This window comes from Kutzneria sp. 744 (assembly GCF_000568255.1).
Lineage (GTDB): Bacteria > Actinomycetota > Actinomycetes > Mycobacteriales > Pseudonocardiaceae > Kutzneria.
In genome coordinates this window covers 2,665,429-2,722,448 of record NZ_KK037166.1, presented here as the reverse complement: position 1 = coordinate 2,722,448, position 57,020 = coordinate 2,665,429, and the positions used below count along the sequence as shown (strand labels likewise).

The following is a 57,020-nucleotide window of genomic DNA, read 5'->3' as shown; positions in this document are numbered from 1 at the left end:
GCGTCCACGACGGTCGAGCGCACGGCCGGCGGTACGCTGATGGTCACAGCGTCGTCGAGGATGCCCAGTGCCTCGCGAAGATCGTCCAGACCGCCCAGCCACGAATGCCGGAAGTGCAGCGCGCTTCCCAGGTTCGACATGAGCCCCACCAGATCCGAGTCCCGGGCGGGCATGAGGCCGATCGCCGCCCGGAGCAGGTCGATGTCGCGATCGAGATCGGCGACATCGCCGAATCGCGCGAACCGATGGAACAGTGCGTCCCCCAGGGTGCTCATGCGCAGCGCGCGCTCGACGCCGCCCTGTGGCGCTGACGCGGCCTGCTCGCCGAGCCGAATGGCCTGCGCCAGGTCCGCGTCCCTGCCCCGGACGATGTGCCGCCGGCACAGCGCCACGCTCAGGTTGTTCAGGTAGCGCGCTCGGTCGTGGTGGTCATCCGCAATCTCGGTGAGAGCGAGACGATGGGCGTCGACCGCGGCGTCGAGATCAGCCACATCACTGAAAGCCATGAATCGTTCCAGCAGCGCCGTGCCGAGGTTGGTGAGCCGGCCTGCTCGATCGTCATGGTCGATCCCGGCGTGCTCGGCCACCTCGGTACTCAGCGCTATCGCCGCGTCCAGCTGAGCGCGCTCGCGGGTGCGCTCGAACCGCGCGTGCAGCACTGTGGCGAGTAGGTCCTTACCCTGGAGGACCTGGTGTTCGTCGTCATCAGCCTCCGCCGCGTCGACCGCCGAGCGTGCCGCGGCTTCGGCTTGCGCCAAGAGGTCCCCGGAAGTGGTGTGCTCCAGCAGTTGGGCACAGGCGAGCAGCGTCAGGGCGGCGGTGTGGCAGGTCTCGTAGTCTGGCCCGGTCGGCGTCGGCCACAGCGCCAACCGAACCTGGGTCAGGGCTTCCCCCGGCGTGCCTGGTCCGTCGAGTCGGAAACTCTCGAGCAGCGCCTGGGCCAACCGGGCGCGTCTGGGTTGCTCCCATTCGTCACCTGGCTCGGTCAGGCCCACCGCGCGACGCCAGTACTCCACCGAACGGAGGGCGTAGTCGGCGTCACCGGTCACCTCGTGACGCAAATCCAGCACATGCGCCAACTCGGCGAGCGTCGCCGAGGTCGCGCCGCCGTGATGGTCACCGAGCTGGACGGCGTCCGTGAGCACCTGGTCCGCCTCTTCGATATCTGCGACCTGGCCGCCGTGATCGAAGCGCAACCGGAGCACCGTGCCAAGAACATGGAGGTCGGCGCCACCGGCGGCGAGCGCCGACCTGGCCGCCTCGACCGCAGCGTCGAACAGGTCACTGTCGGCGGCGGCGTTGGCCAGCTCGACCAGCCACACCGCGAGAGTCTCGAGCAGTTCGATGTTCCGTGCGCTGTCGGCTCGTGCAGCGGCGAAGGCCAGACGTGCAGTGTGGATGGAGTCGGCGGCGAAGCTCTTGTCTTCCGTTTCCGAAAACCGCTCCCACTGAGCCAAGGACAACGAGTAGAGGATCACCGCATTGTCCTCGGTGCGGCTGTCGGCCATGGCCAGTGCGCGCAGAAGCGTGATGCGGTCCTCAGCCGTCGGTTCCGTGTTCACGGCGCGCAGGATGATTCGGGCGGCCATCGGCCCGGGCGGTGTGCCCGATTCGGCCCTCCGAGCCCACCACACCCCCAGACGGGCTAACGCCCAGCGCCGGAGGCGGTTCACTTCTCCTTGCCCTGAAGGTCTTTCCGGTCGTCGAGATTGTCGACATCCATCTGGCGCTGCAGATGGACCATGCGGTCACGCAGCGGCGGTGGCGGTGGCGCGTCCTCCTTCGGGTCGATGTCGTCGACCCGGGGCTCGGTCATCCGTTCGAGCCGGGCCACCATCGAGTCGAATCGGGCGGCGTCACCCGCCCGCAACGCCGATTCGAGGTCGCCGACCGCGTCCGCGACCGTGGACCACTCGACGGCTGACCGTCTGGCGCCCAGCAATGCAGCCAGCACCTGATGCGCATCTTGCCTGAAGACATCGTCCAGCCACATGGACACCGGCTCATAATCGGACCGCACATAGCGATGCTAGCCGCAGGCCCGGATCCGGAGGTGGAACCGCGAGTGTCTGGCGAGTCGGTGGTGGAACAGGAGCTGATCGCCCACTTCTACGCCTTCCATGACGGCGAGGACGCCGAGATCCGGACGCTGTGGTCGCGCTGCGGTGAGGTGCTCGGCGCTGTCGAGCCGATCACGTCGACCGGCCTTCCCGTGGCGTTGCCCGACACTCTGCCGAACACGTCGGCGCTGGTCGCGGCGCGTTGGGACCCGGGGACCCGGCTACAGGCGATCATGCGGATGGAGCACGAGGTCGTCAACGTATCCCTGCTTTTCCGGTACCGGATCGAACACACCTGGCGGGACTTCGACCACGTGCTCGACGCACTTACCGGGACTCCGGCCGGACCTCTTCTCGGCAGCGCGCGGTTGTATGTCGGCCTACTGGCCGACGGAGGGCCCGGCGAGTTGGCGGCGACTGGACGCGCCGTCGCCGAGCTGCTGCCGGCAGCGGCAGGCACCGCGGGGTGGTGGCACGAAGGCCTACGGCTCGACAATGATCTGCTGCTCTGGGAGACCGGAGAAACCGAAGATGATCGGGTGCAGCGGCGGTTGATGGTGCTGGCCGCACCCGGCCACGGGGCAACGCTGAGCGCCTGGACGTGGTCGGACGGTGGCGCGACCCACCTTCCGCCGTTCGCGCGCTACCTGATGCATGTCGCCAAGATCCGTGATCAGCTGCGGGTCCGCCGACACGCGCCCGACACCGCCGAGCTCTGCCGTCGGATCGAGGATGTGCTTGCCCGGTGCGGCTCGCAACCAGTGCCGCCGGCGGTGCACATCGCGTTGGCCAGAACGATCACGTCCTTGGAGGTGATGGCCAAGACGGTGCGAGTCAGCTGGGAGAACGCGGTTGCGGCGGCGGAGGTGGCGATACCGGCGGCGGGTGGCGACCCCGTCAGCCGTGACCGACTGCTGGCGACATGGTTCGATCAACAACTCAGGGACGACGCGGAATACCTCCACCACTACGACCGGGGGGTGCTGATGGTGAGTGCCTTGCCGTCGGCGCGGGGCGAGGCCGGCTCGCGGGCCGTCACGGCGCGACGGGCAGACCGGGACGCGGTGCGCACCGTGCTCGTGGTTGCCGACGAGTGGTTCGCCCGACTCGGCGGGATCAGCACGCTCAACCGGTCGCTGTGCGCCGCGCTGGTCGGCGTCGGCGCGCAGGTCTACTGCCTGGTCCCGAAGTCGTCGGCCGAGGAGCGCGCGGACGCCGACGCGGTCGGAGTTCAGCTCGTGGACGCCTTGTCGGTGCCGGGCATTTCGGAACGCGAGTCGCTGATGCGCCGGCCTCCGCTGCCGGCGGACGCCGCCATCGACACGATCATCGGCCACGGTCGGGTGACCGGGCAGGTGGCGCGGGCGCTGGCGCAGGACCACTATCCGACTGCGGTCCGCCTCCATCTGGTGCATGTCGAGCCGGACCAGGTCGAGTGGCACAAGCTCGACCGGAAGAACGACATGGGGGAGCGGGCCGAGGAACGGTCGAAGGTCGAGATCGCCCTGGCCGCCGCCACCCGCGCGGTGCCGGTCGGGCCGAGACTCGAGGAGTGGATGCGGCGCGAGATGCACGTCGAGGGCGCGCCCACGCCGGTTCGCTTCGTGCCGGGCTTCGATGTCGCGGACCCGAGGCCGAGGGGGGCCGCGCCCGGAGTGCCGCAGATCCTCCTCCTCGGGAGGGCCGAGGACGCGGAGATCAAGGGGATCGACATCGCCGCCGGGGCGATCGGGCATGCGATGCGGGTGAGCCCAGGCGGCAGCCGGTGGGAACTGCTGATTCGCGGCGCACCGAAAGGACAGGCCGCGCAACTGCGATCCAGGTTGCTGGCCTGGATCAACCATCCCGCGGTCGACGTCACGGTGCGGAACTACACGCCGGACCGCGCGGAGATCGACCGAGACCTGCGGCGGGCATCGCTGGTTCTGATGCCGTCTCGCGTGGAGGGGTTCGGTCTGGTCGGGCACGAGGCGATTCGCGCCGGCGCGCCCTGCCTGGTCAGCGGCCGAAGCGGGTTGGGCATGCTGCTGGCGGACCTGCCCGGCGGGCAGGTCCGCCAGACGGTCGTGCCGGTCACTCGGACGCTGGCCACCGACATCGAGACGTGGGGGAGCCGGATCGCGGCGGTCATGGGGAACGTCGGTGCCGCGCTCGGCACCGCCGATGACCTGCGCACGGTGTTGGCCGCGCGCCACACCTGGGCGATGGCGGCCCGGTCCCTGATCGAGATCGACGGCGGATCACCTGGTGTGGCGTAACGCTTCGGCATCGGGGTGATGCAGCGACTCCAGCTCGGCTATGGCCTCGGCGTTCAATCGGTCGGCGGTCTCAGCACAACCTAGCCGACGGTGGGCAACGCCGAGTCGATGCAACGCGTGGGCCGCCCAGTAACGATCGCCGAGCGTGCGATCGAGCGCCAGGGAGCGTTCGTACGCGGCGATCGCGGCCATCGGGTCGCCGTGACGGAGTTCGGCGTCGCCGACGATCTTGAGGACGGAAGCCTCGCCTTCGGCGTGGCCGGCGGCAGCGTACAACGTGATAGCCCGTTCACACCGCCGCAGCGCGGCTTCGTGCCGGCCCAGGTTCACCAACTGGCGCGCGCTCGAGGCATAGGCGTCGGCGACAGCCATGTTCTCGCCGATGGCCGTGGCCAGGCTAAGCGCTGCTTCCGCGTGCTCGTACGCCCGCGCATGTTTCTGGTCCGCGTCAAGGGCGCGTGCGAACGAGAGATGCGCCCGCAGGGCTCCGCTTTCATCGCCGAGCTCCTCGAACTCGGCCAGCGCCTGCGCCAGCAGCGTGAGTGTCTCCGCACCCAGCCGCGACCGGCCCAGCGCGTCGGCCAGCATCCGGCTGGACGTCGCCCGGGCGGCCCGATCGCCCGCACGGTCCGCCGCCGCGACCGCGACCCGCTGTACGGCGATCCGTGACGCTGATCGAACGGATCGACGCAGGTAGACCATGCACGCCCAGGCCAATCGCCACGCGTGCGATTCGAAGCCGTGCTCCGCCGCGTGGTCGACCATGGCCAGTAGCACCTCGCATTCGGCGGTGAACCAGGCCATCGAGGCGGCGTAGTCGCCAGGAGCGGGACCTGCGTGCTCGCGGTGCTCGGCGTCGCACGGCTGGATACTGGTGTTCGCCGCGGCCGCGGCGGCCAGATAGTAGTCGAGCATCCTTCGCCGCATGCCCTTCTGCTGTGGGGAGGGCACACGCCGGAGGAAGAGCTCGCGGGCATAGGCGTGCAGCAGGTCGTGCATGCGGAACCGGCCGCGGCTGTGTTCGGTGAGCAGGTTCGCCGACAGCAGTTCGCGAAGCGCGGGCCGCAGCGGCTCGTCCGGTGCACCCAGCGCGGTGCATGCGGCCTGCCCGATCTCCGGCGTCGGGTGCAGACCCAGCATCTGGAACAGCCACGCCGCCGCCGGGGTCAACCCGTCATAGGACCATTGGAAGATCGTACGCAGGTCGAGGTCGTCATCAGGCCAGGACAGGGAGTCGAGCCGGTCGCCCTCGTCGTGCAGCTCCTCGACGAGCGCCGCCAGCGGTTCGGTCGGGCGATCCGCCGCGTGCGACGCGACCACGCTCAGCGCGAGTGGCAGGCCGGAGCACAGGTCGATCAGGTCGCGCACTGCTTCGGGCTCGGCGGCGACCCTTGCGGTGCCGATCGTGGCGGCGAGCATGTCCGCAGCGGCCGGCGGCGCCAGAACGGCCAACGAGATCCGCGCTGCCCCTTCCCGAGCGACGAGGCTGTCCATGCGGTTGCGGCTAGTGATCACCATCAGGCAGCGCGGCTCGGACGGAATCAGCTGCCGAACCTGCTCGGACGAGCCTGCGTTGTCTAGCACGACCAGCATCCGCTGGCCGGCCAGCAGACTCCGAAACAACGCCGCCCGGCCGGCGAGCGTGGGCGGGGCGGCGTCAGCCGGCGTTCCCAGCGCGAAAAGGAAGCCGAGCAGGACCTCGGCCGGGTCGGTCGGCGGCTGCCGGTCGAATCCGTGCAGGTCCGCGTGGAGTTGGCCGTCCGGGAACAGGTCCTTGACCAGGTGTCCCACCCGGGTTGCCAGCATGGTCTTGCCTACGCCGGCCGGCCCCTCGATGACGCACACCCGAGCCGCGTCGGTGCCCTCGCCGGAGGCCATCGCCATCATGCGCACGAGTTCGTCCGAACGGCCGATGAAGCGCGCACCGTCGATGGGCAGCTGTCGCGCCACCGGCAGTTTGCCACGCGGCTTCTGGGCGGCCGATCTGACTCGACCGGCGACCTCGGCCTTGTCCCGCAACGTGGTCAGCCATCCACGCTCCGCGCCGGTTACACGGAGTTCGTCGAGCAGACGCTCGAACACGGGCCCGCGCGGCAGGGTGGTGCCGTTGAGGTACGCGTACAGGCTGGCGGGCGCGACGTTGACCCGCTTGGCCAGCTGGGCGCGATCGATGCCGTGCCCAAGACGTCGTTCCGCCTGGAGGACCACCTGGACCAGTGCGGCTGCCACCCGTTGCCGGGGTTCGCTCCGGTCTTCTCCAGCGTTTTCCAGCCTCACGACCGCAATCTTCCGCCGCGTGGTGCCGTTGTGCTCGCCGCGATCGGGCCGAACGAGCGGTGCTTCGCCCCAGTGGCGCGGTTGCTCGTCCATTCGGTGGAAATTCCGCCGGACCTGTAGGAGGTGCACGTTGCGACGATCGGGGACGGCGTCCGCTTCGCCGGCACGTGAGGCGCGTATTCGGTCCCGCTCGGACACACCGGAAGTGGGCACAGGACTGGACTCCCGGATATGCGGGAGTTTCGTGTCCGTAACACCAGGATCCCGCCAGCCGAACTGACGGCTACCACATCCCCAGCCCGACAGGAGCGATCTCGATGACGACCACTTTGGAGAATTCGGCCACGATGGAGGACATCGTGGGTGACGAACTGCGACACCTCGCGTCGGTGCGGGAGAACGCGCCGGCCCGCGCGGGCATCGCCGACCGGCTGCCACAGGCGAACGGAGACCAGGACACCTGGTGACGTGACAGGACGCCATCGATGCGCACACCTCTCCCACCGGCGCTGACTGTCGAAGCGGAGCGCTCTCCGTGGCGCGAGGTCTGCCGCGGCTCCCGCGCGGTCCTCGCGCGGGAGCTGCCGGCCATGGCCACGGCCGTCAATGACTTCCCGGCGGCCGTTTTCGGTCTGGACAGCGGCTTTTTCCACCTGCCGGGCGCACAGGCCAGAGCCTGGGGCGTGCCTGAGGAACAGATCGACCGGCTCCGAGTCCTGCTCGCGATCGGGCATTTCCATTTCGCGTTCCACGACCTGGTGATCGACGAAGGCCGCGCGCCCGCGGCCATGTGTGTGCTCGCCGACGTGAGCCTGCTTCGCTATCTGGACGGTCTCGCCGAGTTGGCACCGGGCTCGGCTGACCGGTACCGCGCCCTGCACGATCGCTACTACCGGGCGTATGCGGCCGCGATGGCCCGCGATTTGGGACATCGTGGCGAAGCACGGCCGTACACCACGGACGAGATCAGCGGCTTAGGTGACAAGGCGGCACCGGGAATGACTGCTCTGCACGTGGTGGCGGATCTCGCCGGCATGCCGGCGCGGGGAGAGCCGGCAGCCCAGGCCCTGCTGCGGTTGTGCACGGGTCTACAGCTGCTGGACGACCTCAAGGACGCGGCCGAGGATGCCACCAATGGCGTGATGAGCTGGCCGTTGACCTGTGCGCTGCTGGCCTATCCGGACGTGGATCTGACCGACGAACGCGACCTGAGGGCCGCGTTGGTGGGCAGCGGCGCCGCGTCCGCCTGCCTGAACGTCGCGGGCGCGGCGTTCGTCGACGCTGCGAGACTGGCCGACGCGACGGATGCGACGGTGGTCGCTGATCTGGCCAGGACATGGAGCTCGCGTGCCGCAGAACAGCAGTCCGATCTGCTCCTGCCGGTGGACCTTCGGTGACTGCGCCGGCGCCGTGCTGGCTCGCGTTGCGAGAGGCGCCCAGAGCCGCCCGGGTGCTGCACGTCGCATACGGCGGTCGGTATCTCCGCCATCTTGTCAAGGTGGTGGTGACGCCGCACCTCAGCGCCGGCGACCACGCGGCGGTGCTCGGCGTCGGCACCGATCACGGGCGGTACGGGTTCGGACGGAGGGTGCTGGACTCGCTGATCCACGTCGCCTGGGCGCTCTCCGGCGCGAGGGAGCGTTCTGACGCCCTGCCGTGGGTTCTGCTGCCGTCCTACGTCGCAGGATGGCGCTTGGTCAACCTCGCCAAGGATCCGCGGCGGCGGTCCGGCGCCACGGCGACGATCGCTCTGTCCGGCCACGTGTTCTCGTTGGCCGACCGTGCGGGCATGGACGTGGTGGCTCGGATCGACGTCACTGAGCGGCGCCTGCTGACCGCGTACCTGCGTCGGGGGTTTCGAGTCGTCCGATCGGACAACGAGGTGCACCTGCTCTACCGAACGGCTCGTGGCGTCCATGTCGACGGCGGCTGGCGTTCGGTCCTACGCACGGGTCGACTCACACTGAAGGCGTGGGAGGCTCGGTTCGGGCCGGCCAGAGGGCCGTTCCTGGACGTCGGTGCGGGTGACTCGCCCCTCGGCGCCGAACTGGCGTCCGCCGGTGTGCTGGCGCTCTCGGTCGATCCTCAGTACGCCCGGCGCGCATGCGATGCCGGTGGCGCCACGGTCGCGGCGACGGCCGAGCATCTCCCGTTCCGGGACGGCGCCTTCGCCACCGTGAACGCGAATTTCGTGCTCCAGCACGCGTCGCGCCCACGGCGGGTGCTCGGCGAGTTCCTGCGTGTCAGCAGCGCCGGCGGCCGAATCGTGTTGCATCCGGTCTGGGCAGCCGGCGCCGGCCGGGCGCGGCTGGACCGAATCCCGGGCGTCCGCATCATGCCTGGCAAGGTGTCGCCGCCGAACCGCCAGCGGCCAAGCATGCTGGTCGATGCGGGCGAGTTCGACGTGCTGCGGGACGGCGCCGAAGTCGTGGACGCCCTCCGTCCGCATCCGGTGATCGCGTGGTTGGGACGGCTGGCGATGAAGGTCGTGCTCACCACGGGAAGGGGCGGCCGGCGTGATTCGTGACAGAGTCGCCGCGACGGCCAACCTTCTCCGCTTGCACACCGCCGGCTTCGAGGGTTTCGTGTGTGTGACCGGGCCGATGCTGGCGGGCGTGTCGGCCCACGCCGCGAGCATTGTGGCGCTGTGGCTGGTCGGTGTCCTGATCAACGGATACATCTTCGCTCTCAACGACCTCGTCGACCTGCCGCGCGACCGGCTCAACCCGGCCAAGGCCCGAAGCCCGCTCGTGACCGGCGCGTTGTCGGAACGGGAGGCCCTGTTGTGGTCGATCTGCCTGCCGCTCGCCGCTGTGGCCGTGACGGCGCTCGACCACTGGCCGGCCGGCGCGCAGGTCGCCATGGCGCTGCTGCTGATTCTCGGCGCCGTCGTCAACGTCTACCAGAAGGCGACCACGATGCCGCTGCTGATGGACGTGCTGTTCGCGGTCGCCATGGCGGCGCCGCCGGCCATCACCGCGTTCGCGGTGTCGGGAGCGGTCGACACCGTCGTCTGGTGGGTGACCGCCCTGCTGTTCCTGCTCTCCCTTCAGCTCAACAGCATTGCCGGCAACCTCAAGGACTTGGCGTCTGATCGCCGCACTGGGTTCCGGACCGTGGCGATCATGATGGGAGCGGACATCGCGCCGAACCGCGCCCTGGTCGCGACCGCGGCGTACCGACGATACTGCTGGATGCTGCTCGGATGCGTCGATGTCGTCGGCGTTGGCACCGTGTGGGCCGCGACTGCAGGGTTGCCGGTCATCGTGGTGGTCGTCTCGATCGCGATCGTCCTGCTGACTGCTGCGGTCGGTGCGGCAAGCATGAATCGGCTTCTCAGCGGCAAGCGCCCTCCGTCATCACGCGGCCGCGAACTGTACTTCGCCACCGGATTCCTCGTGCTGCTCACCGCCGTCTTCGCCCGGGCGCCGTGGTCGACCATCGTGCCCGCTGCCGCCGCCCTTGGGCTGTGGGAGGCCGCGTTCACGCTGTACTGGACCTGGTACTGGCGAACGACGAGTCGGACCACCGTCGCGCGCGAAGCGGAGGTGTGAGGTGGGCGCCTGGAGTGTGCTCGCTGTCCTGGTGATACTGGCGGCCGGCCAGACCGGTCTGGCGCTCCTGCCGGTGCTGGCCTTGCGCGCGCCGCTGGCCCTGCTCGCGCTGCGGCCGCAGCCGGAAATGATGCTGCTGCTGGCCGGAAAGCTGTCCCCCGTCGACATCGTCCTGGTCGCCGTGCCGCTGAGGCTGCTGATCCACATCTCGTACTTCGAGCTGGGCCGATGGGGAGGAGAGATGTTGGTGGCCCGCACGCGCGCGGGAGCGTGGGCCCTCAATGCGTTGTCCCGTCGGTGGTTGGGGATGGTGCTGGTGATCAGTTGCCTTGTGCACCAGAGCACTCCCGTCGACATGGCTCTCGGCGCGAGGGGGACGCGCCGGCGGCCCGTCGTGATCGCCTTGCTGGCCGGTGTCACGATCTCCTCGATCCTGCTGGTTTGGTTAGGAACCCACCTGACCCCGTACTCCGCCGCGGTGCTGGCCGTGATCGGCGATCATCCGCTGGCCACGCTGGTCCTCGTGGGCGTGCTCGCGGCGACCGCCCTGATGCTGTCCGCCCGGCAGGTGCTGCGAGCGGCCAGAGCCGTGCGCGAGGACGCGCGCCAGACCCCAGGTGGTCAGCCGGAAGGCGAGGACGTATGAAGGACTCCGAATCCCCGGCCAGGTCCCTCACAAGGGCCCACTACGAGCGCTTTCCGTTCGTGCAGGGCGGCCAACGGCGTGTCCGACACTGGACCAGCCGCCTGCGGCCGTTCCTCTCCGACGAGGTCGTTCGTGACGCGGTCGTCCTGGATGTGGGCTGTGGCTCCGGAGAGGTCGCCCGTGGGCTGGCGGATCGAGGCGCCCGCATCGTCGCCGTCGACCTCACGAGCACGGCTGTCAAACGGACGAGGGCGGCCCTCCAGGCGGGCCTGGTCTGCCAGGCCGACGCGTTGCGGTTGCCGTTGGCTTCGCACTCCGTGGACCATTCCGTGTCCATCGGGGTGCTGCACCACACCCCCGACTGCTTCGCCGGCCTGCGCGAGATGGCCAGGGTGACCAAACCCGCTGGATCGATCGTGGTGATGCTCTACGCGAGGTGGACGCCATATCATGCGCTGTATCTGCTGACGGCGGGGCTGCGGCGCCGTTTCCCGGTCGCTGTGCTCGACCGCGTCCCCCGGTGGTGCTGGCACGTGGTCCGGGCCGCGGTCGCGGTCCAGGTGGGACAGCGCCTGGCCGACAACCAGCTCAAGGGCCTCGTCGCCGACCAGATCTTCACGCCGCGGGCCACCTTCCACTCCGCCCGCGAGATCAGGCGCTGGGCCGCTGATCTCCACCTGTCCGTGTTCAAGCGGAAGCACTTGCTGATGCACGGAAACATCGTCGAACTCAGGCACGGGAGAACCACGTTGTGAGATCGATTCAACGTCCGCGGACGCTGTCGCCCGCCGCTATCACCCTCGGCGTCGTGGTGACTGGCGGCGTGTCCGGGGCCCTGTTCCAGGTCGGCGCCTGGATTCTCGGGTTCTGCGTGCTCGGTGTGGGCGCGGCGCTGGCCTACCTGGAACGAGCTCGGCCGGTGTCGGTTCCCACCGCGTCCTCCACGCAGATCATCCGCGGCGTACTGGCGGCCGCGGAAGCCGAGTCGACGGCGCATCTAGAGGACCGCGGCGTGTTCGAGTGGCACACCATGTCGCTGCGGTGGCGACGGCTCGACGAGCAGTTGGATGCCACGGGGCCCGCGCATCCGGGCAGCGGCATAGGGGCGTTCTTCACGGGGCTCGAGAGCAGGCGGCTCGTCATCCTGGGGGCGCCAGGCGCCGGGAAGACCGTGCTCGCGATCCAGTTGGTTCGGCAACTGATCGAATCGTGGGACGAGAGCGCGAGGACTCCGTTCTTCGTCTCAATGTCCTCCTGGAACCCGGCCGAGGTCCGGCTGTCGGACTGGCTCAAGCAGCGATTGGTGATCAGCCATCCCTCGCTGTCGGCGGTCGACGCCACGGGGCGCCGGATCGCCGACGTCCTCGTGGACGAGCACAGAGTGCTTCCCGTCCTTGACGGGCTGGACGAACTGGGCCCGTCGAGGCGGTCGGTCGCCCTGGCGGCGATCGGGCGGTCCGCTCCGTTCCCCTTCGTCTTGACCTGTCAGACCAAGGAGTTCGCCACGCTGACCGGCGCGACCGGGGCCGCGTTCGTCCCGGTGTTACGCGACGTCGTCGCCGTGGAAATCGAACCGCTGGAGGTTGCCGACATCTCGGCGTACATGTCGGCTGGCCAGCCGACCTCCAGCGCGGGCACCCTGGAGAAACTTCTCCAGGATCCCCGTGGGGTCCTCGCCAAGGTGCTGTCCACACCGTTGATGTGTTTTCTGACGAAGGTGGGCTATGGCGATTCACCCGACTCCATCGCGGAGTTGAGGACTTTGGCCGAAGGTTCGCCGGTGAAATTGGAGGAGCACCTGCTCCGAAGGTTCGTGCCCGCACTGTTCGGCGGCGACGCGCGTGGGCCGAAGCCGGTGCGTGACTGGGATGCCCGACGGGCCGAGCGGTGGCTCTCATATTTGGCGAATAACCTCGTGGTTCACGGAGAGCGCGATCTGGTCCCATGGCGTTTGTATGAGACGCTGACGAATCTTGGTGTTCTTGGCATTATCTTCGGCGGAGCGCTGTCCTGGTGCATGCTTGGTGGAATAATCGGAAGCATTGGGGTGGTTGCCGAGATTTCTATCGGACTGGTTGCCGACTGGCTTGGAATCTCTGTCGACGCGGTTCCGTTGATGTCGATTCCTGTCGTGTTCGCGCTGGGGGGTGGGGCCGTCGCAATGCTGCTGACTCTGCACTTCGCCCGAGGGTGGGCATTGCAGGCTGGGATTCTTTCCGAGAAGTGGCGCGGTGCGCACTACGTTCTTGGCAGCGCCGTTCGGTTTCTCGTTGGAGTGACGGGCGGCACCGGCATGGTCGTCCTTCTTCGGCTGCACGGCGGTCCCCTGTCGGTGGCGCTGGTTGCCTTCGGAGGAGGTCTCGTCATGGGCTCGGTCACCTGGGCGCTCACGGACTGGAGTCGGGAGTGGCGATTCGGTAGAACTCCGCGGCGTATCCAAATGCGTATGAAGAACATTCCCAACGCGGTTGTGTACGGACTTGGAGGCGGTTTGGTGACCGCGTTGGGATCTGCCACCCTCATCGGTTTCGCGGCGAGTGCGCTCGTTGCGGTGCCGGCGGTCGTGGTTGGCGTGATCATCAATCTTCTAGACGAGAGGGTTGATGAGCGCCGGGCGGAGAGCGCGGCTTCCGTGATCGCGTCCGACCGATGGGCGACGGCTCTGCAGATCGTGTCGAGTGGAGTGGTTGTTGGCCTGTTTGTTCAGTTCGTCCGGCCCGTGGAACCGGCTAATTCATTGATATTTGGGTTGGGTTTGGGCGTTGGTTCCGGGCTGGTTCTTGTTGTGACGGCGGCGGTCTCCGGCGGGATACCTGCGTTGTTTCCGTCAACCATCTGGGTTAGGTACCTGACGGCAAAATGGTGGTTGGCGGCCGGCGGCCATGTGCCGATTCGTCTCCTTGCCTTCCTCGACGATGCGTGCACGCTTGGTGTTATGAGAAAGGTTGGTGCTGTCTATCAGTTCCGTCACGTTGACCTGCAGCGGCATCTGTCCAGCGTTGCGGTGTCGTCTTGATCTCGGGATGCTGACAGGACATCCGACTGGCGCTGAGCTCGACGCCTATGTGGCCAACAGAATACACGCCTGGATCGCGGCGCCACGCGGCGACACGACAACTCCTCACTTGTGGGAATGACATGCCACTCGTTGACGCTGCCGAGGACTTCCGGTGCGGAATTGTCGTCTGCCGCGTTCATGGGACCAGTTGAGTCCCGTTTCTGCCACGAGGATGGGCTCTGGGACAGATTGCGTGATCAAGTTTCACGGAGATCGAACGGCCGTAGGGTGATCATCTTCGGAGTGTGATGATCATGCTCTTGACGTGTTGCTTCCACACCTGAGTGGTGTGGTGATCGAGCGGGTCGAGCAGACGGCCGCTGGCGTGCTGATGTGGGTGAACTCGACGGCGCCGCAGGCGGCCTGCCACGCGTGCGGTCACCCCGCGAGCCGGGTGCACAGCCGCTACGACCGCAGGCTGGCTGACGCGGCGATCGCCGGCCAGGCCGTGGCGCTGCGCCTGCGGGTACGACGTTTCTTCTGTGGCAACACCGAGTGCGTCGTGCGCACCTTCACTGAGCAGCCCGCCGGCGTGGCCACTCGGCACGCGCGCAGAACCCCGTTGTCGCGCACGATGCTGACCTCGATCAGTGTGGCTCTGGCCGGCCGCGCAGGCGCGCGGTTGGCCACGGTGCTGGGATTGCCGGCGAGTCGGAACACGCTGTTACGGCTGCTGCGGGCCCTGCCGGAGAAGCCGGTCGGCGAGGTCACGGCCGTGGGCATCGACGATTTCGCAATCCGGAAAGGACAAACCTACGCCACAATCATCATCGATCTCGGGACACACCAACCCATCGACGTGCTCCCAGACCGGGAGGCCGACACGCTCGCGGAGTGGTTGAAGGCCCACCCCGAGATCCAGATCATCGCTCGGGACCGAGCCAGCGCTTACGCCGAAGCCAGCACGCGAGGCGCGCCGCAGGCAACGCAGTGCGCGGACCGGTGGCATGTCTGGAAGAACCTGGGCGAGGCCGTCGAGAAGACCGTCATCGCCCACCGCAAATGCCTGTCCGAGCCCATCACGCCCGACCATCACGCTGAAGGTGCCGTTGACGACCCTACCGAGACGGTCGAGACGGACCCGCCGCCGGCTCCCGACCTTGAGCCGGCCGACCCTGGCGGGCTGGCAGAGTCGTCGTTCGTGGCGAGGATCCGCGAGCGGTACGACGCTGTGCGGGCCTTGCACGCCGAAGGCATGGGGATTCGGGCGATCACTCGCGAGCTGCGGCTGGACCGGAAGACGGTCCGCCGGATCGTCCAAGCCGGCGACGTCGAGGACCTCATCGCCAAGACCACCTCCCGGCACTCACGGCTGGACAACTTCAAGCCCTACCTCAACCAGCGCTGGATCGGCGGCCACACCAACATCACCCGGCTGATCACCGAAATCCGCGAGCAGGGCTACCGAGGCAGTGCCCAGACTGTCTACCGCTACCTGCGCCCCTTTCGCGCCGGCCGCACACCCAGAGCCGTGGTGGCCGCCGCCCCCACAGCCTCCGCTCCGCCGAAAATCCGCCACGTCACCGGGTGGATCATGCGTGACCCCGACAACCTGCCCGACAAGGACTGCTTGCGGCTCAAGGAGATCCTCGCCCGATGCCCCGAACTGGAGGCCACCCGTCGGCACGTCGGCTCGTTCGCGTGCATGATTCGCAACCTCAGCGGCGACCACCTGCCCGACTGGATGGACTGCGTCCGCGAGGACAACCTTCCCGCGCTGCACTCATTCGTCAACGGCCTGCGCCAAGACTTGGCCGCGGTGACTGCCGGACTTACGCTGCCGTGGAGCAACGGTCCCACCGAAGGCACAGTTAACAAGATCAAGCTCCTCAAGAGGATGGCATTCGGCCGAGCAGGATTTCCCTTGCTGAGGAAGAGAATCCTGCACGCGACCTAGCACGGACCTGTCGGATCGAGTCTAGTTGATCACACAACTTGGCCCAGAGCCATTGAGCGCGGCAGGCGACAGCGGAATCGCCCGGGACGACGAAGCGTCGGCAGGATGCGACTGATCGCTGAGCACTGACTATGCACGTCTGCGGCCTTGTGACGCATCGGATGTCCACCGTTTGGGTGGCTGTGGTGAAGAAGTCGTCGTTGGCGTGTTCCCCAACGGTTCCTACAGGGTGGCGGTGCGGTCGGAGGGTCGACTCTGGTCATCGGCGGATGAGGGCGTTCAAGGAGTTTCCAGATCCAGGTCAGTCTCGGCTGCGCCGGAGTCCTAAGTGCTCACCTGAGCCGCAGTCGCCACGCACGTCCGTTCAGGGCCGTTGACCTGCGGTTTGGTGCAGTTGAGGTCCGTTGAGCTCAGTTGGAAGAGCCCATAGGTGTGAACCAAGGACGCCATAATGCGCTGACCTGCGGAAATGTAACTTCCGCAGGTCGGCGCGGTTCCGTTCAGAGTCGTTGAACGCAGTTCCGGGCCGTTGAGCGCGCCTGCCTGCTCCCCATTTGCTCCCCGCGCTGCTCCCCGCTGAGGAAATGCCGCTTCCGGTCGGCGCTACAGTAATCTGCACACACGAGCGTGCCGACGCACAGTACACCGACCGGCCTCAGGGAAGCCTTCTATGCGTGGTGACATGCCGCGTTTGGCCTCTGTGGACAAGTTGCCGGCACGCACCGTCGCTGCCACCTCAGGTTTCAGCCTGGTCCGTTGAAGACAGATTCTCTTGCACGCGTACCTGGTCAGCGTAGCGGCGCCGGGCCCATCGCTGAGCGCTCTCGTACGCGAGAGCCTCTACACGTGTGATCAAATGCTGTGATGCTCGTGAGCCTTCGTATGGCGGAGCTTCTGCCATGAACAGCGCGACCTCCCGCTCGATGTCGTACCACACCATGCTGTGCTCAACCCAATTCTCGTGCGTTTGAAAGGTTGTGCGGACGGCGGTCGCTATCAGCACGACGGCCCCAAGAGCAGCCGTGATCACCGGAGCCAGGTTCGCGGCGGCGGCGACTGGGACCGCGGCCGCCCCCCCGATCGCGGTGACTTCAGTGATCGCATACCGCATCCTGTTCCGTATGACCCCTTCCTGGTGCCACCGCCACCTGGTAAGCACCGACTGTGGGAGTGCTTGGCCATCGTGCCTCGATGTGGCCAGCCACTGATCGAGATCGGTGATACGCTCCGCCTTCAAGGGTCCTTCTCCTCCCGTATGGGCGATCCAGATGTAGGTCGCATCAGAACCCATCGGTGCAACGCACGATCGATCTAGTGACTGTTGCACGTCCCGCCAGTACCCAAGCGATGTACGGACTCGGGAACCGTGAGTCACCCGCGACGCCCAAGGGCGTGGGTTCGGCTGTGGGGCTCGAAAACGCGATTCCGCCGTCGACCTGGGCGTTCCGGATGTCAGGCGGCCACCTGCAACGATCACGTGGTGCTGTTGTCGCTGCTCTACCAGATCGTGCGGTGCCTGCTGGACGTCCCGGCCGTGCTGTTGCGCCGTGATCTGTCCAAGGACGCGGAGCTGTTGGTCCTGCGCCACGAGAACGCGGTGTTGCACCGTCACATCGCCTGGGCTCGTTACACCCCAGCTGACCGGCTATGGCTGGCAGCGTTGTCCCGACTGCTGCCCCGCCGCCGCTGGAAGGAGATCTTCTCCGTCACGCCAGCAACCCTGCTGGCCTGGCATCGTCGGTTGGTCGCCAGGAAGCGGGACTACAGCAGTCGGCGCCGCCCAGGACGCCCACCAACCACGGCAGCGATCAAGAACCTCGTGCTCCGCATGGCGACCGACAATCCCCAGTGGGGGCACCGGCGTATCCAAGGCGAGCTGGTCCGGCTTGGACATCGGATCGGCGCATCGACCGTGTGGGAGATCCTCAACGCGGCGGGCATCGACCCGGCACGTCGCCGGTCGGGGCCGACCTGGAAGCAGTTCCTTTCCGCGCAGGCCAAGGGCATTGTGGCGGTGGACTTCGTGCATGTCGACACGGTGTTCCTGAAACGGATCTATGCGTTGATCGTCGTCGAGCACGGTACTCGCCGGGCGCATCTGGCCGGGATCACCGCCAACCCGACCGGCGCCTGGACCGTGCAAGCCGCTCGCAACGTGCTGATGGAATTCGGTGAGCGTGTCGACACGCTGACGTTCGTGCTGCGGGACCGGGACTCTCGGTTCACTCGCGCGTTCGACGCGGTGTTCGCCGCCGAGGGCATCGGGATTCTCGCCAGCCCTCCTCAAGCGCCTCGTGCGAACGCGATTTGTGAGCGAATGATCGGAAGTCTCCGTCGCGAGCTGCTCGATCGGCTGCTGATCGTCAACGAGCAGCATCTGCGCCGCGTCCTCACCGCGTACTTGCGGCACTTCAACACCGCACGGCCGCACCGGAGCCTCCAGCAGCTCGCACCAGCCCAGGCCGAGACCCGACCTCCGACACCGATCGATCTCGCCGACCACCGCGTCCGGCGGCGACTCATCCTTGACGGGTTGACAAGCGAGTACAAGATCGTCGCGTGATCGACCCGGCCGCCGCGGACCAGCAGGTCGAGGCCAGGATCGAGTATCCGAGCCCCACAAGTTCAGGACCGTTCGGCGCGCCTGTCTGCTCCCCATTTGCTCCCCACGCTGCTCCCCGACATGAGCATGGGACATGGATGACGTTCACGGATGTGGCTTTCGGTACGCGCAGCCCCGCCAACTTCTGGTCGATCCCGGAGGTGCTGTACTGCTGCTGTCGGCTCAACCGGGCGCCGACTCCGCCGTTCCACCGCTTTCCGCAGGTGCGGGTGACTGCGGGATGTCGGCGGAGTGTTCTTCCAGACTGCGTAGTGTGATGTCGTCGCCTCTGACTTTGTTGATCAGGAATAGTTCGCGTGCACGGCAGTCGGAGCAGATCCGTACCGCGGCCAGCGGTGACAGGTCAACGGGCTGCCCCGCCTCGGCGGCGGTGTCGGTTCCGGTGTAGATCCGGCCGGGCCGCAACGGATAAGTGCTGGACCGCTCGAACGGCTCCCAATCGGGATGGCTGCCACGGAGCCGCAGCCCGATCAGCAGGTAGGACGACTCGTCCAAGTATTCGCAGCGCTGGACCCAGTCCCATTGGACCGTCGACAGCCAGTTGGCCGCGGTCAGGGCCGACACCACCAACGGCTCCAACGCCTCGACCTCTTTTTCCAGCTGATACGGCGCGCGTACCCCGTACGCATGTGACGAGGTGTTCCTGACGACTTTGATCGCCCGCAGCAACCCAACCAGCCGGGCGTTGTCCCTCAGCTCACCCAGTTCCCGCATCCTCGACGGTGTGGCTCCCTGTCTGAACCTGTCAACTAGGTTGAGCCACGTGCCGAACGTCGCCCCACTTTTGAACGACTTACCCACCTCATCGCGCAGGTGACCGTGGTCCAGGAACTCGGTCAGGGCAAGGATTCCGACGGTTCGCGCCACCCCCTCGCCCAGCTTGAGCAGAGCGTCCTTGCGTTCAGCCGGTTGACTGCTGAGCCGGTAGCGGCGTGCCAATGCCGCCACGTGGAACGGGTACGTCCACTCGGCCTGCCACACGGGATCGACGACCGAGCCTACGACGTCGCCGACCAGGGCAGCTTGCACGACGATCGACCGAGCGTCCTCCCGAAAGTACCGTACGTCCCGCTTCGTCTCGGAGAACACGTTGGGCAGCAAGTTCGACACGGCGTCGCGCACCGTCGTGCGGCTCTTCTGTATGTCCTCCAGCAGCCCGTCGAGGAGGTTGTCGCTGAACAGGTCGATCGGCACGGGCAAGTCGGCCGGCGGGTACCGCTGAGCGGACGAGAATGCTGTGTGGTCGTTGCGGGAGTTGAGCCACTCGCACAATGCCCGGCCGTAGCGGCTGCGGGGGCGGAGCACTGTCAGCGCAGTCGCCGCGTCGCCAAACCCAACTGGCAGCACCCGCCAGTTGCTGGCATGCCCCACCACGTCGCCTCCCGTGCAGAGCGTCATATTCCGGCTGTTCTCCGGGACTTCCGGCAGTTCGCCGGCGGAATCCGCCGAGTGCAGGTCCTGTTTGCGTAGGTGACGTAGCGCGTTCTCGCCGCTGATCAACTCCGCTCGGGCCACCTGCGGCTCCTCCACCACTTCGTGAAGGGGCACGAAACGGGTGTCCAACGTCGACCGGAAGAACAGCATGGGTGAGATGGCGTAGCCGATCTTTGTGCTGTCTCGGTCGATCCAGGCGTCAGGGGTATGCGGCAGGATTTCGCGGCGTAGGTACTCGTCGAGGTCGGCGTCGAGCGGAACGCGCACGGAGCGGCGCTGGGTGGGATCGGGAAGCGCGACGCCCTGGCGGTATTGGACCGCTCCTTCTGGATGGCGTACGCCGATGGCGCGGACGACGGCTTGTCGGAAGGCCGGGCCGGTCGGCCATGAACGACCGTCGCTGCGCACCGCGCGCTCAATGTCGGCGAGCGCGGTCTGCTCGTCGGGCCAGGTCGAGCCGATCAGGCTGCGGAGCGGCGCGAGGATATCGTTGAGGTTGTCGACGTCGCGGGCGGGCCGGGACTTCGCTAACGCGTCGAGCGCGGCGTTCGTCAGTTCGAAGCGCAGCAGCAACGGGTACTCGACCGTGATCCGCTGGTGGCCGAGCTCCGTGTTGTTGACGATCCGCACCCTGTCGTGCATTGGGTGGTCGGTGTTCCACTGGGCGTGTGCGGTGTCCACGCACGCCTTGACGATCACATTGACCTGCTCGTTGGTGAGGTACCGGCGCTTCGAGCCCAGCGGCTTGCGCATCTGCTCCGCCTGGTCTCGCGCATCGACCAGTACCACCCTGCCCCCCCGCTCAACGGGCTTGCGGTTGCTCAGCGTCCAGAGGTAGGTGGACACCGCCGTGTTGTGCAACAGCCCGTCCGGGAGTGCCACGACGGATTCCAGCCAGTCGTTTTCGATCACCCACCGTCGGATTGCCGATTCGCCGGAGCCTGCTTCGCCCGACGACATCGCGGAGTCGCTGAACAGCACCACGATCCGACTTCCCGTCGGCTTCATCTTCGACAGCATGTGCTGGAGGAAGAGCAGCGACGCGTCAGTGATCCTGGGCAGGCCCGCACCGAAGCGGCCAGCCATGCCGAGTTCCTCATGCTCCTGACGCACCAGGTCTGCCGACCTCTTCCACTCCATACCGAACGGTGGAGAGGCGATGAGGTAGTCGAACTCCTGACCGGTGTGCCGGTCATCGGAGAGAGTGTCCCCGAGTTCGATGCCGCTCGGATCGCGGCCTTCCACCATCATCCGCAGGCGGCAGATCGCCCAGGATTGGTAGTTGACCTCCTGGCCGGACAGCCGCAGCTCCAAGGCCGGGTTGATTGCCGCGACCTGCTCGTCCAGTTCGTCCAGTAAACCGCCTATACCGCAGGCGGGGTCGATCGCCGTTCGGGACACTCCCATGGTCGCCAGGTGGGGGACGTCGGGTGCCAGCAGCAGTTGGACTGCCAGCCTCCGCACATCCGGCGGCGTGGCGTGCTCACCCACGGCCTCGGCGTCTTGCTCCACGAAACGCCGAAGCAGGTCCTCAAAGACGTGCCCCACCTCAGCACCGGATACGGTCTCGCGCCGCAGGTCAAGGTCCGCGAACCGGGCCACAACCTGGTGCAAGACAGCGGCGCTGTCGAGCCGTTGGACGTATTCGAAGAAGCCATACCGCTCCAGCGTCACGCGGACGTCCGAGGGGAAGGTATCGAGATATTCGGATAACGCCTGGACGGTAACGGGTGGCCTGGTCGTCAACTCGGCGAGCGTCGCGCCCTCATCGCCGCGAACGGACTCCAACCGGCGTAGCGCCGTGAAGGGGATGAGCACCGATGCATATTCCGAGGTCTTAACCTCACCGCGCAGAAGATCGGCGATCGACCACACCAGGTTGGTCAAGTGTCGCAGGTTGCTCACGTCTTCCTCAGGTCGGTTGGCAGTCATATCGCAGCCATGATGCACGACGATCGAGGGCAGCAGACCATCGACGCGGTGCGGTCGGTCACCACCCTCCGGGGGTCTGTTGCCGCCAGAAGCCAGCGATCCAAAGCTTGCTCCCCCGACCCCGCCTGGACCCACGGCTGACCGACCTCGACCGCGCGGCAGCCGTGACACCGGCCCCCTGGGCGATCATCTAGTTCCGGTCGGGTCGGGGCGAAGTGCGGTCGCCCGCGCACCAGCACGAATGATCAGTCGGGCCATACCTGCGCGGCTAGTTCCGCCAGGACCACTGCGCGAGCCTGGATGTCTTCGACGCTCCACATCGGACACATCCCTATCGATCGGTTGAGCTGGAGGCTGGACTGCTCAGCGAATTCGGGCTTTTTCACCGACCAGGCCAAGTTGGAGACAGACTGATTGAAGGTCGATGTGACCAGCGTCAGGTTGCCGAATCGGTGCACGGCCTGATCACGTTGCTGGGCTTCGAGTTGGCGGTCTGCGGCATCAGTCGATTCAAGCGGCCAGTGATCCCGCCATGCCTGTGGCATGACGTGCTCAATCTGCAGTTTGTCGTAGTCGAAGGTCGCGGGTTCGGTTTTTAGATTGGCGTTCTGCAGGTGCTCGTCAATCGCACTCAGAACGAGCCGGATGCGCTCTTGCGTCATACCGCCGTAGGCCTTGCGTGTGGTGAACGCGGTGACCAACTCCTGATCCGTCGGCCATGACAGTTGGTCCGGATTGCCTCGCAGTGCGCCGATCACGGCATCCGCTACCGATACGCCGGGGATCGTCGTCCGCTCGGCGGCCGATTTGAGTATGTCGACGAAGACTTTGCCGTAGCCGCGAGTGTTCGCGCCCAGCAAGAACCTGCGGATCAGCCATGACTCGATTGCACGAACAGCTCGTTCTTGATCTGACACAGGCACCAGTTGAGCGGGCCGCGTGCGCAGCCACAGCAACAATGGAAGCGCGGTGGTAAATCCCAACGAGTCGATTCGCCGGTACGATCGCCGAAGCTGCGCCGTTTCAGCATTCTCGGCACCAACGACCACTCGATATGCCTTGCCGAAGTCCCTGAGCTCAGCGAGCACGTCCACCGTCTTGCGTTGGGCGTCATCCAGATAATGGCGCACCTCGCTGTAGAGATGCCCTACATTGGTCTCCGTGGTCGACACCGCGGTCAGCCAACTCGACAACAGCACATCACGGCGCCCCCGCTGGGCGTGGCCACGACCGACCGCTACCTTCCACCACGTGTCGTCGAACGGCGCCCAGTAAGTGTCGTAGACAAGCTCAAGTTCCTTCTCGTCGGACAGTTCGCCCCGGAGAAACAATAAATTCTTTACCAGATCGGCAGCGGACAGTGGCGTCTGGCGACCGTTAAGCACTTCGAAGATGACTTGGGCGTCGTCGTTGTCCTCAAGGTCGATGACAACCAGCTTGAACAAGTCGAGCAGCGCATCAACGAGGACGTCCGTGCGATCAGACCCATCGACGCCGACGGTGGCGGCACGCGCACGCTCGGCAAAGTACTCGCGGGCCTTGAGATAGCCGTGATGCACGGAGGGTGGCGGGGGTGCATCGTCCATCGCGTGCGGCCACACATCACGATCCCGGCGGCGCGGCCACAGCTTGTAGCGCTCTTCGGGGAGTTCGACCACGTCGGGGTGGTTTTCCAGCAATCGGCGGACCTGCTTGACGCGTGCTGATCCGCGTTCGATAAGGACGTCGAGTACGCCTCGCAGTACCAGTTGAATGGTGGTCAGGCGCTGCTGTCCGTCAATGACCGCCCGCAAGTCAAGACCACCGGCCGGAGCAGACAGTTGGTCGCAGACGATTGCGCCCAGGAAGTGTGGTTGCACCTTCTTGTCTGCTTTTGCTAGCGGTTCACCGAGCGACTCGGCATGGCACCGCGCTTGGTGCAACCGGTCGGATGTGTCTTCAAGGTCGGTGAACAACAGTTCCCATTGTCCGTCGCGAGTCCACTCATAGTCTCGCTGGAAGGTCGGCACTACATAACGGCGGTCCTGTGTGAGGATTTGCTTCAACGAATAGGTGTTCGCATCCACCGCGTCGCTACGCTCCCTGTTGACGTGCAGCCAAGGTCACACTCACGATAGACCGCGCGGTGGCGTGACCGGTCCGTGACTGCCCACCTGGCGGGACCCATTCCGCGAACCCTGTACAGCGTCAGAACTTGGCTGGACGTGCTGACCTGCGGCTGGTCGTCTTGTCGAGGTTGGGCATGATCCTCTGCTGTGTCTTCGATTTGTGTATCTGGCTGCTGACGCGTCGCGATGCGGCCGTGGCCGCTGAACTACTGGCGTTGCGACACCGGGTGGCGACGCTGCGGCGGCAGGTTGGTCGGTCTCGGCTGACGTAGTCGGATCGGGCAACGCTGGCTAGGCTGCTGCCTAGACACGTGCTGATGTGTCGGATCGTCGCGCCAAGCACGATGTTACGCGGCAGGGGGACCGATCAAGTGGTGGACGGGTTCACCGCCGGTGGATCACTCGATCGTGGCATTGACTGATCACGGACACTGGGGAGACGTCCGTTGCAAGCTGCTCGTAAGGGGCCGTCGATCTGCGCGGCGGTGCGTACACACACCACCCGGACTTGACTCGGCTGAGTCACCCGTGAGTACCGACAGGTGACTTGATCTGCGTGGACGGGGTTTTCGGCACGCGCAGAGCCGTCGCCGGCCTCATCAACGAGTACCACCGAGCAAGCTGACCACACGACGAACCGGCAGGCCACAGTCGGTGAAGCTATTTTGAAGCACTACGAGTCAGGCGAACTGTCACACTCGGTACCGGTGGCGCCGTGGATGGCAGCCGCTATTTCTCGCCGCTACCGGGTGTGCAGATTTGCAAGGTTTCAAGCCGAATCATGGCTGCTTGCTTTGAGACATTGAATATTTCGGCCATTTCGGCCATGAGTGTATCCGCAGCGGCAGTGCCGGTGGAGACGGTGACCAAGCCGACGTTGGCCATCTGTTGAAACGCGAGACGTTTGAATGGGCGGTCTGGCATAAGAAGCGCTGCCATGCCACGATTGGCCTGAATCTCACGCCAGTCTCGTCGCCGTCGGGTCTGACTGGCGTCCTGCGTGCTCACCGGCACGACATCGCGATATAGGCAGCGCATCAATCCTGCGCGCTCGCCGGGTGCGTTGGAACCAACCTGGGCACCGACAAGTTGAGCCATCTCGGGATCGAATAGATACCGATGCAGCAGAATGTGCGACGCTTCGTGAGCCATGGTGGCGCGCCAACGACCGACGGCGCCAGGGTTCGCAGTGTCCGCTTCGGCCGACTCGGTCAGTTTACTGTTTATGGAGACCACTGGCCGTCGACCAGCTTGAAACTGCGTGAGCCCCAGAACGTCATCAGGCAATTCGGCATACTGATCGAGTTCGGCGTGGAGGTGACTCTCAATGAAACGCTCGAGGTCCGTCACCGGTTCGCTGAGCGACGGCATAAGACTGGCGCGACGGAGTTCATCCTCTGCGATACGCTCAATCTCGTCCGGTTCGTACCAGATTCGTTGATCGCCCTCAGGTCCCTGGTACCACTGCATGTCGTTACTCGCCTGTGCCCTGGTCTCGCTTGTTGATGATCTTCTCGGCTTGCTCGAGCAGGTGCTTCAAGTCCCGCTCGCCAAGGCCGGCGTCGGAGACTCGGCGGAACAGCACGCCGGCCGTGGGATTTGACTGCATGTAGCGCTCCGCCCCTTCGCCGACCCGACCGGCCGCGGCGAGCAGGAGATCAGCATCGAGGTCGAGCGCGGAGGCGAGCTGCATCACGACGGCTTCGGACGGGACGCGTCGGTCGTGCTCAATGTCGTTCAGGTACGACGGCGCACGCTCGATGCGGCGCGCTAGCTCGCGCAGGGACAGCCCGGCAGCCACACGGGCGTCCCGTATGCGCTGGCCGAGTGTTGGGCGTGAGGGTGTGTTCGACATGTCCGCTTACGAGCGTACATGCCGGCGTGTCGAAGACCCACCCCACGCCACGGTGCTACTCTGTACGCATGTTCGCGAACACGCGGGCAAGCGAACACGACGTGGCCGCCGGCCGCGAAGGAGGTCGAGATGAACGAAGCTGCGCACGTTGAGGTCGAGGACACCGCGGACAAGACGGGGTTCGCCATCGTCGTCAACGGCGAGTTGGCCGTGGTCCCGCACGAGGAGGTGTCGTGGACCGAGGTGGTCGCCATCGCCTTCCCGGTGTGGCCGTCCCCGGACAGCACGTTCACGGTGACGTACCGCAAGGCGAAGGGTCCGAAGCACGAGGGCATCCTGGTCGAGGGTGGCGTCGTTGAAGTCAAGAAGCAGGGAACGATCTTCGATGTCACACCCACTGGTAAGTCATAGTTCGGATCTTGCACGGCTGCGCGACGAGGGTTTCGACCTCGAAATCCGGTCGAACTATCTGCTGGTCAAGCATGTGCCGTACGTGACGTCCACACGGGAGGTCGCATACGGCGTGATCATCTCCGAGCTCTCCACGAGCGGCTCGAGCACGATCAGACCGAGTGATCATGTTGTCTCGTTCGCCGGGGGGATTCCGTGCGACCAGCACGGCTCCCCGCTGACGAAGATCATCAATAGCACCGGCGCGATCCAAGTCGCCGAGGGTCTTGTCGCGGACTGCACGTTCTCGAGCAAGCCGCCTGTGGGCTACTACGCCGACTACCACGCCAAGATCACGTCCTACGTGAACATGCTGTCCGGGCCGGCGCAGGTCATCGATCCCGCAGCGACAGCTCGGACCTTCCCCGTCGTGAAGGTAGCCGAGCAGGACTCGGTGTTCCGCTACCTGGACTCGGCATCCAGCCGCGCCAGGATCAGCTCGATCACCGACAAGCTGGCCCTACCCAAGGTCGCCCTTGTCGGCCTTGGCGGAACGGGCTCGTTCATCCTGGACTTGATCGTCAAGACGCCGATCGGCGAGATCCACGTCTACGACCGCGACATCCTGTACGCACACAACGCGTTCCGGGCACCGGGCGCGGCCTCGGTCCAGGAACTCGACGCCGTTCCGACCAAGGTGGAGTACTACCGGCGAATGTACGAGGTCATGCGACGGGGCATCGTTCCGCACCCGGTCCATGTCGACGAGTCGAATATCGACGAGCTGCGAGCGATGACCTTCGTCTTCTTGGCCATGGACTCCGGTCCTGCCAAGAAGTTCATCGTGACGAAGTTGGAGGAGTTCGGGATCCCGTTCATCGACGCGGGCATGGGCGTCTACCGGGTCGGCGAGTCACTCGGGGGCATTCTGCGGGTCACTGCGAGCACACCCGAGCACCGCACCCATGTGTGGGACCACCAGCGGATACCGTTCGGCGACGAGGAAGACGACGAGTACGACCGCAACATCCAGACCGCTGATCTGAACATGCTCAACGCGGTCCTGGCTGTGATCAAGTGGAAGAAGCTGTATGGCTTCTATCTCGACCAGGAGCACGAGATGTTCACGACCTACACCATCGGCGGCAACCAATTGCTGAATGACGACCAAACACCATGAGGCACACCTCGATCACCCACGAGTTCGTGGAGTACATCCCCGGCGAGCTCGCCGAAGCGGTGCTCTACGTCTCGATCACCTACCGCACCGCCGTGCACCGGTGCGCCTGCGGGTGCGGTAACAAGGTAGTCACGCCGATCAGCCCGGCCGACTGGCAACTGTTCTACGACGGTGAGACCGTGTCGCTGACCCCTTCAATCGGCAACTGGGGGTTCCATTGTCGCTCGCACTACTGGGTCACGTCGAACCAGGTCCAATGGTCGGGCACATGGACCGACAAGCGAATCGCGGCTGGCCGAACACGTGACGACTGGGATCGACAACAGTACTTCGCAGGGCGCAAGGCCGCCGCGCATGAACCAGAAACCGCTGAAACCATCGACGCTGATGGGCGCAGCCCCCTTGCCTGGCTCCGGAAACTGCTCCGACGTTAGCCAGCAGCACGGTGCATTTGCGTCAATTTCGTCCAACGGTCGGGCGAGCATACTCAGGCGCCGGTCGGCCTCGTCAAGATAGGCGGAACCCGCTCGTAGAGCATGGGCTCAGCGTCCCGCAGTTCGTGCTCTACGGCCTCGGTGAGGTTCCGGTCGTCGACGAGCACGCCGAACTCGACGTTGCCGTGCTCCGCGCTCCACGAGTAGTTCGCGCTGGTCACCAGCAGGAATCGGTGGTCGATCGCGAGGAACTTCGCGTGGTTGCGCACGCCCGCGCCGTCGAAGATCTTCGTGCGTAGAACGACGGCGGGCCTCAGGTGCGCGGCGACCTCGGATGCGGTCGGCGCGCCCCGCCCCGCCGCTGCAGCGTCGAGGTACACCCGCACGGCCAGCTCCGGCCGCGCGGCGGCCTGCCGCAAGGCTTGCCACAGTCCCGAGGAGCGCTGGAAGTTGAAGGTGGAGCAGGTGATGGACTGCCGCGCGCTGTCGACAAGGTGCGGCACGGAGGCGGTGAGGGGCCCGCTGCGCGCGAGGTGTCCCGGCATCGTCCACAGGGGCGTCGCCGAGGTCGGGGCGGACCGTGCGCCTTCGATGGCTCGCAGGACGGCGATGCGGGATGCCGGGGACGACCCGGCGGCCAGCAGCGTCCGGACCGTCGCGCGGTTCCCTGGGGCGACAGCCTTCAGCGCGCTGGTGAGGGTGTCGCCGTCGGCGAGCCGGTCCGCGAGCAACCCCGCCTCGGTCCCGGTGAGTCGCTGGCCCAGTTCCCATGCCGCCGCGGGGTCAATCGGCGCGTCCGAAGAACCCAACACCACTCCCAGGGAGGTCGACGAGGAAGCGCCGGTCGAGGAACCGGTTGGCCCTCTCACAAGAGGTCTCCGACGCCATGACACAGCAGTGGCAGGCGGCGCCGTGCAGAAAGTCCTCAGGGTCCTGCGGGGTGCGCATCGCACAGATCGGGTCCGAGGAGCACCGGGTGGCCCGGTACAGCGCGCCGGACACAACACGTTCGAGCCGGTCGGGTTCACTGAGCTGCACCAGCCCGCCGAGGGTGCCGTCGCTATCGGATGCGGTCGTGCAGATGAGCAGTCCGGCAGCCGCTTCGCGGCCTCCGGACTCGGGCCAGGCGTACAGCCGTTCGCTCAGACTGGCGGCGGAGTAGCCGCACGTCATGGCCAATTCCCGGATCAGTACGTGCGCGAAGGTATGGATGAGCCAGTAGCGCGGCGGCCTGAGCCGGGTGTCGGGGTCGACATCCTGCGCGGTCTCGGAGAAGCGACGGTAGAAGTTGCGCCGATGCGCGTCTCGCTGGGCAGTCCAGATGTCCGTCGTTTCGATCCGCGTTTCCCACGCCGCCACGGCTGCCTCGTCGAGCTGGAGGTAGATGCCCTCGCCGCGATCTTCCGTTGCCACCGTCCACGCCGGGTACGGCGTTCTGGTCAGCGGGGCCAGGCGTTGGGGTAGGTCACCGACCCGGTCCATGTCGTCAATGCGGGTGAAGCCGACGAGCGCGTTGACCTTGCGCAGCCGTTCGACGGCCAGCACCCTGGTGATCTCCGGTCGCAGCTCGGGACCACGATCCCGCCGGGACAGCGTAAGCCCGCTTACCTCGTCCTCGTGCCGGAGCCCGAGCGGATCCTTGAGCAGGTACTGCCATTCCGGGACGAGCAGGTCCACCGGATCCCACTGCTTGGCCCAGGCGTCCAGTTCCTCGGCCGACTCCGGCGGCAGGAGAGCCGTCGCGACGGCCTGGGCAAGTTTGTCGTCCGAGAGTTCGGAGACGTCCACTTTGCCGTCGAGCACGTCCCGCAGGGTGTCCAGGTCGTCGGCGTACTTGGCGAGCTTCTCGCCCAATGCCACGCGGATGCGCGCGGCGAGGTCGCCGGCCTCTTCCTGCGACGACTCGGGCATCACGATGATCGACTGCGTCGCCGGGAACCAGAGATTCGACGCGCCGACGAGGATGAGCCGCGCTTCGTTGCGGCACCCCTGCGGCTCGAAGGCGTCGAGGTGGGGATGGCGGCCACGGCAGCGTGGAAGCTTGCTCTTGCCAGCCTCACCCTGAGCCTCGTTCATCCCTCGCCGTGCGCCGCATGACTCGCACCCGATCACGGCCGATGCGCCCTTGCCCGCGGTGCGGTCAACCATTTTCAATGCCGGGAACTCCGCCTGGGGGCAACGGTTCCAGTGGTGTACCCATTCGTCGTATGGGAACTCGTCGAGGTGCCCGTCCACACAGGCCAGTAGGTACCGGGCGGGCACTGCTGTGCGCCGGGCCGGTTTACGGGTCCGGTTGCCCGACCTGCCGGTGCACTTGGCGTGTTCGAAGCAGGCCAGGTCGGCGCGGAACGGGTGGGTGTTGGTGTACGCCAACTGCGAAACCGTGCCCAGCATGTCGCATCCGGTGCAGCGCAGCCATTGCGGGAACACTCGTGCGGGCACGCCGAGGTCGTTGCCCTCGGTGGACAGGCTGATCTTCTTCGGCTGCCACGGGTGCGGGCGCAACTGCACGTCGCGGGACCGGAGCAGCTTGCCCACGACTTCGCGCAACCGGGGAGCGCGGATCTGCGGGATGCCGTCGCGGCGCCGCCAGATTCGATCCCAGTCGTCCAGGCCAGTTGACATGATCGTGAACTGCGGCAGGTCCATGATCGAGCCAGGTCCGTACGTGTAGAGCAGCGACGACGGGCGACCCGAGCCGACCTTCGCGCGGTTGTGCTTGGTCGCCTTCTCGGCCTCGCGCTCCGCGTCGCCCAGCGGGTCGACGGCGGTCGCGGCGTCATAGACGAACCGGGTATCGACGGTCACGGGTTCTCCTGAGGTGGTTCCCATCGGGGTGCTCCGGGCGGCGCGATGTAGACGAGGTTCTCCTTGATGGGGCTCACGAGCAGGTTGATCTCCGGCTGCACCTCTCGCATCGAGTTGGCCACGACGAACGGCGGCGCGTCCCGCGAGTCCGCACGGGACTTGGCGTTCTCCGCGCTCATCATCAGCGCGTCGTGTCGTGTGTCGTCGGTGACTTTCTCGTAGACCAGCGACTTTCGGTGGTCGGCCAAGTACTTGCGGCGCTTCTCCCAGTGGTCGAGGCGGTTCATCAGTTGGTCCTGCGCCCGGCGGGCGGCGTCCTCGTTCGACGCGCTCAGCACCCGGCTGACCAGTGCGTCGATGAGGTCGACGACGAAGTCGCGCCGACTGTCGATGCCGCCCGCGTTGTGCTCCGGGGAGAGTCCTTGTGTCTCCGCCGCTTGCAGGACCCGTGTCGCGCTGACCAGTACGCCGTCCAGGCCACGGTCGAGCGAGGTCGCCGAGAACGGCGTGACCGACAACGCCTCGACCTGGGCGTAGAACGTCTCGTGGTAGTGCCGGAACTGCTCGAAATGCGCCAGATCGCGCGGTCGTGCCCAGTTTCCCAGCGACACCACCAGGCCCGGCCGTGCTGCGTCCCGACCGACGCGCGAGGACGCCTGGATGTACTCGGCGGTGTTCTTCGGCTGGCCGACCACGAGCATCAACCCGAGCCGGGTGACGTCCACACCTACCTGGAGCATCGACGTGGCCAGCACCGCATCGAACGGAGCGACCTCGCGCGTGGGCACCGGCTTCTTCGCCTCGCGCGATGCCCGCAGTTCGCGCTTGCCGGCCGTGGAGTCGAACCTGGGCTCGAAGGTCACGGCCATCTGGTCCAGCGTCGCGGTGATATCGGCGCTGGCTACCCGCGAGGTGAGTTCGGCGACGTGAAGCGAACCGAAGTCGGTGCCGGTCCGGCTGGGCAGCAGCGACCACGGGCGGCGTTTGGCGAGCGCGGTCTGGATGTCGTCGCCCATGTACCGCGCCATGCCCGCCAACTCGCGGGTGGCGCTGAAGTATGCCACCAGCGACAGGTACGGATCGGCCGCCTCGCCGGACCGGTCGAGCAGCAGTTGGCCCGCTGCCATCAGCACCTCGGCTACCCGGATCTCGGCGGTGGTCAGGCGGACGCCCGTGGTCGACAGGCCGACGTAACGCCGTCCGGGGAACTTGTCCGAGATCGGTTCTTCCTTGGAGAAGAACGTGTTGCCAGCGTCCAGCACCTGCGGTGGAAAGATCGTGATATCCCGCCCGTACAACGCTTTGACCTGGTCGGCGGCGTTGCGTGCCGTCGCTGTGGACGCGACCAGCAATGGCCGCACCGTACGATTGTCAGCGGTTCGCCACGTGCTCATCACGTCGATGGCGACCTCGAACAGCCCGACTGTGGTCCCGAGCGCACCGGTGATCAGGTGCAACTCATCCTGGATGACCAAGTCCGGCGGGCGCAGCCGGGAAGCGGGACGCACCGCGGCTGCGGGCAGGCCGTCCTTGGCCGGGTGTTTGTTGCCGTCCTTGATGTCGCAGTGCTTGTAGTCAGGGTGAACGAACCCGTGTCGCTCGCACTTCCGCGACACATACCCGAACAGGGATGCCGCCTCGCCCTCGCGCGCCAGCCGGGCGAACTTGTCGACCGTCGCGATAAGGAACGCGGGCACGAGCCGGTAGATCTCCTCGTCCACCGTCAGCACCGGCAGCCCCTCGGCCGACACGCCGCCCTCGGCGAATGGGCACTCGGCCAGGTCGTCCCCGCAGTACACGTGCACGCGACGGGTCTCCGGCCTGGCCTTGACGTCGCCTGGCCCGATCCGGGTGCCACACCAGGGGCACCGCTGGATCTGCAACACGGTCAGCCGGTAGTTGCCGCCGGCGTTGTTCGCCCGCGTCAGCTGTTGTTCAGCTTCGTCGAACCGCTTCGGGCTCACGTCCGTTCCGACCCACAGCCCGATCCGGAACGGCTCGGCCCCCCATGTGGCCACGTCGTCAAGCCGGGCCAACTCCGCGGCGCACACGAGGGAGGTGGCGCGTTGGAACTGCTGGGCGGTGAGTAGTCGCAGTGTGTACCGCATCAGCACCGCGATCCCGGAATTGCCGTCCAGCGGACCGTCCGGTGTGGACACGATGCCCTGGCGCCGCCGGATGGCGAACGTGTACGCGGCTAGCCCGAGGTACGCCTCGGTCTTGCCGCCACCGGTGGGGAAGAACAGCAGTTGGGCCTTCGGGTCATTGCTGGAGCGCCGCTGTGCCGCCGGGTCGGTCAGCATCGGCAGCTGCATGAGTACGAACGCCAACTGGAACGTGCGCCACGAGTGCGCTTTCGGCCCCTGCGTGAGGATCGCCGCCCGCGCGTGGTCGATGCTCTCGCCGGGATTGCCTGCCCGGCGCTGTGCCACTTGCGTTTGGATGCGCTGGTCGGCCATCACCCGGTTCATGAACCGGAAGCACCGTAGCGCCTCGTCGTCAGCGAGCAGGTGGTCAAGGCCATCCGCGAGCTGTCGTTGCACCTGCTGCGCTTCTCGCACCAGTTCGACGCCGTCCTCACGCAGATGCTCAGGCAGCGCCTCGGCCGTGGTGAGCTGCTTGTCGAGCCAGGTGCGGTATCCGGCGACGATGGGCTCCAGCCCAGTCCGCAGCTCCTCGCGGCTGGCGGCTTGCAGTGTCCGCATATCCAGCAGCGCCGCCCCGATCTCCTCGGCCGTGGTCTGCGGGGTCTGCACCGTTGGCAACCACGTCGTCCACACGGCACTGGCACGCCGGATCTCGCCGGACGCGTTCCAGTCGACCGAACAGGTGCGCCCGATGGCGAACTCCAGCCGATCACGGTACTGGAGCCTTAGGCGCCGCAGCTCGTCGTCCCGCTCCTGGCGAGTATCGGTCAGCCTGTCGGTAACCGGTAGGAAAACCTCGTGACCATCCGCTTCGACCAGCAGTTTTGTCTGATATAGCCAGGCGTTGACGGGAATCTTGCGCGGTGCCACTCGATCGTTGCACAGCGCCACCTCGATCAGCTTCGTCCCGCCCTCGACGTCGTCGTAGCGGTCCACCCTGAGCACAACGGTGTCCCGCAGGTGGATCGTCGTCGTCTGCGCGGGGTCGAGCTTGGCGACGCTGATCGTCTTCTTGATCTCGATGGGTGCGCGCTTGTACCGGCGAACGGTATTTTCGCTGTTCTCCCGCTTCTCTTTGGTCGGCTCGTACTGTCCCCACGAAGCGGTCACGGTGAACTCGGCCAAGTCGTCGGGGATCTGGCAGCGCAACCCCATCGACGCTGGGATCATCAGACCGCGCTGTTGCGGCTGATCCTCGACGCTGTCCTCGTCCGCCCCCGCACCGCTCTCGTCTACGGCGGTGACCGGAACTCCCCGGCTCCCATCAGCGTCGGTCGCGTCACCGACGTCGGTAGCCGCCTCGTCCTCGTTGGCGTCCGACGGGTCCTCCCGGCCGGACGCCAACCGCACTGGCGCGATCCGCCCCACCAGGTAGGCAACATCCGGCACACCGTCGAGCACTTCTTCGGGGCCGTTCGCCGGGCCGAGCAACTCCCGTTCCAGGATGTCAACCAGGTTTTCCCGTACCGTAAGCGACCGCCCGTCCGGCTCGTGCTCCAACCGGTACTCCGGGGCCTGCGGGGCGTTCACTCGTCATCCCCCTCATCCTCATCGTCTGATGGTGGGGGCGCCTCACCCTGAGCAGCGGCCCGGCGGTGATTCTCCTCCAGCAGAAGGTCCAGGATTTTGACACGCGCTTCCGGGTTGACCGTCCACCGAGTCATCTGTCGGTACGCGTGGAATCCGTGATTCAGCGGCACATCGCCCCAGCCGTAGGCATCCATCGCGACTCGGTCGAGGGCGACGTGAATCTCCCGCATCCGCGCCACATCCGGATCTGCCGAGTCAGCGGTGTCCTGGTCGTTGACGAGCTTGTACAGTTTGGTCACCCCCCATTCCCGTCGCAACATGATCTCGCGCCGTTCACTGTCCAATACTCGCCCGATCTCCACCAGTCGGTCGGCCGACTTGGGGCGAGGGAAGGTCTCGAACACGCCGGACGGCGTGTAACGCGGGTCAACACGTATCCCTGAACCGTACTTAATAGCCCACATTTGATGCAGGCTCGAAGACAACACCGCCTGATCCGCAAATGAGCCCGTCGCGAACACGACAGTAGCTTCGCTTGGGACCATCCCCTTAGAAATTCGCAGCGGCATGACCGTCTTACTGTGCCGCGTGATTATAAGAACCTCGTTCAGTTCGACGATCGCTCTCCTCAGTGTTTCGCGAGGTCGCCAGAGAAGCCACCAAGGAGCCTCGCGTACGGCCTTCGGCTTCTTGAGTCGTTCACTCCTGACTGTTTCATACAGTCGCCGGTATGGCAGCCGGTAACGCTGTGCCTCCTGATCTGAACGACCCCTGAAGTCGATGATCCAGCGGGACGGCGACGCATCGGGGTGGGAGTTCAGGTCCTCGCCATTAAGGTAGGGGAAAAGGACCTCGGCGTTTTTCGGATCGACCTCAATCCATGCGGCAGCTTCGTCAGGCTCCAGTACGAATCCCATACCCAGTGCTATACACCCTTGGAAAGAAATGCCGGCGTTCTCCAACAGTCGCATCGGCATGCCTTCTACCCGCCCGGCGGGCTCCAAAAGAGTGGAGATTCTCTCTACTCTGACATCGTCCGCCAGTCGTGGCACTTCAGGTGGGATGGCACTGCGACTGCCCCACACCGCAGCAAATTCGAGGTTGGCGCCAGCGGCAGGCCAGGGCCTGCTCTGAATCGATCGCACGATGGTGAAGCCGTCCGCGACCATCCGGTCGAGACCAACTTCACGGGTGTCAACCTGGGCAATAGAGTTCGTTGCGACGAGCCCAAGGTTTCCACGACCGGACAATAGAGAGTTGGCACGAAGGAAGAAGTAGGCAACGAGATCGGCCTTGCCTTTGAAGCCATTGGCCAGCACATTGACTAGCCACTCACGCAAATTGGGTCCTATCGCTGACGAAACCTTCGGTCCACCCAGGAATGGCGGGTTGCCGATGATAGCGTCGAAGCCGCCACGTTCCATCACGTCCGGCACCATGAGAATCCAGTGGAGCGGTTTCCAGCGTTGGTAGTCGGTCCGTACGCTTGGGGTGAGTCCGGCGTCGAGGATGCCGTCGAGCATGGCGCGGTCGGAAGCGTTGTGCGCCAGGTTCAGCGCCCAACTGAGATCTGTGTACGCGGAGTTCAGCTTTTTGCCCGGCTTGCCGCCGTGCCGAAGTCCGGTGGCGATCACCGCGTCGCCGATTTCGGTCAGTTCCGCGACGAGATCGCGGTACTCCCGCCACTGTCGGCGCTTGGTGGTCGCCGAGCGCTGCGGGTCGGCGTCATTGACCTCGGTTGCGAGCTGCCTGCGCAACGTGACCGCGCGCTGCAGCGTGCTGTCGACGTCGGGCTGGAACGGCATCTGCCGTGGGAGGTCAGGATCGATGTGTTGATACTTCAGTTGCCGGACGTCGGTGAGGCCGAGCAGGGAGTTGCCGTGCAGGATCTTGTCGTCCACGAAAGAGAACGGCAGTTTCGGGTCGAGCGACACTAGCCAGAGCGATAGTTTGCACATCTCGACGGCCATGCCGTTGATGTCCGCCCCGTACAGGCAAGTCGCCACCACGGTTCGGATGGCGTGTGTCATCTGCTCGTGCGGTGTACCGACGGCCGCGCCTTCACGCTGCCACGCCTCCACCAATCGCTCAGCCAAGTAACGGGCAGCAGCGACGAGGAACGCACCCGAGCCGCAGGCGATGTCGGCGACCTTGAGGTCGAGAATCCGCCACGACTCCTTCAGCACCCAACCGTCTACCTGTTGGTGCGGTCCGGGTTCGTAGGCGAGGGATTCCAGTGCGTGCAGCACAACCTCCTCGGCGAGCGATCGGGGCGTGTAGTGAGCGCCCGCCGTCGCTCGTGATGGCGTCTCGACCACCAGCACACCGCCGGGCACTACGACTAAGGGTTTGTTGCGCAGGTCGCGGCGGATGATCCCGACGAACGGCCGCAGCCTGTCTCGCAGCTCGGCATCCGAGGTCGCCGCGCGCAGAGCGCGTTCGGCGTCCTCGATCTTGTTATTGTCGCGGATGGCCTTGGCCAGCGCTGCCTTCGAGGGCGGGGTAGCGGCGGGCTGGTGCTCCTTAGCCCACGCGAGGATCGCGTCGGCCAGCGCGGTGTCACCGCGCTTGGTCGTCGCGAGCGACTCCAGCACCGCGAGGGGGATCTCCGGTTCCTCGCCTTCCTTGCCGATCAGACCTACGGTCACCTCGTCGACCTCGGCGCACGAGTAGCCGAGCAGGCCCTCGTAGATGTAGCCGATCTGCTCGACATCGATGTCCCGGAAGGAGATTCGCCGAGCGGGCTGCCCCTTGAGCTTGGCGAACTGGACGGCGCGCAGCACCTCCAGCATCACGCGGTCTGACACCGTGATGGCCAATGTCCCTTGTGGACCGCGCGTGGCGAGGAACGGAAACCGGCCGGAGTCGAACAGCGAGCCACCGTACGACGGCAGTCGAATGTCTTCAAAGGACGCTCCCCGGTACAGCGCCTGTGAGGTGGCGAGGAGGCGGTGCCAGGTTAGGTGGGTGGCGTCGAGGGCTTCGCTGCCTTCTTCGCGGGCGCGGGCGTCGAGCGCGTTCAACTCCTCGCTGATGCCATAGCCGAGGGTGAACAGGCTGCTTTGGGGCAGCAAGTTGCGTTCCTCGGCGAAGAGCAGGAACACCACCCGCATCATCACCGTCACGGCCGCCTCGTACACGTCCGCTCGCTTGGCGGGCAGGGGATCGAGGCCGTCCGCGGCCAGCGCGGCTTCGGACAGCGCCTGCACCATCAGCTCGACGGCGCGGCGGACCTGCGTGCCCAGTGCCTCGGTGATCTCCTCGGCGGCGGCAACCGACTCGCCGAACAGCGCGGTCAGCCGGTCCTCGGGCTTGCCGCCGAGCAGCCGGCGGCGCTGGAGCAACTCGATGAAGGCGTCGCGGGTTTGCGGTTCCTCAATCCACGTCTGCGCGTCCACGACACCCGACGCGACCATGGTTTCCTTGCGAGCGCTGACGATCGCCCACCACCGGCCGTCGGTGACGAGACCGATTGGGACCGCGTTGGCGCGCAGCAACTCTTCGAGCCGGTCGATCGGGGTGTTCGCCCACCCGTCGTCAAGTGGATCGCGCAGGGAGTCGACCGGATCGATGACGAGGATCAGCGCGCCGATCGTGTCATCGTGTACGAGGGCGCCGCTCGCGCGCACGGTGACGGCATGGTCGGGAGACCGCACCTGGTCACCCACGGTGGCGGCGGTGTAGGAGTCGCGCCACCCGAGCATGTCTCGCAGGACGACATCCGCCCAGGTATCCCGCTCCTGACGGTAGAACTCGAGCGCGGCGGCGTCGTCCCGTCGTGTGTCCCAGTTCTCCCATGCCTTCTCAAACGCGACCTTGGCGTCTTTCAGTGCAGTGATGGCGTCCTTGGCCGGCACCGGTATGCCTTGCGGCCATACCCGCCTGAGCGCGGGTATGGCGAGGAACGGGCCGTCGGTGTCGACGAGTTCCAGCCATCGGCGGTGTAGGTCGGCTCCGGTGGGCGCGGCTCGACGGTTCATGCCCGCACCTTCCCGGTCTCGGCATCGGCGGGGGTGAGCGCGAATACGACGGCCGCAGCTGACACGTGTGGCCGGATGTCGCGGTAGCGCTCGCCGATCGTGGCGATCTCCCGCTGTTCTTCGTCGTCCAGGTTCACCAGCCGGTCCTCCATCGCCCGTAGGTCCCGACGGCGCTGTGCCTGCTGGTCATCGGTGAACAGCTTCTCCTCTTCGGCACGGATTTCCCCCGACAGCCGATCGCGGGACTCGCGCAGATTGATCCGGAACGCGCCGAAAATCTCGCGCACCCTCGCGATATCGGAGTCCCGGCGCTTCTGGAGCGCTTCGGTGACCTGGGTCTGGCGGGACTCGGCCTTGCGGGCCATGGCAGTTAGCAAACGGTTGCGTAGTCGCGAATCCTCGGCGTTCCACAGGTTGGCGAGTGACGTGCGCACGTCCTCCGCGGCGAGGGACAGGTTCTCCGCGTCGAGGGTCGCATCAAGCACTTCTTCCACCTTCGCCTCGGACATGGTGTTGCCGTGCACTCGGATGCCGGTGAGGAAGACCTCCTCGTGCAGGCGAAGTCCGCCGCGGCCGACCAGGACCAGCCGTGACACGGCCGCCACGCACGACTCGGGAAGGCCCTCCGCCACGACGGCGGTCACCCGGTGGACTGGGGAGTCGATCCCGAACAGGGCGCTGCGCAGTACGCGGGTGGCGCGCTGCATGAGGGCGTGGCCGAGGTGGATGTGCACCAGGTCGTGCCGGCCCTGCGCGGCCTTGTCGTCGAAGGTGATCGGTCGCAGCGTGTCGGGCTCCAGCCGGGTGTCCAAACCACGCAGCGCGGGCTGCCACGCCGACCCCAGCCCTGGAACGGCGAACACGGCCGCGTCGGTGTCCTGGGCGAAGGAGAAGTCCTCCAGCAGCGGGGGCTGGGCGGTGAGCGCGAGCGCGGTGTCCACGACCCGGCGGGCGTTCGCCGGGGTCAGGTGCATTTCCACCTTGTGCTCGTCGTAGGTGCGGGACAGCTCGGTGAGCCGGCGGTTGAGTTCAAGACCACCGGCGAGCGCGCGGGTGATGACCGCGTTGCCGTCGTCCGGCGCCGCGGGCTTGACCTTGCGGCCTCCCGTCGCCGGGTCGAAGTGGTTGCGCATCTCGAAGTCGACCACCTGGTTGACCGAGCCGAGGTCCGCGGCGACGGTCCCGATCTTGTCCGCGATCCGCTCCACCAGGAACCGTAGGTCGCGCGCGTACTGGGAGTCGGCGGACTCGGGCACGAACCGATAGATCTGCGGGATGCTCCGCTGGCCGTAGCGGTCGATCCGGCCGATCCGCTGCTCCAGCCGCGACGGGTTGAACGGGATGTCGAAGTTGACCAGCCGGTGGCAGTGGTCCTGCAGGTCGATACCCTCGCCGGCCGAGTCGGTCGCGACCAGCACCCGCACCGGGTGCTTGGCGGGGTCCTCGGTGAACTGCGCCCGGATCAGCTCGCGCTCCTCGGTCGGGGTCGAGCCCTGGATGGTGGCCAGCACGTCCCGGTAACCCCGCTGGGTCAGGACATCGACGATCCACTCCAATGTGGCGGCGTACTCGGTGAACACCACCACTCGCTCGTTGATCCACGTCCGGCCATCAGGGCGGCAGGTCGCGTCCAGGAACTTGATCAGCGCTTCCAGTCGTGAGTCCGGCCGGTGCTCGTAGCGGGAGCCCCACTCGATCAACGATTCGATCTCGCGTCCGGTGGCCGTCGCCAAAGGGTCGGAGCCCTTGCTGTGTCGGAGTGCGGTGAACTCGGGGTGCTCGGTGGCGCCTTCTTCCTCGTCTGACTGGCCGCTGCCTAGCACCTCGGCGTAGTACTGCTCCTCGTCGTCGAGCTCGAGCTGACGGCCGGTGCTAGCGGCTTGCTCGTATAGCTCCAGCGTGCGGGCGAACGACCAGGGGCTGGACAGGAAACGCTTCTTCAGCAGCATCGCTACCAGGCCGCCGGAACGCCCCTTGCCATTCGCGCGTGCGCTGTCGGTGAGGATGCGGTCTAGCAGAGCGAACTGGCGCTGCTCATCCTCGCTGGTCGTAAACACGATCGGCTTGAGCTCCCGCTTGCGGAAGTCCTTCTCCGGCAGCTCGGTCTTCAGCCGCCGGACCGCGACCTCCCGCAACGCCCGCTCGTCGAGATTCGCGCCCCGGCTGAAGCGCCGTCCGTCGATCATCTCCAACAGCGCCGTGAACGACTCCGAGTAGCCGTTGTGCGGGGTCGCGCTCAGGAACAACCGGTGCTCGCACTTGTCCGCCAGCGCCTTCGTGGCCGTCGTACGCTGGCTGTCGACGGCGTAACCACGCCGGCCGGGCGCGGTAGTCGGGCTCGCCGGCGCGACATGGTGGGCCTCGTCGACCACGAGAACGTCAAAGGCGAACCGCCGGGCCGAGGCAGTGTCCGCGACGTCAGCGAATACGTCACGCAACAGCCGCTGCGCACGCAGGGTCGGCAGCCACGACATGCTGACGATCACCCTGGGGAACAGCCGAAACGGGTTCGCGGCCAAACCGTGGCTACGTCGCGCCCGCGCCAACAGGTCGCTGTTGACGATGACGAAGTCCAGACCGAACTTTTCCCGCATCTCGTCCTGCCACTTCAGCGCCAGGCTCGGCGGACAGACGATCACCACGGACCGGGCACGATGGCGCAGCAGCAGCTCCTGGATCACCAGACCGGCCTCGATGGTCTTGCCAAGACCGACGTCGTCAGCGAGCAGCAGATTCGTCCGCGAAGACTGAAGTGCTCGGCGCAGCGGTTCGAGCTGATACGCCTCCACGTTCGCGCCACTGCGGAACGGTGCCTGGTAGGAGTTGGCATCGGCCGAGGTCACCGCGCCCCAGCGCACGGCGTCGACAAACGCGGCCAGCGTGTTGGGATCGTCGAACGCGGCCGGATCGATCTTCTCCGGAAGGCCCTGGTCGGGCGCGACAGTGTGGCCGACCTCCAGCTCCCACACCACCGTGAGTTCCTGGCCCAGCCGGTCCTCCTCCAACGATTGAAGACTCACCACGTGCGTCAGACCAGCGGCGCCCTCGTCGGCCGGGCTCCGCGGCAGGCCCTGCTGCTGCACCGCCGCGACCGCCCAGGTCGATCCGCGGACGTTCACCACCTGGCCGGACTCCGGGACACGCGGCATCGGCGGCGTCCCAGCGGCGTCCGTGGGCTTGCCCTGCTCCGCCGTGATCGTCACGTTCATCCCTTCGTCGGCCACCGAAGCGCCATCCTTCTCCCGACTTGCGATTTTCGCAAGTCGGGAGCTAGTGTTGCCGGGTGTCCAGTGTTCCCGAGCGTGTGTTGAGCCTGATCGAGGCGTCCGGGCTGACTCGCCGCGAGTTCGGGCAGCAGGTCGGCCTCGACGAGTCGAAGATGTCCAAATCGCTCAGCGGCGCCCGCCGCTTCTCCTCCGTCGACCTCGCCCGGATCGCGGACCTGTGCAAGGTGACCGTCGACTGGCTGATCACCGGCGAAGAACCGCCGCTGGCCCTGGCCGCCCGAACCACTGGCGGCAACGCGGGCATTGCCTTGACCGCCGCGAAGCGGTACAGCACGCTGCGCACGGACATGGCGGCCCTCGGCTACCCGCAACCGTGGCAGACGAGCAGCCAGGGCCTCGGCCAGGGCGGATACGCCGAGCAGGGCCGGTCGCTGGCCCGTGGCGCTCTGACACGCGTCAACGAGACCGGGCGCTCGATTGCCGCCGGCGACCTGGTGACGCTGGTCGAGGAGGTCTTCGGCGTCGACGTAGCACTTGTCGAACTTGGCATGGGATTCGACGGCCTGGCGGCGTCGTCCGAGCACGTCAAGCTCATCGTGCTGGCAACCTCGCACGTGCCGGCCCGGCAGCGCTTCACGCTCGCGCACGAACTCGGTCACCTGCTCGCTGGCGACGACCAGGACATCCACCTGGACCGGGACGTCTACGACAAGGCCCAGTCGAAAGACCCCAGTGAGATGCGCGCCAACGCGTTCGCCTCCGCGTTTCTCATGCCCGAGGACCTTCTCCGCGCCGCCGTCGGCTCGACCGGCCTGGCCGAACACGCGTTCGCGACGCTGGCGTGCGACCTGATGGTGACCCCGTCTGCGCTCGCCTACCGCCTGCTCCACCTACGACTGATCGACGCAGGCGCTTGCGACCGTTACAAAGCCATCACCGCCGCCAGGGCGGCGAGCATGGCCGCCCGCGGCGACGAGTTCGCCCAACGGGTCACTCAGGCCAGCACACCACGCCCGCCTGGCATTCTGGTCCGGGATACCTACGCGGCGTACGAAGCAGGCGCCGCCACCCTCCGCCCATACGCAAACCTACTCGGAGTCGACGTCGACGAACTCAGGCAGGCGCTTGAGTCCGAACTCGGAACCCCCGATACGCCATGACCGAGTTCCTGTTCCCGGACAACACGGTCCTGTGCAACTTCGCCTCGGTAAGCCGACTCGACTTGCTCAACTCGGTGCTCGACGGACGTGGCCGGTGGACTGAAGCCGTCGCTTACGAGGCGACCAGATCCGCGCGTGTCCTGCCGGACCTAGGCCAACTGACAGCCGCCGATTGGCTCGGCGAGCCGATCGAGATCGACGATGAATCCGAGATCCAGCAGATCAACGCCATCCGCCGGGCCGTCTTCGGTGGCGCCGATGACGAACCGTTGGCACACCTCGGCGAAGCCCAGACCTGCTTCGTGATCGTCAAGTGGAGCGAGTTCGCCGGCTCCTGGTGGATCTCCGACGACCGAGAGGCCCTGCGCTACGCGCGCCTCCGAGGAATCACCACACGCGAGACGATCGACCTGGTCAGCACGGCCGTCATCACCGGCTACATCGCTGCAAATGATGGGTTCGACCTCATGCAGCAGATGGCCAGTCAAGGCCGACATCTCCGACTTCCCAATACAGCTACGGATCTGCGGCGCTAACATGCCTCACTTGGCCGGATCGCACCCGGCAAGGACAGGTCAAGACCGAAAGAGAAATGCTACGCCGGTTCGTCGGAACCCGTTGCCGGTTTGTCTACCAAGGCGGATCGCCTGGCCGCGAGCGCCGACCCGGCTCGCCGGCGAGGCGACGATCCCGCTCCGCTATCCGAGACGAGCCACGTGCGTAGCTGGTAGCCGTTCGCCTGGTGAAGGATCGGAAGCGTCAGCCCGGAGAGTCAGCCGGGCCTGAATGGGCCGGACTGCCGACCCGCGACCACGCACTGTTACCACCGCAGTGTGACCGGTTAGGTAGCCGTGGCCGTCGCCGATCCCGGTCCAGTGGTGATCGGTCGCGGACACCTCAGCTCGGCCGCGGGCCACCAGCCGCCGGTGCCGAATGGGGATCAAGACAGCGCCTCGGCTGCGTGCCCGCGCGGTCAATCGCGAGCCATCGCCTGTCCCCTAGCGCCATCGCGGACGAGGCGGTCGGCGGCGACCACGACAAGGTCGATGCCGTCGAGCAGGGCAGCAGCGACGGTCGCCAGCTCGGCTCTGGGGTCGGGGACGAGGGCGAGTCGATGCAGCGCCACGCCGACCTCGCTGGCCGCGAGCAGCCCGAGATTCGGCAGCCCGACCACTGCGGCCCAGGAGCCCTTCGCCGCAGCCTTGGCCAGCAAGATCAGGAGCAGCGTGGTGGACCCGCCTGCGACGACGGTGCTGCCACGAGGCAACCCGGCCGCTGGCCTGTCTTTGTCGATTCGATCAGCTGCTGCTCAGTCGTCACGATGAGCCACTTGGTCGTCGCGGGGATGCGGGACAGGCGCACGGGGAGGGTAACGGCCCACTGGTCGGTCCTGCGCCGATCGCGCACTGTCACCGGGATTCGGCGCTCTTAAGAGCGCCGCCCAAAGGTGAAATTCGCCAGAAAGTACCAGATCTCCCGGAAATTCGGATGTGCTTCACAGCACAGCAATTCCCTCGGATGCGCGGTATCCAACGTGGGAACACCATAAGCGCTACACACAGTAGCCACCCTGGCTGTCCTTGGCGCAATGAGGAGACGACTCGGACGGGCCATCTGACCTGCTCCGATGTGAGCCGGTCGCGGGATAGGCACAGGATCTAAATGGCCGCAGGGCGCATGTGCAGGCATGCGCCGATCGAGTGGACGAGGCAGGAAAAGCGTCCGACACCCAGATCGATTGTGCTCCGATGTCCGTCGTCAGCAACAAGGTCGGAAGATCCACCGCCACTGGGGAGTCATCGGTTCATGGATCCGTTGTCGTTGTCCGCGCTGGGTGCCACCGGCCTCGGATACACCGTCAAGTTCCTGTTCGACCGGGCCAGCGCCGCTCTCGACCGTCGGGCACAACGCCGCACCGCTGCTGAGACGGGATCGTCGAACGACTCGATCTCAGAAGCCGCGACTGACTTGGCAGCACCCGAGGGAGCGCACAAGCCGGCTGCGGGAGTGGAAACCGTGGACAAAGACGCGGCCGAGAGGGAGGTGATCGGCGCAATGGGGGTGCTGGAGGTCTACCGCGCCAAGAACCTCGCCTTGGAGCCAGGCGACAAGGTGTTGCTGGACACCGTGCAGCGACTGCACGCAGCGCTGGAGCGCTTGGAGGGCGTCCCGGTAGACCTGGGTGCCGCGGTGAAGTCGCTGATCGAAGTCGACCAGGCCGCCGATCATGTCCGCGGCGTGATGACGGGCGCCGATCTGGGAGCAGTGCCGCTGGACTCGACTACCAGCGTCAAGCAGCGGATCGGCACTGTGCACGAGGGCGGCTCGGTCACCGGGTTCCGTGCCGGCGGCGTGCAGTGAACGCCACCGGCGGCACATGGTTCGGTCGACGCGGTGCCCGCGACGAAGCAGATCCAGCCCAAGGACCCGGAATCGAGCCTCCCATGGACCATGGCACCTGGGTTGAGGCGGGCCAAGCAGAAACTGCCCGGGACGCGGCCGACGCTGCCACTGAGCTTCACCAGGCGCACAGTCTCGAGTCGGTGCCGACCAAGTCCTCGACACCCGATACGACAAACCTCAGCGTGGCCGAAGAAGGCCGCTTCGATCAGGTGCCATTTCCTGGTGAAGACGACGATGATAGCGTCACACGACCCGCACGCGTGGAGTTGTCAGGCGCCATCCCACCAGGTTCCAACGGGATGCCGTCAGTGAGTTCGTCGATCGAAATTGAATCCATGACCGGGGGCACCGTCGCCGGCACGGTGGTGTACGGATTGCTGCCGTTGGAGCAACGGCTGACGCGTCAGGCTCATCTGCGCCGCGCGTTGGACACCCACGCCCGCCCGAATGGCTTTGATCGCCTGGTGGAAATAGTGCGCCACGAGGCAAGAATCCTGGTCCTCGACATCGAGGAGAACGCGGGCCGCACCGCTCACGCCGAGGCATTGGCCGCACGCCTGGCCGGACTGACCGCCGCACGCGACCAACCGCCCCCTCCCCTTCCTCCTGGCGCACGTACCGACGACTTTCCCGGTGTGTCTCCCAGCCACCCCGACCTCGCCGGCCACGGCTCGGCCGAGCCGGTGTGGCAGGGAACGACAGCTCCTCCGGACCCCGCGCTCCGGCACCAACTCGTTCCGTCCGCCGGCGGACAGCACCGGTCAGTGCCGGGGACGCCCGAAGGCAGCGGGAGTGAACCACGCGAGGTGCGTTTTGACGTCGCACGGCTGATGTTCGGTGGGTCGCCGCACTTCCCGGAAAGCCGGCTACCGACCGAGCAGGGCCGGGTATGGCTGCTGGAGATACCCACCGACGAGGAGGGTTTTCGCGTCGACGAGAACTTCAGTTTCTGCCTGCCCGCTCTGGACCGGTTGCTGGCCGCACGCCACGGCCGGTTGATCGTGCTGACCAGGCCCGACCAATGGCGCCGTATCGGTGGCGGCCCGTCCGGCCGCTGGCCCAGCGCGCGTGAACTGCTCGCTGGAGTGGGGCCAACCGCGGTGGCGCACGCGCAGCTGACGGGCCGAATGCCCGATATCGATGTAAGGGGCTGGCTGGAGCACCCCAGCATCAGGGCGATGGTCGAGCACAGCGGGACCGTCGAGGTGTTCGAACTCGCCGAGAACATCCTGGCCGCCGAGCAGACGCCGGCGAACCTGTTGCCCGCCGACCACACCTCAGCCGGCCCCGCGGACGCCGCGTTGGACGCCAAGACGTTGCTCGAACGCAGGATCGCGATGGTTGTGGACTCACGCGGGCAGTGGCGTCGGCAACTGCTGGACTGGCACCGTCACCCCGGCCGGACCGCCTTCGAACGTGACTTCCAGGTTGCCGCAGCCGCGTTGACCGGACTCCCCGTGACGCACGTCTACCACGGCGCCACCGAGCTCAACAAAGAATTCGGCGGCAACGGCGCGGTAAGCGCCCAGGGGCAGGACGCACCGGGCGTGATCGCGATGCTCGACGCCATCAACGGCGAACTCACCGCCGACGACCGCATCCGGTTCACTCGACCCGGCTGGACCGACTCCATCCTGGAGTACTTCTGGGTGGACCGGCCTCTGGGACGCCTCAAGTTCTTGGACTGGTTGGCCAGGGCTCCCGGCTACCGTCCGAGCGATGCACTGGAAGGCGTGAGCGATGATCATCGGCGGGCGGCGGCACGCCGGATCACGCGCTTCGCCTTGGGCTGGGCCGCGCGTCACAAGCGAGAAGCGCCGCTCGCCAAACTCGCTTCGGCCTGGCGCGAGCCGTACAGCTACCTGTGGTACGAATTGGTCGCAGTCCTGTCGGCGGTGGCGTGCGCCGACAACGCGGACCCGGCCGAGACTGATCCCGACGTCGCCGCTCTCGCGGTGCACCAACGCTACGTGCACCAGCTCCTGCTGGACTGGGCGAAATCACCCGAACATGCCCACGTCGTCCTTCAGGTCTGCGCAGGTCCCTTCGCCGACCGCTACACCAGCAAGGCATTGGTCCGGCTCAAGCACGCCGGCCGCCACAACGACGACAAACTCCAGCCTGTCCTGCAGCAAGTCATCGCTCGGCTGTGGCAGGAATCCTCCGCTCGCACCACCCTCGTCAAGGAGATCGCCAGCTGGTGCGACGCTGCTCAACATCGCACCTCCGGCAGCATCGCCTTCGCCCGTCTCGCCACGATCACCGACACCGCTCAGCCTCACCCCGATCGTCCTGCCTATGAGGGCGACGCCGCGACCAAGGACGCGCCGCGCGACAACGCACATAGTCATGGGTTGGCACTGCTCCGGCAGACCGGCGACTACACGCCCGACCGTTCGGTGCTCGCCCGATGCTGGCGTGCCCACTTGGTCACAGCGCCTCCCGACACGAGCGAAAATCTGGTGACCGTCTGGCTTGAGGCCGCGATGGCCGACCCGAGTCAGCGTCAGGTCGTGCTCGAGGTGCTACGCCTGGCCGTACGCGGCAGCGCCGATCAGATCCGCACCATTCGCGACGTTGTCCGCGGCATCACCCGAATCTGGTCCATCGGTGTCACGGATCGCGTGGCTCTCTACCAGGAGCTGACCGCCGCGCTGGACACTGACATCCACCAGAACGTCGACAACTTCCTTATCGATGGAGCCAGCTCGTGACGTGGCTGCGTCAACGCAGGAAACCATCTCCGTTGGAATACAACTGGACCGATCGCGTCGACAGCATGGACACGCACCTCGCGTTCACCGCACGCGTTCACCTCATCGTCCATCCTGCGGTCGAACACCGCGCCGGCGGAGGCAACGATGATTGGCCTGTCGGCGAGCCGCCGGTGGTCTCGCAGGCGGCGGTCTGGACACGGTCGCTGGTGGGGGAGGCGACTCGCGAATGGGACGTGTTGCACAGACACGCAGCGCAACACGGCGTCAACGAACGACTGTCCCGGCACCTGCCGCACACCATGGACGACGCCGTGGTGGGCTCGGTTACCGTGGCGCTGTCGGTAGACGAAGACGACATCCGTGCGGCACATGAGTTGCAACGGGCCCGCCGCGAAGCACAGCTGGACGAACTCGCCTGCCATCAGACTGCCACCACCCTTCGTTTCCTACGCGAGGAGTGCTTCGACAACCCGGGCTCGGCACGGCTGTTCCTGATGCTCAACACCAACACACGGCTGGGAGTGTTTCCCAGCGCGCAACAGGCCGATGCGGTCGTCGACGAGGTGACCCGGTGGCATCCCGACTCGCTTTGGGTCCAGGTCGCCAAGACGCTCCAGGCGGCCTTCGGGTCCCTGACCCACAACCAGACCAAAGAGCTGCTGCGGGTGCTGTCAGCCGTCCTTCGCGGCACCGGACATCCCGAACAGGCCAGCGACCTTGATGATCTGCGTTCCGCTGTGGAACGTGGCGAGAGCGAGCCGGCGTGAGACTCCGGTCGGCTACGGGCTTGGCGGTGCTTGGAACGCGACGAGGATCAACGTGGCCAGCTGCAGGACGGCGTCCCAGTCCTCCTGCGTGACATCGGGGAACTCGGCCGTGACTTGATCGGGCACCGGAGCGCCTTCAGCCGCGTTGAGCACGTCGGCCACCGCGATTCGACTGTGCCGCAATGCGAAACCGGCTGGGCCACTGCCGTGCAGCTGCGGCAGCACGGCCAGGCCGACGCGTTCGACGCACTCGGTGTTGCCGTCGGTTTCCGAGCCGAAGTCCAGCAGAGCACGCACGAACTCCCGGTCGCGCGTGCCCACTTGGTCGGCGTCGCCGCGGGCGAGGACCAGCGATTGCAGGAATCGGTCGCGGGCGGTGACGTCGGTCATCGGATCCGCCTGATCACAAACTTCTTGACCCGACGGTTGAACTCGTCGATCTTGTCGGCGGGCACAGCGTGCCGACCGGGCTCGTTGGTGGGCTTCACCTCGTACTGCTTCAACCAGTGTCGCGTGCCCGGCTCGACATGGAACTCCATCCGGTGGGTGTAGTTCTTGCTCTTGCCCAGCGTGCGAGGATTGACCGTGGCGTCGTTGCCGATCCACTTGGGATTGTTCTGGTGCGGCGCGGGTTTCGGCACCAGCCCCTTCGCATCCTTCGACGCGTTCGCCTCGCTCCTGTCGTAACGGCCTGCCCCAGTCGCGGCGTCGGCACCAAGGCTATCGCCGCGTTCAGCGCCGCAAGATCCACCAGCGTAGTTTCCGGCGGACCGACTCGACTTTGAGCCACTGCGGCAACTGGCGGAACCTGATGTACTGCAGGGTGTCATCAAGCGCGGTAGCGGCGATGCCATCGCTGCGGTGCTGGTGAAGAGCCTGCTCGATGCGCGGATCGAGGATCCCGAACAGCCGAGAGGTGTGCCCGGCGGCGGTGAAGCCGAGCCGGCGGGTTTCGACGTCGTCGGATTCGATGGCGCGCACCACGCGCGGGGCGACGGCGTCGAGGTCCTCGTTGTTCAGGGCGAGGCCGATGACGGCGATGCCGACGTGCTTCTCGTTGCGGGCGAACGCGTCGTCCACCTCGATCGGATCGTCGACGGCCAGCAAGCCCTCGCCGGTCTCCCAGTTGATCTCGTCCATGGCCTCGGTCTACTTTCTCAGTCGCTCGCCGGCGGCAGGACGTTGTTCTTCTTGCCCACCATGCCGCCCCGCTTGAGCATGGTCATGATCTTGGACGGGATCGTCGCCGGATCGGGGACATGCCCGTGGTAGTACTCCTTGGTGATGTTGCCGTCCTTGTCGGTCTCGAAGTGATGCCGGTCGAGCACGACGATCTCGTTGTTCTCGTGGTCCACGCCGTAGCGGCGGAACACGGCGGGGTTGTCCGGGTCCGGGTCGATTGACCGGTCCAGCGCCGCCTGGCCGTTTGCCGGGGCCCGGCTGGACACACCGCGCGAGGTCTGACGCTCGCTCCGACCGTGCTTCTTGTAGGAGGAGTCGTCGTAGATCCGCTTGGGCTCGCACTTGAGACCGAGCGGGTCGAACCAGGTGACCGGGTTCGGGACGTAGACGTGCGGGTTGGGGCTGGCGTCCAGCCCGAGCGGATCCGGTGACAGGTACGCGCCGACGGCCGGGTCGTAATAGCGGTTGAGGTTGTAGTCGTGGCCGGTTTCGCTGTCGTGGTACTGGCCAGGGAACCGGAGCGGGCACTGGACCCGACCGAACTGGGCCAGTGCCGTGCCCCAGACCGTGGTGTCCTGGCGCCACACCAGCGTGCCGCTGTCGTCGACCAGTTCAGTGGGAGTGCCGATGAGGTCGGTGACGATCGCGTAGAACTGCTGGTCGATCCAGTCCTGGGGAGCGTTTCGCGCCGGTGTGCGGTCGGCTTGCGTGAGTGGGGTGACGCCGTCGGGTCGGTAGGTCCAAGTCGTGGTGTGCCCGCTGGAGTGTGTCTGTTCCGCCAGTGTCGAGCCGTCCCAGATGAAGTCGGTCCGTTCGACGATCCGGCCATCAGCGGTCAGGCGCTGCTTGTGGACGCGGCGGCCGTAGGCGTCATACCCGTAGCGCCAGGTGACCCCGTCTGGCGTGGTGACCGAGGTCAGGCGGTCGTCGCCATCCCAGACGTAGCGCCAGGTGCGGAGTTGGCCGGACAGAGTGCGTACCTGGCGGGTGATCGCTCGGCCTTGGCCGTCGTAGTCGTAGCGGACGTTGCCGGCGGTGCGCAGCAGTGTGCCGGCGACCTGGCGTGTTCCAGGTGCCTCTGCCAGCTCGGGATTCGGATCTGGGCGGCTGATTTGGTCGATGTTGCCGCTGGCGTCGTAGCGGTAGCTCTCCTGGTGGTTCGCGCCCTGTACCTGGGTGATACGGCCGAGCGGGTCGAGGTCGAAATGCCGGACACCGGCGAGTTGGTCGACGATGTTGGTGACGGTGTCGTCGGCGCGGTAGGTGTAGGCGCGGCGCTGGAGCAGCTGCTGCTGGCCAGCCGGGCCAGGTGTGGTCAGCGCCTGGGTGCGCAGGCGGTGGTTGGCGTCCCAGGTCTGGGCGAGCATGACGGTGCCAACGCGTCGGGATATCTCTCGTCCGGCCGGGTCGTACGTGAACTCCAGGGTGTGTGACGCCGTGTCCACACTGATGAGTTGTCCGCCAAGGTTGTAGCGCCACAACGTTTCCGCGCCACTGGGCGTGATCCGCCGGACCCGGCGACCGACCGCGTCGTAGGCGTTGGACACGGCCCGGTCGTCAGTGGTCTGGATGACGAGCCGCCCGAGCGGGTCGTAGGCGGACACCACATCAGCCTCTCGGTTGGTGGCACGAACAATCCGGTCGGCTGCGTCGTAGGCCACCGTGGTCACGTCATCGTCGGAGCGGCGTTCGACCACGCGCCCCAACACGTCCCGGGTGAACGTGATCGTCTGGCCGGCCCCGTTAGTGCGGGAGACCATCTGGCCGGCGAGGTCGCGCTCGTACCGCGTGGTACGGCCGTTGAAGTCGGCCTCGCCGATCAGGTTGCCGGCCGGATCGTATTCGTAGCGCCATACCAGGCCGGCTGGGTTGGTCACCTCGACGAGGCCGAGCTCGGTGTTGTAGGAGAACCCGGTCCGGTCGCCGTTGCGGTCGACGTGGGCGACCGGCAGGTCGAACGCGCCGTACTCGGTGCGGCTGACCTGACCGAGCGCGTCGACGTGCTCGACTTGGTTACCTTCGCCGTCATAGAACCAGCGCTGGACGGCGCCGTCGGGTTCACGCCGCCATGCCAACTTGCCGTCGGTGGTCCACCCGAGTTCCGTCGTGCCACCGATGGGATCCGTGACGGCGGTGATGCGCCCGAACGCGTCACGGACGTAGCTTGTGTTCGCGCCCAACGGATCCGACATCGCGACGGGCAGGCCGGCCCGATCGCACACGACCCTGGTCACCGCGCCGAGCGCGTCGGTGACGGAGGCGAGGTGATGGCTCTCGTCGTAGCCGAAGCGGGTCGTTGCGCCGAGCGGGTCCGTCTCCGCCACGACGGTGCCCGTGGTGTCGTACTCCCAGCGAGAGATCGCCCCGTCCGGGTCGACCAGCGCCACCGGCAGGCGGAGGTCATTGTGCTCGGCCACGGTTTGCGAGCCGTCGGGGCGCGTGACTCGAAGCAGATCACCGGCGTCGGAACGCTCGAACCGGGTGGTGCGTCCGAGCGGATCGGTGCGGGACGACACCCGGTCGTACTGGTCGAACTCCGAGACGATCTCGCCGCCGACCGGGTCGACGATCCGAGTGACTTGGAGGGCCTCGTTGAGGTGGTAGCGCGTGACGTGTCCGAGCGAGTTCGTTGCGGTGGTGACGAGGTTGGTGGTGTCGTAGTCGAAGGTGTAGTCGAGGTGGCCGCCGTCGCCGGCGCCGCGCACGCAGCGCCCCGCGGCGTCGTAGCCGTAGCGGTAGGACATGCCGTTGCGGTCGATCCATTCGGTGAGGCCCCCATCCGCGTCATAGGCCAGCCGAAGGGGCTGGTTGGCGGCGTTGAACACCTCGCAGAGCCGGCGCTGGTCGTCGTAGCCGAACCGGCGCACCACGACGTCGCCGTCATCGGTGCGGACTGCCAGCTCGGTGATCAGCTCGCCGCTCGTGCGGACTACAACGTGATAGCCGCCCGAATGTCGGATCGCCACTGGGGTGCCGTCGGGCCCGTGGTCGATGTCGATCCGATCGGCCGCACGGTTGGTGATCGCCGTCAACGGGACAAGCACGTCATTGCCTGAGAAATGGAGAGTCTGCCCGGTTTCCGGGATCTGGACCGTGTAGTCGGCCTCAGTGCGACGCAGAGGCCAGCGTGGACCTTCCTCCGGCAGCACCGCCTCGTCATCGACCGACGGTGTCGGATAGGACAGCAGCATGCCGTCGTCGGTCACGAACACGACGCCCTGGGCGTCCACTTCCAACCGCTGGTCCACTGTAGACGCCCAGCTCGGGCCAAATCCGTGGCCGGCACGGTAGGACGACAGATGTGTCCGGGCCAGGATCAAGGGCAGCATGCCAGGCAATTCGACGTCGATGTGGGTGAGCAGCACGTCACCCGTGGCCATGTCGATGGGATCGCCGCCGGTGCACTTCTTGCCGTTCGGCACCGCGGAGCGGCGGGCATTGCCGCCGAGCAGCCTTCGCGCCCGCGATGGCTTGGCATTGCCACCGGCGGTCACCCGGGTGGCGCTGCGACTGCCTCCGCCCTTCGGGTCGACGTCACCCTTGAGGTCCGGGTGGTGTTTCTTGAGCAGGCTTGCCGCGTGGTTGTCGGCGTCCTCGTGCAGGCCCGCGGTCGTGTGTAGCCGCTTGCCGGCACCTTCGACGACCCTGCCGCCCTCGCTGAACACTTTGCCGGTGATCTGGATGCCTTTGCCCATGGCCTTGGCCACCACGGCGCCGATCCCGGACCGATCACCGCTGGCGTGGGAGACCAAGTTCTGGCCTGCCGACTCCAGCTTTTGGCCGCCCTCGGCCAACTTGCCCCCGAAGGCACTGAGCTTGCCGCCCGAACTCCGCAGGTGATCAGGATGGACGTTGATCTTGCTCACGAAGACCTCTCTCGACGGCTCATCCCTTGGGGCATCCCGGCAAGCGCAATCACCCTATGCACCAACCGACTTCGTCACCATCTGAGGTTCACCCCGAACGGTGGACATGGGCTTACACAGTTCACGCAACCGCTGGCAGTGACCGCTCGTAGACATCGGGACTGACCATCCCGATCGCGGAGTGTCGCCTCACACTGTTGTAGAAACGAACCCACTTGTCAACCGCAGCAACGAGTTCCGCCTTAGTGGCGTACACGTGCCGGTAGTATTGCTCGTGTTTGAACGTCGACCAGAACGACTCCGCTGGGCTGTTGTCCCAGCAGATCCCGGTCGCGCCCATCGACCGACGCAGCCCATGCCGGAAACACGCCTGCGCCGTCAAATGCGCCGTGAACTCGGTGGATTCAACTGGTCGTCGCAACACCTCGACGTCAGGGGTTTGTGATGGCCGGATTGAAGCAGAAACTGGCGCGTGAGTACCGCGGTCAGATGCCGTCGCCTGGGCGTCCAACGGTGGCATGGCGCGAGGATCGAGTCAGGTTTTGGGCTGCGATCGCGCGAGGCGAGAAGACCGAGGACGCGGCTACGAAGGCCGGCGTGTCGGGACCGGTCGCGTTCAGATGGTTCCGTCCGCTGGCGGCGTGAATCCAGCTCTTCCTCCGACGGTGTCGGGCCGGTACTTGTCCTTCGCTGAACGAGAGGACATCGCGATCTTGCGTGCGCAAGGCGTTGGCGTTCGTGAGATTGCTCGACAACTCGGGCGTGATGCTTCGACGATCTCGCGCGAGTTGCGGCGCAACGCATCGACCCGAACCTACAACCTCGACTACAAGGCCTCGACCGCGCAATGGCATGCCGAGCGTCGTGCTCGCCGGCCAAAAGCCTCGAAGCTAGCCGACAATGAACCGTTGCGCGGGTACGTGCAGGAGCGGCTCTGCGGCCAGGTTCGCCGGCTGGACGGGACATCTGTGGTGGGGCCGGGGACAGCGCCTTGGAAGGGGCGGAACAAGCCACGGCGTCAGGACCGGCGATGGGTCAACGCGTGGAGCCCAGAGCAGATCTCCCAGCGGCTGAAGGAAGATTTCCCGTACGACGAGTCCATGCGTATCTCGCACGAGGCGGTCTACCGGGCGCTCTACGTTCCCGGCCGCGGCGCGCTCGAACGTGAGCTGGTTGCCTGTCTGCGCACCGGCCGGGCACTGCGCGTTCCTCGTTCCCGTGCCCGTCGACGGGCAAGCGGTCACGTGACAACCGATCTCATGATCAGCGAGAGGCCGGTCGAGGTGGAGGACCGCACGGTTGCCGGGAACTGGGAGGGAGATCTGATCATCGGCTTGAACAGCTCCGCGATCGGCACTCTGGTCGAGCGGACCACCAGGTTTACGCTGCTGCTACATCTTCCTCGTATGCAGGGGTATGGCCACGGTCCGCGAGCGCACAACGGCCCGGCGTTGGCCGGCCGCGGCGCCGAAGCTGTCCGGAACGCGATCGCCGCAACGATCACAGCGCTGCCCGAGCAACTGCGCCGGACACTGACATGGGACCGAGGCAAGGAATTGGCCCAGCATGCCCAGTTGACGATCGACACCGGCCTGCGGATCTTCTTCGCTGATCCGCACAGTCCGTGGCAACGGGGCACCAACGAGAACACGAATGGCTTGCTGCGACAGTATTTTCCGAAGGGCACTGACCTGGCCCGCTGGGGTCGCGACGAGCTCGATGCCGTTGCCGCCGTGCTCAACAACCGTCCACGTAAGACACTGGGCTGGAAGACACCGGCCGAAGCGCTGAACGAACTGCTACTCTCCCAATGAGCCGGTGTTGCGACGACCGGTTGAGTCTGAGCTCCCCGCCACGGTCGGAATGCAGAACTGTGCCATGGCACCTGCCGCTGCGGGCGGCCACCGCGGCGTCGATCGCGTCGGTGACCATCTCGGCGCCGATATGGTCAGAGATGCTGTGGCCCAACACTTTCCGAGAGTGCCCGTCCCGGATCGCGCACAGGAACATCTCGCCCTCGCCACAGGTCAGATACGTGATATCGGTGAACCACACCGCGTCCACCCGCCCCTGGTCGAACCCTCGCTCGACCAGATCGGGCGGGAACGACGCCGTCGAATCGACCACCGTCGTCTTGACCTTGAACGTGCGCGGGCTGATGCCCTCCAGCCCGATCGAGGCCATGATCTTGGCGACGGTCTTCGCCGTGACCACCTCGCCCTGGTCGCGGAGCTCGGCGGTGATCCGCGGCGACCCGTAGGTGCCGTGCGAGTCCTTGTGCGCCTGGGTGATCTTCACCTCGAGGTCCGCGCGGCGCTGCTGTCGCGGCGGCAACACCGTCGCCGCGACACGTTTGGCGTGCGCGTAGTAGCCCGACGTCGACACGCCCAGCAGCCGTGCCATACGCAGCACCGAGAACCGCATGCGCTTCGGTGAGGTGGAGCCGGCGGTCTCAGCGAGGTCGTCGGGGCCGGCGTACTTGGCCATCAGAGCGAACCGTGCTGGTTCTTCTGCATCGCGGCAAAGTACGCCGAGGCTTTTGACAGGAACGCGTTGTCCTTCTCCAGCTCGGACACGTGTCGGCGCAGGCGCTGCAGCTCGGCCCGCTCGGCCGCCTCCAGGGGTATGTCCCCGGTGGCCTCGGCGGCGGTGATCCGGCGTCGTTCGTCTTTGACCCAGACGCTGAGCATGCCCGCGTCGATTCCCAGCTCGCGGGCGACCTCGCTGATCGTGCGGCCGGAATCGATCACGCGGTGGGCAGCCTCGACCTTGTACTCGGCCGTGTAGGACCGGCGCTTGCGAGGAGGCATGAGGACATCCTTCCAGCAGGACTGCTGGTCCTGCTAACTCGGTGTCCACTACCCGGGGTGAACCTCAATCGTCACCGCCGGCCGTTAGCCAAGACGCGGTACATCTCAGACAACTTGGAAGCCACCGTCTGCGATGTGGCGGGTGCTGCGGTCAGCCACACCTGGCCGCCCGCGTTGTGTTGGCGGTGCACGAACCAGCGCCCGGTGTCGGTGTCGATCACGTTGAGCGGGAACGGACACCGACGCCGGCGGCCCAGCTCGTCGCGGACCGCGACGTACAACTGGGCAGCACACGCGCGGGGCTGCGCGACCAACCGCTTCAACTGCTGCACGGCCGGATTGCGCTGCTGGCCGGCGAAGACGCTGAACTCCTCGTCCCCGCCAGCACGCCCGGTGCCGTCGATGTCGCTGGCCGGCACGGTGATCGACTGCCCATGCCCGGCCGCGGCATGGGGCAGCTGCGCGACGAGGGCGTCCGCAAGCGCGTCGGGGCGCACTGGGTGCAACCCGAGAGTGGCGCCGTTGAGGACCGCGAGCACGCCTTCGTTGCCGGCCGCGGTCGCCAGCGCCGACACGGGCTTCGGGTGCTGCCGGTCGCCGATCCAGGCGAAGAACTCGACCGCAGGTTTGGCCAAGGCACGGAAGGTGTCGAGCAGATCGGGGTGCACGCCTCGGGCCGGGTCGAACAGCCTGGCTTGGCTCAGCTCCTGCCCAGCC

At 66.4% G+C, this 57,020-nt stretch carries 40 protein-coding genes and 1 pseudogene; 19 read left to right on the top strand and 22 right to left on the bottom strand.

Annotation, left to right across the window (positions count from 1 at the left end; all coding sequences use genetic code 11):
• Both KUTG_RS61090 and KUTG_RS12035 read right to left on the bottom strand, forming a co-directional pair.
• A partial coding sequence (locus KUTG_RS61090) for a hypothetical protein (protein WP_232240768.1) occupies positions 1–1,562 on the bottom strand: 1,562 nt, incomplete at its 3' end.
• Positions 1,563–1,669: 107 nt separating this feature from the next.
• Positions 1,670–1,993 carry a CATRA system-associated protein gene (locus tag KUTG_RS12035; protein WP_369794637.1) on the bottom strand — a complete coding sequence of 108 codons (324 nt, stop codon included), beginning with the start codon at positions 1,991–1,993 and terminating at the stop codon, positions 1,670–1,672.
• A 72-nt stretch (positions 1,994–2,065) separates the two neighbouring features.
• Between KUTG_RS12035 and KUTG_RS53310 the strand changes: the two genes are divergently transcribed.
• Entirely contained in the window at positions 2,066–4,318 is a 2,253-nt protein-coding gene (locus KUTG_RS53310; RefSeq protein ID WP_198047117.1) for a CATRA conflict system CASPASE/TPR repeat-associated protein, read from the top strand.
• Here KUTG_RS53310 and KUTG_RS12025 read toward each other — a convergent pair.
• Positions 4,301–6,688 (bottom strand): ATP-binding protein, encoded by a 2,388-nt coding sequence (locus tag KUTG_RS12025; protein ID WP_369794453.1) that lies wholly within the window; start codon positions 6,686–6,688, stop codon positions 4,301–4,303. The two genes, KUTG_RS53310 and KUTG_RS12025, sit on opposite strands and share 18 nt — an antisense overlap.
• Before the next feature lie 224 nt (positions 6,689–6,912).
• Here KUTG_RS12025 and KUTG_RS61085 point away from each other — a divergent pair, with 224 nt between their 5' ends.
• From KUTG_RS61085 to KUTG_RS11990, 8 genes are all read left to right on the top strand, one after another.
• Positions 6,913–7,062 (top strand): hypothetical protein, encoded by a 150-nt coding sequence (locus KUTG_RS61085; RefSeq protein ID WP_198047115.1) that lies wholly within the window; start codon positions 6,913–6,915, stop codon positions 7,060–7,062.
• Between the two features lie 18 nt (positions 7,063–7,080).
• On the top strand, positions 7,081–7,992 hold the full coding sequence (locus KUTG_RS12020; protein ID WP_043716821.1) for a hypothetical protein: 912 nt from the start codon (positions 7,081–7,083) through the stop codon (positions 7,990–7,992).
• Positions 7,989–9,122: a class I SAM-dependent methyltransferase gene (locus KUTG_RS53300; protein ID WP_198047114.1), complete on the top strand. Its 1,134-nt coding sequence runs from the start codon at positions 7,989–7,991 to the stop codon at positions 9,120–9,122. The genes KUTG_RS12020 and KUTG_RS53300 overlap by 4 nt, the downstream gene beginning before the upstream one ends.
• Complete coding sequence (locus KUTG_RS12010; protein ID WP_043716820.1) at positions 9,112–10,149, top strand: UbiA family prenyltransferase; 1,038 nt, start codon at positions 9,112–9,114, stop codon at positions 10,147–10,149. Before KUTG_RS53300 ends, KUTG_RS12010 begins: the two co-directional genes overlap by 11 nt.
• Before the next feature lies 1 nt (position 10,150).
• Entirely contained in the window at positions 10,151–10,795 is a 645-nt protein-coding gene (locus KUTG_RS61080; protein ID WP_052394367.1) for a hypothetical protein, read from the top strand.
• Complete coding sequence (locus KUTG_RS61075) at positions 10,792–11,550, top strand: class I SAM-dependent methyltransferase (RefSeq protein WP_052394366.1); 759 nt, start codon at positions 10,792–10,794, stop codon at positions 11,548–11,550. The genes KUTG_RS61080 and KUTG_RS61075 overlap by 4 nt, the downstream gene beginning before the upstream one ends.
• Before the next feature lie 53 nt (positions 11,551–11,603).
• Positions 11,604–13,811, top strand: a complete 2,208-nt coding sequence (locus KUTG_RS11995) for an NACHT domain-containing protein (protein WP_157494478.1) — start codon at positions 11,604–11,606, stop codon at positions 13,809–13,811.
• A gap of 334 nt (positions 13,812–14,145) precedes the next feature.
• Positions 14,146–15,750, top strand: a complete 1,605-nt coding sequence (locus KUTG_RS11990) for an ISL3 family transposase (protein WP_232240767.1) — start codon at positions 14,146–14,148, stop codon at positions 15,748–15,750.
• Positions 15,751–16,486: 736 nt separating this feature from the next.
• Here KUTG_RS11990 and KUTG_RS11985 read toward each other — a convergent pair.
• Positions 16,487–17,041 carry a DUF4231 domain-containing protein gene (locus tag KUTG_RS11985; protein ID WP_084579210.1) on the bottom strand — a complete coding sequence of 185 codons (555 nt, stop codon included), beginning with the start codon at positions 17,039–17,041 and terminating at the stop codon, positions 16,487–16,489.
• 189 nt (positions 17,042–17,230) lie between these two features.
• Between KUTG_RS11985 and KUTG_RS11980 the strand changes: the two genes are divergently transcribed.
• On the top strand, positions 17,231–18,313 hold the full coding sequence (locus KUTG_RS11980; RefSeq protein ID WP_043729071.1) for an integrase core domain-containing protein: 1,083 nt from the start codon (positions 17,231–17,233) through the stop codon (positions 18,311–18,313).
• Positions 18,314–18,535: 222 nt separating this feature from the next.
• Here the strand turns inward: KUTG_RS11980 and KUTG_RS53285 are convergent, their stop codons facing one another.
• From KUTG_RS53285 to KUTG_RS53280, 4 genes are all read right to left on the bottom strand, one after another.
• Entirely contained in the window at positions 18,536–21,694 is a 3,159-nt protein-coding gene (locus KUTG_RS53285) for a class I SAM-dependent DNA methyltransferase (protein WP_198047113.1), read from the bottom strand.
• Between the two features lie 290 nt (positions 21,695–21,984).
• The gene (locus KUTG_RS11970) at positions 21,985–23,805 is read right to left on the bottom strand and encodes a DUF262 domain-containing protein (RefSeq protein ID WP_043716818.1); all 1,821 of its coding nucleotides are present in this window, start codon (positions 23,803–23,805) and stop codon (positions 21,985–21,987) included.
• Positions 23,806–24,576: 771 nt separating this feature from the next.
• On the bottom strand, positions 24,577–25,317 hold the full coding sequence (locus tag KUTG_RS56215) for an ImmA/IrrE family metallo-endopeptidase (RefSeq protein ID WP_084579208.1): 741 nt from the start codon (positions 25,315–25,317) through the stop codon (positions 24,577–24,579).
• 4 nt (positions 25,318–25,321) lie between these two features.
• Positions 25,322–25,702: a helix-turn-helix domain-containing protein gene (locus KUTG_RS53280; RefSeq protein WP_084579206.1), complete on the bottom strand. Its 381-nt coding sequence runs from the start codon at positions 25,700–25,702 to the stop codon at positions 25,322–25,324.
• A gap of 129 nt (positions 25,703–25,831) precedes the next feature.
• Between KUTG_RS53280 and KUTG_RS11960 the strand changes: the two genes are divergently transcribed.
• From KUTG_RS11960 to KUTG_RS11950, 3 genes are read left to right on the top strand one after another with little or no spacing between them, the layout of a single operon-like run.
• Positions 25,832–26,113, top strand: a complete 282-nt coding sequence (locus KUTG_RS11960) for a multiubiquitin domain-containing protein (protein ID WP_052394363.1) — start codon at positions 25,832–25,834, stop codon at positions 26,111–26,113.
• Complete coding sequence (locus KUTG_RS11955) at positions 26,088–27,272, top strand: ThiF family adenylyltransferase (protein WP_043716816.1); 1,185 nt, start codon at positions 26,088–26,090, stop codon at positions 27,270–27,272. Before KUTG_RS11960 ends, KUTG_RS11955 begins: the two co-directional genes overlap by 26 nt.
• 26 nt (positions 27,273–27,298) lie before the next feature.
• Complete coding sequence (locus KUTG_RS11950) at positions 27,299–27,706, top strand: ubiquitination-like system serine protease family protein (protein WP_198047112.1); 408 nt, start codon at positions 27,299–27,301, stop codon at positions 27,704–27,706.
• Between the two features lie 53 nt (positions 27,707–27,759).
• Here the strand turns inward: KUTG_RS11950 and drmC are convergent, their stop codons facing one another.
• From drmC to drmD, 5 genes are read right to left on the bottom strand one after another with little or no spacing between them, the layout of a single operon-like run.
• Positions 27,760–28,518 (bottom strand): DISARM system phospholipase D-like protein DrmC, encoded by a 759-nt coding sequence (gene drmC / locus KUTG_RS11945; RefSeq protein ID WP_052396565.1) that lies wholly within the window; start codon positions 28,516–28,518, stop codon positions 27,760–27,762.
• Positions 28,490–30,514, bottom strand: coding sequence for a DUF1998 domain-containing protein (drmB, locus tag KUTG_RS11940; protein WP_043716813.1), 2,025 nt, complete (start codon positions 30,512–30,514; stop codon positions 28,490–28,492). Before drmB ends, drmC begins: the two co-directional genes overlap by 29 nt.
• A complete protein-coding gene (drmA, locus tag KUTG_RS11935; RefSeq protein ID WP_043716812.1) occupies positions 30,511–34,191 on the bottom strand; it encodes a DISARM system helicase DrmA in 3,681 nt (1,226 codons plus the stop codon). The genes drmB and drmA overlap by 4 nt, the downstream gene beginning before the upstream one ends.
• Positions 34,188–38,171, bottom strand: a complete 3,984-nt coding sequence (locus KUTG_RS11930) for an Eco57I restriction-modification methylase domain-containing protein (RefSeq protein WP_043716811.1) — start codon at positions 38,169–38,171, stop codon at positions 34,188–34,190. The genes drmA and KUTG_RS11930 overlap by 4 nt, the downstream gene beginning before the upstream one ends.
• Positions 38,168–41,395, bottom strand: a complete 3,228-nt coding sequence (drmD, locus tag KUTG_RS11925; protein ID WP_232240765.1) for a DISARM system SNF2-like helicase DrmD — start codon at positions 41,393–41,395, stop codon at positions 38,168–38,170. Before drmD ends, KUTG_RS11930 begins: the two co-directional genes overlap by 4 nt.
• Positions 41,396–41,475: 80 nt before the next feature.
• On the opposite strand from drmD, the gene KUTG_RS11920 reads away from it, so the two are divergent.
• Both KUTG_RS11920 and KUTG_RS11915 read left to right on the top strand, forming a co-directional pair.
• Positions 41,476–42,558: a helix-turn-helix domain-containing protein gene (locus KUTG_RS11920; protein WP_052394361.1), complete on the top strand. Its 1,083-nt coding sequence runs from the start codon at positions 41,476–41,478 to the stop codon at positions 42,556–42,558.
• Positions 42,555–43,094, top strand: a complete 540-nt coding sequence (locus KUTG_RS11915; RefSeq protein WP_043716810.1) for a hypothetical protein — start codon at positions 42,555–42,557, stop codon at positions 43,092–43,094. The genes KUTG_RS11920 and KUTG_RS11915 overlap by 4 nt, the downstream gene beginning before the upstream one ends.
• Positions 43,095–43,531: 437 nt before the next feature.
• On the opposite strand, the gene KUTG_RS11910 is transcribed toward KUTG_RS11915, so the two are convergent.
• Positions 43,532–43,771 carry a hypothetical protein gene (locus KUTG_RS11910; RefSeq protein ID WP_157494477.1) on the bottom strand — a complete coding sequence of 80 codons (240 nt, stop codon included), beginning with the start codon at positions 43,769–43,771 and terminating at the stop codon, positions 43,532–43,534.
• Positions 43,772–44,364: 593 nt separating this feature from the next.
• Here KUTG_RS11910 and KUTG_RS11905 point away from each other — a divergent pair.
• The 3 genes from KUTG_RS11905 to KUTG_RS11895 all read left to right on the top strand — a co-directional run bounded on the left by KUTG_RS11905 (position 44,365) and on the right by KUTG_RS11895 (position 48,445).
• Positions 44,365–44,919, top strand: coding sequence for a hypothetical protein (locus tag KUTG_RS11905; protein WP_043716809.1), 555 nt, complete (start codon positions 44,365–44,367; stop codon positions 44,917–44,919).
• Positions 44,920–45,002: 83 nt separating this feature from the next.
• On the top strand, positions 45,003–47,675 hold the full coding sequence (locus KUTG_RS11900; RefSeq protein ID WP_157494476.1) for a hypothetical protein: 2,673 nt from the start codon (positions 45,003–45,005) through the stop codon (positions 47,673–47,675).
• Positions 47,672–48,445: a hypothetical protein gene (locus KUTG_RS11895; protein WP_157494475.1), complete on the top strand. Its 774-nt coding sequence runs from the start codon at positions 47,672–47,674 to the stop codon at positions 48,443–48,445. Before KUTG_RS11900 ends, KUTG_RS11895 begins: the two co-directional genes overlap by 4 nt.
• Before the next feature lie 12 nt (positions 48,446–48,457).
• Here the strand turns inward: KUTG_RS11895 and KUTG_RS11890 are convergent, their stop codons facing one another.
• The 5 genes from KUTG_RS11890 to KUTG_RS66120 all read right to left on the bottom strand — a co-directional run bounded on the left by KUTG_RS11890 (position 48,458) and on the right by KUTG_RS66120 (position 54,013).
• On the bottom strand, positions 48,458–48,835 hold the full coding sequence (locus KUTG_RS11890) for a hypothetical protein (RefSeq protein WP_052394359.1): 378 nt from the start codon (positions 48,833–48,835) through the stop codon (positions 48,458–48,460).
• The gene (locus KUTG_RS11885) at positions 48,832–49,086 is read right to left on the bottom strand and encodes a hypothetical protein (RefSeq protein WP_043716805.1); all 255 of its coding nucleotides are present in this window, start codon (positions 49,084–49,086) and stop codon (positions 48,832–48,834) included. The genes KUTG_RS11890 and KUTG_RS11885 overlap by 4 nt, the downstream gene beginning before the upstream one ends.
• Before the next feature lie 91 nt (positions 49,087–49,177).
• Entirely contained in the window at positions 49,178–49,585 is a 408-nt protein-coding gene (locus KUTG_RS11880; RefSeq protein ID WP_043716804.1) for a hypothetical protein, read from the bottom strand.
• A 17-nt stretch (positions 49,586–49,602) separates the two neighbouring features.
• On the bottom strand, positions 49,603–53,493 hold the full coding sequence (locus KUTG_RS11875; RefSeq protein WP_052394358.1) for a DUF6531 domain-containing protein: 3,891 nt from the start codon (positions 53,491–53,493) through the stop codon (positions 49,603–49,605).
• Positions 53,494–53,614: 121 nt separating this feature from the next.
• Entirely contained in the window at positions 53,615–54,013 is a 399-nt protein-coding gene (locus tag KUTG_RS66120) for an integrase core domain-containing protein (RefSeq protein WP_084579200.1), read from the bottom strand.
• Between KUTG_RS66120 and KUTG_RS56205 the strand changes: the two are divergent.
• Positions 53,938–55,307, top strand: a pseudogene (locus KUTG_RS56205) (IS30 family transposase). The gene KUTG_RS66120 and the pseudogene KUTG_RS56205 overlap by 76 nt on opposite strands.
• Here the strand turns inward: KUTG_RS56205 and KUTG_RS11870 are convergent.
• The 3 genes from KUTG_RS11870 to KUTG_RS11860 form a co-directional block, all read right to left on the bottom strand.
• Entirely contained in the window at positions 55,231–55,980 is a 750-nt protein-coding gene (locus KUTG_RS11870; RefSeq protein ID WP_043716802.1) for an IS3 family transposase, read from the bottom strand. The pseudogene KUTG_RS56205 and the gene KUTG_RS11870 overlap by 77 nt on opposite strands.
• Positions 55,980–56,303 (bottom strand): transposase, encoded by a 324-nt coding sequence (locus tag KUTG_RS11865; protein ID WP_043716801.1) that lies wholly within the window; start codon positions 56,301–56,303, stop codon positions 55,980–55,982. The genes KUTG_RS11870 and KUTG_RS11865 overlap by 1 nt, the downstream gene beginning before the upstream one ends.
• 71 nt (positions 56,304–56,374) lie before the next feature.
• Positions 56,375–57,020: ESX secretion-associated protein EspG (locus KUTG_RS11860; protein WP_084579196.1), on the bottom strand; the 646-nt coding region annotated here is incomplete at its 5' end.

What these genes read in the sequence shown, in the direction of transcription:
- KUTG_RS12025 (WP_369794453.1), bottom strand. Translation starts at nt 6,688, where the DNA reads ATGGACGAGCAACCGCGCCACTGGGGCGAAGCACCGCTCGTTCGGCCC.
- KUTG_RS11905 (WP_043716809.1), top strand. Translation starts at nt 44,365, where the DNA reads ATGGATCCGTTGTCGTTGTCCGCGCTGGGTGCCACCGGCCTCGGATAC.
- KUTG_RS53280 (WP_084579206.1), bottom strand. Translation starts at nt 25,702, where the DNA reads ATGTCGAACACACCCTCACGCCCAACACTCGGCCAGCGCATACGGGAC.
- KUTG_RS11870 (WP_043716802.1), bottom strand. Translation starts at nt 55,980, where the DNA reads ATGGCCAAGTACGCCGGCCCCGACGACCTCGCTGAGACCGCCGGCTCC.
- KUTG_RS11985 (WP_084579210.1), bottom strand. Translation starts at nt 17,041, where the DNA reads ATGGGTTCTGATGCGACCTACATCTGGATCGCCCATACGGGAGGAGAA.
- KUTG_RS11930 (WP_043716811.1), bottom strand. Translation starts at nt 38,171, where the DNA reads ATGAACCGTCGAGCCGCGCCCACCGGAGCCGACCTACACCGCCGATGG.
- KUTG_RS61085 (WP_198047115.1), top strand. Translation starts at nt 6,913, where the DNA reads ATGACGACCACTTTGGAGAATTCGGCCACGATGGAGGACATCGTGGGT.
- KUTG_RS11915 (WP_043716810.1), top strand. Translation starts at nt 42,555, where the DNA reads ATGACCGAGTTCCTGTTCCCGGACAACACGGTCCTGTGCAACTTCGCC.
- KUTG_RS11890 (WP_052394359.1), bottom strand. Translation starts at nt 48,835, where the DNA reads ATGACCGACGTCACCGCCCGCGACCGATTCCTGCAATCGCTGGTCCTC.
- KUTG_RS11955 (WP_043716816.1), top strand. Translation starts at nt 26,088, where the DNA reads ATGTCACACCCACTGGTAAGTCATAGTTCGGATCTTGCACGGCTGCGC.
- KUTG_RS66120 (WP_084579200.1), bottom strand. Translation starts at nt 54,013, where the DNA reads ATGCCACCGTTGGACGCCCAGGCGACGGCATCTGACCGCGGTACTCAC.
- KUTG_RS11900 (WP_157494476.1), top strand. Translation starts at nt 45,003, where the DNA reads ATGGACCATGGCACCTGGGTTGAGGCGGGCCAAGCAGAAACTGCCCGG.
- KUTG_RS61075 (WP_052394366.1), top strand. Translation starts at nt 10,792, where the DNA reads ATGAAGGACTCCGAATCCCCGGCCAGGTCCCTCACAAGGGCCCACTAC.
- KUTG_RS12035 (WP_369794637.1), bottom strand. Translation starts at nt 1,993, where the DNA reads ATGTGGCTGGACGATGTCTTCAGGCAAGATGCGCATCAGGTGCTGGCT.
- KUTG_RS11960 (WP_052394363.1), top strand. Translation starts at nt 25,832, where the DNA reads ATGAACGAAGCTGCGCACGTTGAGGTCGAGGACACCGCGGACAAGACG.
- KUTG_RS56215 (WP_084579208.1), bottom strand. Translation starts at nt 25,317, where the DNA reads ATGCAGTGGTACCAGGGACCTGAGGGCGATCAACGAATCTGGTACGAA.
- KUTG_RS11865 (WP_043716801.1), bottom strand. Translation starts at nt 56,303, where the DNA reads ATGCCTCCTCGCAAGCGCCGGTCCTACACGGCCGAGTACAAGGTCGAG.
- KUTG_RS12020 (WP_043716821.1), top strand. Translation starts at nt 7,081, where the DNA reads ATGCGCACACCTCTCCCACCGGCGCTGACTGTCGAAGCGGAGCGCTCT.
- KUTG_RS11880 (WP_043716804.1), bottom strand. Translation starts at nt 49,585, where the DNA reads ATGGACGAGATCAACTGGGAGACCGGCGAGGGCTTGCTGGCCGTCGAC.